The sequence below is a fragment of the Rahnella sp. CG8 genome (assembly GCF_023701875.1).
Lineage (GTDB): Bacteria > Pseudomonadota > Gammaproteobacteria > Enterobacterales > Enterobacteriaceae > Rahnella > Rahnella aceris.
The window spans coordinates 56,094-113,764 of record NZ_JABAED010000016.1 but is presented as its reverse complement, the minus strand read 5'-3'; the positions used below and the strand labels follow the sequence as shown (position 1 = coordinate 113,764).

At 53.7% G+C, this 57,671-nt stretch carries 47 protein-coding genes (1 of these 47 only partly in view); 31 read left to right on the top strand and 16 right to left on the bottom strand.

What is annotated here, in order from left to right:
* Together HGO41_RS16120 and tolC are read right to left on the bottom strand one after the other, a co-directional pair.
* On the bottom strand, nt 1–571 hold the 5' portion of the coding sequence (locus HGO41_RS16120; protein WP_013573962.1) for a DUF1190 family protein. The gene continues 101 nt to the left of window position 1, outside the view; 571 of the gene's 672 nt are visible here — the first part of the coding sequence; its start codon is at nt 569–571; its stop codon lies beyond the left edge, outside the window.
* Nucleotides 572–757: 186 nt separating this feature from the next.
* Nucleotides 758–2,257 carry an outer membrane channel protein TolC gene (gene tolC, locus HGO41_RS16115; protein ID WP_269147796.1) on the bottom strand — a complete coding sequence of 500 codons (1,500 nt, stop codon included), beginning with the start codon at nt 2,255–2,257 and terminating at the stop codon, nt 758–760.
* A gap of 224 nt (nt 2,258–2,481) precedes the next feature.
* Between tolC and nudF the strand changes: the two genes are divergently transcribed.
* From nudF to parE, 5 genes are all read left to right on the top strand, one after another.
* A complete protein-coding gene (gene nudF / locus HGO41_RS16110) occupies nt 2,482–3,114 on the top strand; it encodes an ADP-ribose diphosphatase (protein ID WP_013573964.1) in 633 nt (210 codons plus the stop codon).
* On the top strand, nt 3,114–3,539 hold the full coding sequence (locus HGO41_RS16105) for a DUF1249 family protein (RefSeq protein WP_013573965.1): 426 nt from the start codon (nt 3,114–3,116) through the stop codon (nt 3,537–3,539). Before nudF ends, HGO41_RS16105 begins: the two co-directional genes overlap by 1 nt.
* A gap of 27 nt (nt 3,540–3,566) precedes the next feature.
* Nucleotides 3,567–4,397: a 3',5'-cyclic-AMP phosphodiesterase gene (gene cpdA, locus HGO41_RS16100; protein WP_013573966.1), complete on the top strand. Its 831-nt coding sequence runs from the start codon at nt 3,567–3,569 to the stop codon at nt 4,395–4,397.
* Nucleotides 4,394–4,975 carry an esterase YqiA gene (gene yqiA, locus HGO41_RS16095; RefSeq protein WP_013573967.1) on the top strand — a complete coding sequence of 194 codons (582 nt, stop codon included), beginning with the start codon at nt 4,394–4,396 and terminating at the stop codon, nt 4,973–4,975. Before cpdA ends, yqiA begins: the two co-directional genes overlap by 4 nt.
* A 116-nt stretch (nt 4,976–5,091) precedes the next feature.
* A complete protein-coding gene (parE, locus tag HGO41_RS16090) occupies nt 5,092–6,987 on the top strand; it encodes a DNA topoisomerase IV subunit B (protein WP_013573968.1) in 1,896 nt (631 codons plus the stop codon).
* A gap of 83 nt (nt 6,988–7,070) precedes the next feature.
* On the opposite strand, the gene HGO41_RS16085 is transcribed toward parE, so the two are convergent.
* A complete protein-coding gene (locus HGO41_RS16085; protein WP_013573969.1) occupies nt 7,071–7,376 on the bottom strand; it encodes a putative quinol monooxygenase in 306 nt (101 codons plus the stop codon).
* A 30-nt stretch (nt 7,377–7,406) separates the two neighbouring features.
* On the bottom strand, nt 7,407–7,994 hold the full coding sequence (locus HGO41_RS16080; protein WP_013573970.1) for an NAD(P)H-dependent oxidoreductase: 588 nt from the start codon (nt 7,992–7,994) through the stop codon (nt 7,407–7,409).
* A gap of 332 nt (nt 7,995–8,326) precedes the next feature.
* Between HGO41_RS16080 and parC the strand changes: the two genes are divergently transcribed.
* From parC to ftsP, 3 genes are all read left to right on the top strand, one after another.
* Nucleotides 8,327–10,600, top strand: a complete 2,274-nt coding sequence (gene parC / locus HGO41_RS16075; RefSeq protein ID WP_037034166.1) for a DNA topoisomerase IV subunit A — start codon at nt 8,327–8,329, stop codon at nt 10,598–10,600.
* Nucleotides 10,601–10,817: 217 nt separating this feature from the next.
* Nucleotides 10,818–11,555 carry a 1-acylglycerol-3-phosphate O-acyltransferase gene (locus tag HGO41_RS16070; protein ID WP_013573972.1) on the top strand — a complete coding sequence of 246 codons (738 nt, stop codon included), beginning with the start codon at nt 10,818–10,820 and terminating at the stop codon, nt 11,553–11,555.
* Nucleotides 11,556–11,689: 134 nt separating this feature from the next.
* Nucleotides 11,690–13,105 (top strand): cell division protein FtsP, encoded by a 1,416-nt coding sequence (gene ftsP / locus HGO41_RS16065; protein ID WP_013573973.1) that lies wholly within the window; start codon nt 11,690–11,692, stop codon nt 13,103–13,105.
* A gap of 66 nt (nt 13,106–13,171) precedes the next feature.
* Here ftsP and dkgA read toward each other — a convergent pair whose 3' ends face one another.
* Together dkgA and ahr are read right to left on the bottom strand one after the other, a co-directional pair.
* On the bottom strand, nt 13,172–13,996 hold the full coding sequence (gene dkgA, locus HGO41_RS16060) for a 2,5-didehydrogluconate reductase DkgA (RefSeq protein ID WP_013573974.1): 825 nt from the start codon (nt 13,994–13,996) through the stop codon (nt 13,172–13,174).
* Nucleotides 13,997–14,122: 126 nt separating this feature from the next.
* Nucleotides 14,123–15,163: an NADPH-dependent aldehyde reductase Ahr gene (gene ahr / locus HGO41_RS16055; RefSeq protein ID WP_013573975.1), complete on the bottom strand. Its 1,041-nt coding sequence runs from the start codon at nt 15,161–15,163 to the stop codon at nt 14,123–14,125.
* A 305-nt stretch (nt 15,164–15,468) separates the two neighbouring features.
* Here ahr and HGO41_RS16050 point away from each other — a divergent pair, with 305 nt between their 5' ends.
* Entirely contained in the window at nt 15,469–16,404 is a 936-nt protein-coding gene (locus HGO41_RS16050) for an AraC family transcriptional regulator (RefSeq protein ID WP_013573976.1), read from the top strand.
* Between the two features lie 9 nt (nt 16,405–16,413).
* Here the strand turns inward: HGO41_RS16050 and HGO41_RS16045 are convergent, their stop codons facing one another.
* The 5 genes from HGO41_RS16045 to HGO41_RS16025 form a co-directional block, all read right to left on the bottom strand.
* Nucleotides 16,414–17,073, bottom strand: a complete 660-nt coding sequence (locus tag HGO41_RS16045) for a DedA family protein (RefSeq protein WP_013573977.1) — start codon at nt 17,071–17,073, stop codon at nt 16,414–16,416.
* A 216-nt stretch (nt 17,074–17,289) separates the two neighbouring features.
* Nucleotides 17,290–18,483 carry a cystathionine beta-lyase gene (gene metC / locus HGO41_RS16040; RefSeq protein ID WP_013573978.1) on the bottom strand — a complete coding sequence of 398 codons (1,194 nt, stop codon included), beginning with the start codon at nt 18,481–18,483 and terminating at the stop codon, nt 17,290–17,292.
* Between the two features lie 178 nt (nt 18,484–18,661).
* A complete protein-coding gene (locus tag HGO41_RS16035) occupies nt 18,662–19,954 on the bottom strand; it encodes a TRAP transporter large permease (protein WP_013573979.1) in 1,293 nt (430 codons plus the stop codon).
* Between the two features lie 12 nt (nt 19,955–19,966).
* Complete coding sequence (locus tag HGO41_RS16030; RefSeq protein WP_013573980.1) at nt 19,967–20,479, bottom strand: TRAP transporter small permease; 513 nt, start codon at nt 20,477–20,479, stop codon at nt 19,967–19,969.
* Between the two features lie 56 nt (nt 20,480–20,535).
* Complete coding sequence (locus HGO41_RS16025; protein ID WP_013573981.1) at nt 20,536–21,513, bottom strand: TRAP transporter substrate-binding protein; 978 nt, start codon at nt 21,511–21,513, stop codon at nt 20,536–20,538.
* A gap of 522 nt (nt 21,514–22,035) precedes the next feature.
* On the opposite strand from HGO41_RS16025, the gene exbB reads away from it, so the two are divergent.
* Both exbB and exbD read left to right on the top strand, forming a co-directional pair.
* Nucleotides 22,036–22,956 carry a tol-pal system-associated acyl-CoA thioesterase gene (gene exbB / locus HGO41_RS16020; protein WP_191996295.1) on the top strand — a complete coding sequence of 307 codons (921 nt, stop codon included), beginning with the start codon at nt 22,036–22,038 and terminating at the stop codon, nt 22,954–22,956.
* Between the two features lie 9 nt (nt 22,957–22,965).
* Entirely contained in the window at nt 22,966–23,400 is a 435-nt protein-coding gene (exbD, locus tag HGO41_RS16015; protein ID WP_013573983.1) for a TonB system transport protein ExbD, read from the top strand.
* 71 nt (nt 23,401–23,471) lie between these two features.
* On the opposite strand, the gene garD is transcribed toward exbD, so the two are convergent.
* On the bottom strand, nt 23,472–25,043 hold the full coding sequence (gene garD, locus HGO41_RS16010) for a galactarate dehydratase (protein ID WP_013573984.1): 1,572 nt from the start codon (nt 25,041–25,043) through the stop codon (nt 23,472–23,474).
* A gap of 551 nt (nt 25,044–25,594) precedes the next feature.
* On the opposite strand from garD, the gene HGO41_RS16005 reads away from it, so the two are divergent.
* The 5 genes from HGO41_RS16005 (at nt 25,595) to HGO41_RS15985 (ending at nt 31,376) form a co-directional block, all read left to right on the top strand.
* Entirely contained in the window at nt 25,595–26,938 is a 1,344-nt protein-coding gene (locus tag HGO41_RS16005) for an MFS transporter (RefSeq protein WP_015689387.1), read from the top strand.
* A gap of 60 nt (nt 26,939–26,998) precedes the next feature.
* Nucleotides 26,999–27,769, top strand: a complete 771-nt coding sequence (garL, locus tag HGO41_RS16000; RefSeq protein WP_013573986.1) for a 2-dehydro-3-deoxyglucarate aldolase — start codon at nt 26,999–27,001, stop codon at nt 27,767–27,769.
* Nucleotides 27,753–28,691, top strand: a complete 939-nt coding sequence (garR, locus tag HGO41_RS15995) for a 2-hydroxy-3-oxopropionate reductase (protein ID WP_269147805.1) — start codon at nt 27,753–27,755, stop codon at nt 28,689–28,691. The genes garL and garR overlap by 17 nt, the downstream gene beginning before the upstream one ends.
* 120 nt (nt 28,692–28,811) lie before the next feature.
* Complete coding sequence (locus tag HGO41_RS15990; protein ID WP_013573988.1) at nt 28,812–29,951, top strand: glycerate kinase; 1,140 nt, start codon at nt 28,812–28,814, stop codon at nt 29,949–29,951.
* A gap of 117 nt (nt 29,952–30,068) precedes the next feature.
* A complete protein-coding gene (locus HGO41_RS15985) occupies nt 30,069–31,376 on the top strand; it encodes an amino acid deaminase (protein WP_112152115.1) in 1,308 nt (435 codons plus the stop codon).
* 47 nt (nt 31,377–31,423) lie between these two features.
* On the opposite strand, the gene barA is transcribed toward HGO41_RS15985, so the two are convergent.
* The gene (barA, locus tag HGO41_RS15980) at nt 31,424–34,174 is read right to left on the bottom strand and encodes a two-component sensor histidine kinase BarA (RefSeq protein WP_013573990.1); all 2,751 of its coding nucleotides are present in this window, start codon (nt 34,172–34,174) and stop codon (nt 31,424–31,426) included.
* A gap of 63 nt (nt 34,175–34,237) precedes the next feature.
* On the opposite strand from barA, the gene rlmD reads away from it, so the two are divergent.
* The 5 genes from rlmD (at nt 34,238) to eno (ending at nt 42,103) form a co-directional block, all read left to right on the top strand.
* On the top strand, nt 34,238–35,608 hold the full coding sequence (rlmD, locus tag HGO41_RS15975) for a 23S rRNA (uracil(1939)-C(5))-methyltransferase RlmD (protein ID WP_217244135.1): 1,371 nt from the start codon (nt 34,238–34,240) through the stop codon (nt 35,606–35,608).
* A 9-nt stretch (nt 35,609–35,617) separates the two neighbouring features.
* Nucleotides 35,618–37,855, top strand: coding sequence for a GTP diphosphokinase (gene relA / locus HGO41_RS15970; RefSeq protein ID WP_013573992.1), 2,238 nt, complete (start codon nt 35,618–35,620; stop codon nt 37,853–37,855).
* A 78-nt stretch (nt 37,856–37,933) separates the two neighbouring features.
* Nucleotides 37,934–38,737, top strand: coding sequence for a nucleoside triphosphate pyrophosphohydrolase (gene mazG / locus HGO41_RS15965; protein ID WP_013573993.1), 804 nt, complete (start codon nt 37,934–37,936; stop codon nt 38,735–38,737).
* Nucleotides 38,738–39,085: 348 nt separating this feature from the next.
* Nucleotides 39,086–40,723 carry a glutamine hydrolyzing CTP synthase gene (gene pyrG, locus HGO41_RS15960; protein WP_013573994.1) on the top strand — a complete coding sequence of 546 codons (1,638 nt, stop codon included), beginning with the start codon at nt 39,086–39,088 and terminating at the stop codon, nt 40,721–40,723.
* A 75-nt stretch (nt 40,724–40,798) separates the two neighbouring features.
* Entirely contained in the window at nt 40,799–42,103 is a 1,305-nt protein-coding gene (gene eno, locus HGO41_RS15955) for a phosphopyruvate hydratase (protein ID WP_013573995.1), read from the top strand.
* Nucleotides 42,104–42,189: 86 nt separating this feature from the next.
* On the opposite strand, the gene HGO41_RS15950 is transcribed toward eno, so the two are convergent.
* Nucleotides 42,190–42,990, bottom strand: coding sequence for a MurR/RpiR family transcriptional regulator (locus HGO41_RS15950; RefSeq protein WP_183065404.1), 801 nt, complete (start codon nt 42,988–42,990; stop codon nt 42,190–42,192).
* Between the two features lie 204 nt (nt 42,991–43,194).
* Here HGO41_RS15950 and HGO41_RS15945 point away from each other — a divergent pair, with 204 nt between their 5' ends.
* From HGO41_RS15945 to queE, 3 genes are all read left to right on the top strand, one after another.
* Nucleotides 43,195–44,748: a PTS transporter subunit EIIC gene (locus HGO41_RS15945; RefSeq protein WP_013573998.1), complete on the top strand. Its 1,554-nt coding sequence runs from the start codon at nt 43,195–43,197 to the stop codon at nt 44,746–44,748.
* A complete protein-coding gene (locus HGO41_RS15940) occupies nt 44,745–45,443 on the top strand; it encodes an N-acetylmannosamine-6-phosphate 2-epimerase (protein WP_134706350.1) in 699 nt (232 codons plus the stop codon). Before HGO41_RS15945 ends, HGO41_RS15940 begins: the two co-directional genes overlap by 4 nt.
* 101 nt (nt 45,444–45,544) lie before the next feature.
* Nucleotides 45,545–46,216, top strand: a complete 672-nt coding sequence (gene queE / locus HGO41_RS15935; RefSeq protein ID WP_013574000.1) for a 7-carboxy-7-deazaguanine synthase QueE — start codon at nt 45,545–45,547, stop codon at nt 46,214–46,216.
* 13 nt (nt 46,217–46,229) lie between these two features.
* Here queE and queD read toward each other — a convergent pair whose 3' ends face one another.
* Nucleotides 46,230–46,589, bottom strand: coding sequence for a 6-carboxytetrahydropterin synthase QueD (gene queD / locus HGO41_RS15930; protein ID WP_013574001.1), 360 nt, complete (start codon nt 46,587–46,589; stop codon nt 46,230–46,232).
* 169 nt (nt 46,590–46,758) lie between these two features.
* On the opposite strand from queD, the gene HGO41_RS15925 reads away from it, so the two are divergent.
* The 4 genes from HGO41_RS15925 (at nt 46,759) to HGO41_RS15910 (ending at nt 52,437) form a co-directional block, all read left to right on the top strand.
* Nucleotides 46,759–47,763 (top strand): alpha/beta hydrolase-fold protein, encoded by a 1,005-nt coding sequence (locus tag HGO41_RS15925; protein WP_250981209.1) that lies wholly within the window; start codon nt 46,759–46,761, stop codon nt 47,761–47,763.
* A 345-nt stretch (nt 47,764–48,108) separates the two neighbouring features.
* On the top strand, nt 48,109–49,911 hold the full coding sequence (cysJ, locus tag HGO41_RS15920) for an NADPH-dependent assimilatory sulfite reductase flavoprotein subunit (RefSeq protein WP_119261245.1): 1,803 nt from the start codon (nt 48,109–48,111) through the stop codon (nt 49,909–49,911).
* A 27-nt stretch (nt 49,912–49,938) separates the two neighbouring features.
* Nucleotides 49,939–51,675 carry an assimilatory sulfite reductase (NADPH) hemoprotein subunit gene (gene cysI / locus HGO41_RS15915; protein WP_200227283.1) on the top strand — a complete coding sequence of 579 codons (1,737 nt, stop codon included), beginning with the start codon at nt 49,939–49,941 and terminating at the stop codon, nt 51,673–51,675.
* A gap of 24 nt (nt 51,676–51,699) precedes the next feature.
* The gene (locus HGO41_RS15910) at nt 51,700–52,437 is read left to right on the top strand and encodes a phosphoadenylyl-sulfate reductase (protein WP_013574005.1); all 738 of its coding nucleotides are present in this window, start codon (nt 51,700–51,702) and stop codon (nt 52,435–52,437) included.
* 159 nt (nt 52,438–52,596) lie between these two features.
* On the opposite strand, the gene HGO41_RS15905 is transcribed toward HGO41_RS15910, so the two are convergent.
* Nucleotides 52,597–53,634 carry an aminopeptidase gene (locus tag HGO41_RS15905; RefSeq protein WP_013574006.1) on the bottom strand — a complete coding sequence of 346 codons (1,038 nt, stop codon included), beginning with the start codon at nt 53,632–53,634 and terminating at the stop codon, nt 52,597–52,599.
* A gap of 251 nt (nt 53,635–53,885) precedes the next feature.
* Here HGO41_RS15905 and cysG point away from each other — a divergent pair, with 251 nt between their 5' ends.
* The 3 genes from cysG to cysN are packed head-to-tail and all read left to right on the top strand — an operon-like array spanning nt 53,886 to nt 57,670.
* Nucleotides 53,886–55,310, top strand: coding sequence for a siroheme synthase CysG (cysG, locus tag HGO41_RS15900; protein ID WP_013574007.1), 1,425 nt, complete (start codon nt 53,886–53,888; stop codon nt 55,308–55,310).
* Nucleotides 55,311–55,320: 10 nt separating this feature from the next.
* Nucleotides 55,321–56,229 carry a sulfate adenylyltransferase subunit CysD gene (gene cysD / locus HGO41_RS15895; RefSeq protein WP_013574008.1) on the top strand — a complete coding sequence of 303 codons (909 nt, stop codon included), beginning with the start codon at nt 55,321–55,323 and terminating at the stop codon, nt 56,227–56,229.
* A gap of 13 nt (nt 56,230–56,242) precedes the next feature.
* On the top strand, nt 56,243–57,670 hold the full coding sequence (gene cysN / locus HGO41_RS15890) for a sulfate adenylyltransferase subunit CysN (protein WP_013574009.1): 1,428 nt from the start codon (nt 56,243–56,245) through the stop codon (nt 57,668–57,670).
* Nucleotide 57,671: the final 1 nt, after the last annotated feature.

Genomic DNA, 57,671 nt, shown 5'->3' with positions numbered 1-57,671 from the left:
TGGTGTTGGTCACGGCAGGTTTAGGGGCCATCGCCGTTCTCGGAACGTTCATGGTCCGGCCGCCCGCAGTTGCCGGGCCGTAGTTTTTACCGGTCGCATCGACGAATTTACCGTTCGCCGGGCTGGCCGGGTTTTTTGAGCTGAATAATGGCTGTTGCGCGTAACCGCCACCGCTCATCATGCGGCCCATCATGTAACCTGCCATCAGCGGCATCCACATGCTGCCACCGCTGCTCTGGTTTTCAGCCGTCGCGACGCCAGACTGTGCCGGAGCCTGAGTACACTGGCCTTCGCCGAATTCAGCGATACAGTCTTCGCGGCTGGCATATTTTGGTGCGGTTTTAGCCGCTTCCTGTTTCGCTGCATCATACGCTGCGACACATTGCGCGCTGCCGGAAGGATTGGCTTTCGAGCAGTCATCAGCGTTCTGATACAGAGAAACGGTTTCGTCGGTTTTCTCGCAGCCGGCCAGCATAAAGACTGCGCTGACTGCCAGAGCGACAGGAGTGATTCGAGAGCTACGCCATGATTTACGGAAGGTAGCCAGGTTAACGCGTTGTGTCCGTTTCATCGTTCTTATCCCATGTGTAGGGCTTTTTTGCCCTTTCCCAGTAGGGCCTAAGAATAGGGGAAAGCGGCTGATTGTTAAAGCAGCGACAGGCAATTGTTACGAGACTTTACAGAGCGGCGTGACACAGGCAAAAAAAAGCAGCCTTTTCAGGCTGCCTTAGTCGAAACGCAGGGAAACTTTTCCGTATCAGTTCTGGAAAGGATTGCCGCTTTTCTTCGGTGTGGTCGTTGCTGTGGATGCGCTGGCTTGTTGAACGCGTGGTGCAGGTGCAGCCGCGGTTTTGTTGCCGTAACCGTCTGCAGCGGCATCCTGATCTGGCGTTTCTGGCGCAACCTGATCGGGTGCTGTCGGAACAGGTTTACCCAAAGCACCGTTCAGTGCCAGCAGGTCGCTTTCGTTCAGCGTACCCAGCGCTGATTTAATGTTCAGCTGATTAATCAGGTACGTGTAACGTGCGCTGGAAAGCTGTTGTTTGGCATTGTACAGCGTGGTGGTGGCATCCAGCACATCAACGATGGTACGGGTACCGACCTGGTAACCGGCTTCCATCGCATCTAAAGAACTCTGTGCAGAAACAACGGCTTGTTTATAGGCGTTGATGCTGCTGATCGAGGCAGAGATGTTGTTGAAGGAAGAACGAACGGTTTGCACGACGCTGCGGTGTGCGCTTTCAAGCTGTTCGCTGGCGCCCACGAAATTATACTGCGCCTGTTTCACCTGAGAGGTGACAGAACCGCCGCTGTACAATGGCAGGGAGAAGCTCAGACCAATTTTGTTCTGGCCTGCGTCAGCATCCTGATAGCTTGAAGAACCGCCGGTTTTGTCGCCGTGGTATTTGGTATTGCTGATGCCGGTAGAGGCCGTCAGATCAACCGTTGGCATGTGGCCGGTTTCCGCATAGCGGATTTGCTCACGTGCCAGATCCTGTGACAGACGCGCAGACAGCAAGCTCAGGTTACGGCTTTCTGCTTCTTTCAACAGCGTGGCGACCGGTTGCGGACGCGTGGTGTTGAAGTTGTCGACATTCAGGGAAGACAGTTGCGGATAATACATACCGGTAACCTGACGCAGGGATTCCAGCGCGTTATCCAGGTTATTACGGGCAGTCACTTCGTTTGCCAATACGGTGTCGTATTGTGAACGGGCGTTTTGCACGTCGGTAATAGCCACCAGGCCCACGTTAAAACGTTGAGTGGTTTGATCCAGCTGACGGTAAATAGCCTGTTTCTGCGCTTCGGTATACGAGAGTGAATCGATCGCACTCAGGACGTTGAAATAAGCCGTTGCGGAATTCAGGATCAGTGATTGTTGATCAGTCTGATAAGACACATCCTGAATACCGGCAGTTTTTTCCTGCAGCGTCAGGGCGCGCCATTTTGACATATCAAAGATGGTCTGCGTTAATTGCAGGCTGGCGCTGCCAACATCGCTGTTAACGCCATTCGCATCACGGTAGCCATTGGTATAATTGTAATCCGCACCTAATCCGAGTTGCGGTAATAAAGGACTGCGGCTTTCGTTAATTTTTTCGAATGCAGCATCCCGGTCAGCAGCAGATTTGCGCAGGTCCGGGTTACTTGTCCTGGCTTGCTGATAGACCTGCATCAGGTTTTCGGCCTGGCTTATCGTACTAAAGCCGCCCAGGCTGAGTCCGATGAGAAGGGGGAGCAGTTTCTTCATTTGCATTCCTTGTTGTGCAGCAATGTTGTTATGTATGGTGGCGCAGTCAAATTAACCAATAGACGCGGATTCTAGCAGAGTCAGGCTAGCGGGGCGGTTGGCTTAACGTGCCTTCCCGAGTGAATGAGCCTAAATCTATCACAAACAACCTTGATTATTATTAACGCATTTTCATCAAATTGACCTCAAAGGGCGATAAATTACCTTTATGAGGGATAAGGAAACATTCCATGTCTTCATTTAAACGGTCACCGGTTACTTTCGGCAAAGATGATGTAGAAATTATTGCACGTGAGACGCGATATAAAGGTTTTTTTTCTATTATTGCATATCGGTTTCGCCATCGGCTGTTTAATGGGGAAATGAGCGGCGAAGTCGTCCGTGAAGTCTTTGAGCGCGGTCATGCCGCCGTATTATTACCTTATGATCCGAAAAGGGATGAAGTCGTGCTGATCGAACAGATCCGCATCCCGGCTTTGGATTCCAGTGATACTCCTTGGCTTCTGGAGATGGTCGCCGGTATCATTGAAGAAGGCGAGACAGTTGAAGATGTTGCCCGCCGCGAAGCACTCGAGGAAGCGAACATTGTGGTGAAACGCTGCAAACCGGCTGTGAATTACCTGGCAAGTCCGGGCGGAACCAGCGAGCGTCTTTCCATTATGGTCGGTGAAGTCGATGCCACGACGGCAGAAGGAATTCACGGTCTGGAAGCAGAGAATGAAGACATCCGGGTACATGTGGTCAGCCGTGAACAGGCTTACCGCTGGGTGGAAGAAGGAGCGATAGACAATGCGGCGTCAGTGATTGCCCTGCAATGGCTGCAGCTGCACCATGAATCCCTGAGAAAAGAGTGGGCCAACTAATGATTAAGCGCTATACCCCTGATTTCCCTGAAATGATGAGATTGTGCGAAACCAATTTTGCACAATTGCGCCGTTTGATGCCACGTACCGATGAACCTGGTGAAACTGTGGCATATCAGGTGAGTAGCGCAACGTATTGCCTGACGATCCTCGAATCAACGCGTTACACATCCCTGATAGAAATCAAACAGACCGCACCGGCGGTGAGTTACTGGAGCCTGCCTTCGCTCACCGTTCGCCTGTACCATGATGCGATGGTGGCCGAAGTGTGTGCGAGTCAGCAGATCTTTCGCTTTAAAGCACGCTATGATTATCCGAATAAAAAGTTGCATCAGCGTGATGAAAAGCATCAAATTAACCAGTTCCTTGCGGATTGGCTGCGTTATTGCCTTGCGCACGGAGCGATGGCAGTTCCGGTTTGTTAGACAGACTTCAACAACAAAGGAAACGATTTGGAAAGCCTGTTTACACTGCCTTTGGTGAATGGGGCCAAAGTCAGGATTCTACAGATTACTGATACCCATCTTTTTGCCGGTGAAGATGAAACGTTGTTAGGCGTGAATACGTTTAACAGCTATCGCGCGGTGCTGGACGCCATCAAAGCGCAGCAGCGTGAAGTCGATATTATCGCGGCAACAGGTGACCTGGCACAGGATCAGTCGGTGGAAGCCTACCATCAGTTTGCCCGCGGCATCAGCGAGCTGACAGCGCCCTGCGTCTGGCTGCCGGGCAATCATGATTTCCAGCCTGCCATGGTCAATGCCTTGCAGGATGCGGGGATCAGTCCTTCTAAACACGTTCTGCTCGGCGAGCACTGGCAAATTATCCTGCTTGATACGCAGGTGTTCGGTGTGCCGCATGGCGAGCTGAGTGAATATCAGCTGGAATGGATGGAACGTTGTCTGAATGCGTACCCCGATCGTTTCACTCTGCTGATGTTACATCATCATCCGCTGCCTTCTGGCTGCACATGGCTCGATCAGCACAGCCTGCGCAATGCGCATATGCTGGCGAACACCCTGGTAAATTACCCGAAAGTGAATACGCTTTTGTGCGGACATATTCATCAGGAGCTGGATCTCGACTGGTATGGCCGCCGTCTTTACGCCACGCCGTCAACCTGCGTACAGTTCAAACCGCATTGCACCAATTTCACGATTGATACCGTTGCGCCGGGCTGGCGCTACCTTGATTTGTATCCGGATGGCCGTGTGGAGACTGAAGTCTTCCGTCTGGAAACCAATGAGTTTCATCCTGACACGGAGTCGGACGGCTACGAATGAACACCTTACTTTACCTGCACGGATTCAACAGTTCTCCCAACTCGGCGAAAGCCACGGCGTTAAAAAACTGGCTGGCGGTTAATCATCCCCATATCGATATGGTTATCCCGCAATTACCGCCTTATCCGGCCGAGGCTGCCGAAGAACTCGAGAGTCTGGTGATCAGCAATGCAGGTAAAAAACTGGGGATTGTCGGCTCCTCGCTGGGCGGCTATTACGCTACCTGGTTGTCACAATGTTTTGCCGTGCCGGCTGTGGTGGTGAACCCCGCCGTGAAGCCGTATGAGCTGCTGATCGACTTCCTGGGACAAAACGAGAACCCCTACACCGGCCAGCAATATGTGTTAGAGTCACGCCACGTTTACGATCTGAAAGTCATGCAGGTCGAACCGCTGGAGTCGCCGGATTTACTCTGGTTACTGCAACAAACGGGCGATGAAATTCTCGATTACCGTCAGGCTGTGGCGTACTACACCACCTGTCGCCAGACGGTCGAACCCGAGGGGAATCATGCATTTGTCGGCTTTGAACGCTATTTTTCGCCGATTGTAGATTTCCTGGAACTGGCCGCAGACTAACATCGTCAGGGTGACTTTTTCCCCCGGATTTATAGCGTCTGCTTGCTGCCAGAGCTTCCACCCGCCCACATACTGTATCGTTAGCCCACAAACCTATGAGCCACGAATAATCAACGATGAGCCAATCAACTTATAACGCGGATTCCATAGAGGTCCTTAGCGGACTCGAACCGGTGCGCCGCCGTCCGGGCATGTACACCGATACAACCCGGCCAAACCATCTCGGCCAGGAAGTTATTGATAACAGCGTGGATGAAGCATTAGCTGGCCACGCCAAACGCATCGAAGTGATCCTTCACGAAGACCAGTCTCTCGAAGTCATTGATGACGGTCGCGGCATGCCGGTGGATATCCACGCGGAAGAAGGCGTTCCGGCGGTCGAACTGATCTTCTGCCGTCTGCACGCGGGCGGTAAATTCTCCAACAAAAATTACCAGTTCTCCGGCGGCCTGCATGGCGTGGGGATTTCGGTGGTTAACGCCTTATCAAAACGCGTCGAAGTGGCGGTAAAACGCGGTGGCGAAGTGTATGAAATGGCGTTTGAAAATGGCGATAAAGTGCAGGATCTGCACGTTACCGGTACCTGCGGCAAACGCAACACCGGAACCAGCGTTCATTTCTGGCCTGACGGCAGCTTTTTCGACAGCCCGCGTTTTTCGGTCAGCCGCCTCAGCCATTTGCTGAAAGCGAAGGCCGTACTGTGTCCTGGCGTAGAAATCCTGTTCAAAGACAAAGTGAATAACACCGAGCAACGCTGGTGTTATGACGATGGTCTGACTGATTACCTGATGGAAGCGGTCAACGGCCTGATTACTCTGCCTGAAAAAGCGTTCGTCGGTAATTTTGCCGGTGATACAGAAGCTGTCGACTGGGCGCTGTTATGGCTGCCGGAAGGCGGTGAATTGCTGACCGAAAGCTACGTCAACCTGATCCCAACCATGCAGGGCGGTACACATGTTAACGGTCTGCGCCAGGGTCTGCTCGATGCCATGCGTGAGTTCTGCGAATACCGCAATATTCTGCCACGCGGCGTCAAGCTTTCTGCAGAAGATATCTGGGAACGTTGTGCGTATGTGCTGTCGGTAAAAATGCAGGATCCGCAATTTGCCGGCCAGACCAAAGAACGTCTGTCTTCGCGTCAGTGCGCGGCCTTCGTTTCCGGTGTGGTGAAAGATGCCTTCAGCCTGTGGCTGAACCAGAACGTTCAGGCGGCAGAACAGCTGGCGGAACTGTGCATTTCCAGTGCCCAGCGCCGTCTGCGTGCCGCAAAAAAAGTTGTGCGTAAGAAACTGACCAGCGGCCCTGCGCTGCCGGGCAAACTGGCTGACTGCACGTCACAAGATCTGAACATGACAGAATTGTTCCTGGTGGAAGGGGATTCCGCAGGCGGTTCTGCCAAACAGGCGCGTGATCGTGAATATCAGGCGATCATGCCGCTCAAAGGTAAGATCCTCAACACGTGGGAAGTCTCTTCTGATGAAGTGCTGGCCTCGCAGGAAGTGCACGATATTTCTGTGGCGATCGGTATCGATCCGGACAGTGAAGATCTGACGCAACTGCGTTACGGCAAAATCTGTATCCTGGCGGATGCGGACTCCGACGGCTTACACATCGCCACCTTGTTGTGCGCGCTGTTTGTCCGTCACTTCCGCTCCCTGGTGCGTGGCGGTCATGTGTATGTGGCAATGCCGCCTTTATACCGTATCGATCTGGGCAAAGAAGTGTTCTATGCGCTGGATGAGCAGGAAAAAGAAGGCGTGCTGGAGCAACTGAAACGTAAGAAAGGCAAGCCGAACGTGCAGCGTTTTAAAGGTCTGGGTGAAATGAACCCGCTGCAACTGCGCGAAACCACGCTCGATCCGAACACCCGGCGTCTGGTGCAACTGACCATCGATGAGGACGATATCGACCAGACGCTGCGCATGATGGATATGCTGCTGGCGAAGAAACGGTCTGAAGATCGCCGTAACTGGTTGCAGGAAAAAGGCGATACCGCCGAACTTGACGTCTGATCCTTTCGCCGTCGCCATAAAAAAATGCCGGACGCTTTGCAGCGCCGGCATTTTTGTTTCCGAATTTAGCGATGTTCAGAAAATCAGACTTTCTCAATAATGTGGATCACCACATCCAGCACGTCGGCTTTGATGTTTTCACGGTGCTTATCCATGTGCTCAGCCTGCTGATGCGCTTCGAGGTGCGCCAGGCTTTCCCAGTCTTCCAGCATGAAAATGGAATCAGGTACTGTTTTACGCCAGGGGATCTGGCCGTTGAAATCAACATATGGCTCATAACGATGACAGCCTTTCTCTGCCAGAACGCTGGGCAGCAGTGCTGTGATTTTTTCTATAACCGAATCGCGACGGCCTGGTTTTACTTTGATTTCAGCAATAACAGTGATCATAAAAACCTCTTTCCCGGGTGACCTTCAACCTTAGGCCTGACCGAATACATTTTCAAGGTGAGCACGATAGCGTGCGAAATCGCCTTCCACATCAGGTTGTTTGATCACGTCGTTACACATAAAGGTTGGCAATGTATCAAGGCCGATAAACTGGTTGGCTTTGTGCTGTGCCATGTATACGCCGTCAACGCCCACGCCGTGGAAGAACTGTTCTTTATCTTCGAACGCTTCCAGCGGCGCGTTCCAGGTCACAGACAGCATGTAGCATTTGCCGTGCAACAGGCCGCCCGAACCGTATTTTTTCGATTCATCAGAACGGGTACGGCCATCGCTGGCGTACAGTTTACCGTGGCCTTCTGTGAACACTTCATCGATGTATTTTTTCAGTGTCCATGGCATCCCCATCCACCAGCCCGGCTGCTGATAAATGATGGCGTCCGCCCACAGATAGCTTTCAATTTCGGTCTGCACGTCGTAACCGTCTTCCAGAACAGTCACGCGCACGTCGTGGCCTTTGTCACGCAGAAAGCCGGTGGCGACGTCGGTCAGGCTGTTGTTCAGCGCGCCTTTGGAATGGGCAAAGGTCTTACCGGCGTTGATTATCAGGATGTTGCTCATGGTTTTTTCCTTATCGGGAATGCTTAAATTCTGGTGGTCAGGCTGTTACCACGTAGTGTACTGAACTCTGCATGGCAGAAAAATGTGATATTGCGCACAAGACTATTGACTCAGATGCAATAATTGAAGAAAGAGCGCGGCAATTTAACCAGTTTGTTGTGCAAAAACTGTTTAAAAATAAGGCATGAACACAGCAACTGTGACAGTCATACGGCAGATGATGTACTATCGCGAACATCATTGCCTCGCGGCAGCGGACATCGCGCGCCTGCGGGTGCAAGCTTCCTTAATTTCCAAAACGATAACGCCACGGGTCTGAGGATTAAACATCAATGAGCGAAATGACTCATGACGGAACAGAACGTTTAGCTCTGCACACGTTTACTGAGAACGCCTATCTCAACTATTCCATGTACGTCATCATGGACCGCGCGCTGCCGTTTATCGGTGACGGGCTCAAGCCGGTGCAGCGTCGTATTATTTACGCGATGTCCGAGCTGGGCCTGAGTAATAACGCCAAATTCAAAAAATCCGCGCGTACCGTCGGTGACGTGCTGGGTAAATATCATCCGCATGGCGACAGCGCCTGCTACGAAGCCATGGTGCTGATGGCGCAGCCATTCTCTTACCGCTATCCGCTGGTTGACGGGCAGGGAAACTGGGGCGCGCCGGATGACCCGAAATCCTTCGCCGCGATGCGTTATACCGAATCGCGCCTGTCAAAATATGCCGAAGTTCTGTTACGTGAATTAGGTCAGGGCACGGTTGATTATGTGCCGAACTTTGACGGCACCATGCAGGAGCCGAAAATGCTGCCTGCGCGTCTGCCGAATATTCTGCTTAACGGTACGACCGGCATCGCGGTCGGGATGGCGACCGATATTCCGCCGCACAACATCCGTGAAGTGGCTGCCGCTGCGGTGGCATTACTTGAGAAACCGAACAGCTCGCTCGAAGATCTGCTGGAATTCGTTCAGGGGCCTGATTTCCCGACAGAAGCTGAAATCATTACGCCGCGCAATGAAATTCGCAAAATGTACGAGTCGGGTAAAGGCTCGGTGCGCATGCGTGCGGTCTGGCACAAAGAAGACGGCAGTGCGGTGATCACTGCGCTACCGCATCAGGTTTCCGGCGCGAAAGTGCTGGAGCAAATTGCCAGCCAGATGCGTGCCAAAAAGCTGCCTATGGTTGAAGACCTGCGTGATGAATCAGATCATGAGAACCCGACCCGCCTGGTCGTCGTGCCGCGCTCCAACCGTATCGATCTGGATCAGGTGATGAATCACCTGTTTGCGACTACCGATCTGGAACGCAGCTACCGCATTAACATGAACATGATCGGTCTTGATCATCGTCCGCAGGTCAAAGGGCTGCTTGAGATCCTGACGGAGTGGCTGGCTTACCGCCGCGATACCGTACGCCGTCGTCTGAACTTCCGCCTTGATAAAGTGCTGAAACGCCTGCATATCCTCGAAGGTTTGCTGACCGCGTTCCTTAATATCGATGAAGTGATCCACATCATCCGTACGGAAGATGAGCCGAAACCGGTACTGATGCAGCGTTTCGAACTGTCAGATACGCAAGCTGAAGCTATCCTTGAGTTGAAATTGCGCCATTTGGCGAAACTCGAAGAAACTAAAATCCGTGGTGAGCAGGATGAACTGGCGAAAGAGCGCGATCAGTTGCAGGCGTTGCTGGCGTCAGAACGTAAACTCAGCACGCTGATCCGCAAAGAGATTCAGGCGGATGCCGAAGCCTTTGGTGACGAGCGACGTTCGCCGATCACTGAGCGTGAAGAAGCCAGGGCGATGAGCGAGCACGATTTTATTCCGTCTGAGCCGGTGACCATCGTGTTGTCAGAATCAGGCTGGGTGCGCAGCGCCAAAGGCCACGACATCGATGCTTCCGGCCTGAGTTACAAAGCCGGTGACAGTTTCCGCGCTGCGGCCAAAGGCAAGAGCAATCAGCCCGTGGTGTTTATGGACTCCACCGGCCGCAGTTATGCGCTCGATCCGACCACGCTGCCTTCTGCGCGCGGCCAGGGTGAACCGCTGACCGGTAAACTGACACCACCGCCAGGCGCAACCATCGAGCACGTACTGATGGCGGCGGACGACCAGAAACTGCTGATGGCATCGGATGCCGGTTATGGCTTCGTTTGTACTTTCAACGATTTAGTGGCCCGTAACCGTGCCGGTAAAGCGATGATTACCTTGCCGGATAACGCCAAAGCCTTCACGCCAATGGAACTTCATGGCAGTGACGATATGCTGTTGTCGATTACTGCAGCGGGACGTATGTTGCTGTTCCCGGTGGCGGATCTGCCACAGTTGTCGAAAGGCAAGGGTAACAAAATTGTTTCAATTCCGGCAGCGCAGGCGGCCAGTGGCGAAGATAAACTGGCGTGGTTGCTGGTTCTGCCACCGCAAACGTCGATCACGCTGCATGTCGGTAAACGTAAGCTGGTTCTCCGTCCGGAAGACCTGCAGAAATTCCGTGCCGAACGTGGCCGCAAAGGAACGCTTCTGCCGCGCGGGCTGCAACGTATCGATCGTGTTGAAGTCGATTCACCTGTTCGCATCAGCGGCGGTGACAGCGAAGAATAAGACCGCTGTTAATCGGCAAAAGTCAGGGCACATTTGTGCCCTGAAATCTTTCGATGGAATTCAGTGGTCTGAGACTGTCGCGCAGTGCAAAGATTTTACATTTGTATTAATAAAACCGTTGTGCCGTGTTGAATGAGGCTTGAGAATAGTTCACCGCACAGGGAGCGAAACTGCACAGGTTTCTTACCGGCTTCGGCTGTAGTTTTAAGAGGATGTTATGTTATTTATTTTGCGTCTGATTATCGTGGTGATTTACTCGATTCTGGTCAGTGTCTTTGGTTGCATCTACTGTCTTTTCAGTCCGCGGAACCCGAAACATGTGTCGACTTTCGGTAAGCTGTTTGGTCGTCTGGCACCGGTATTTGGTCTTCGTGTTGAAAAACGTATTCCTGCAGAAGCAGTGAATAACGGCAACTGTATTTATATTGCCAACCATCAAAACAATTACGACATGGTGACGGCTTCGTCCGTCGTCATGCCCGGTACGGTGACCGTCGGCAAAAAAAGCCTGGCCTGGATCCCGTTCTTTGGTCAGCTTTACTGGCTGACGGGCAACCTGCTGATTGACCGTGATAACCGCGCCAAAGCGCACGGTACTATTTCTCAGGTGGTGGCCCAGATTAAGAAAAAGAATCTGTCGATCTGGATGTTCCCCGAAGGGACGCGCAGCCGTGGTCGTGGTCTGATGCCATTCAAAACCGGCGCTTTCCATGCGGCGATTGCTGCCGGCGTGCCGATTGTGCCGATTTGTGTATCGAACACCAGCAACAAGGTGAAATTAAACCGCTGGTCTAACGGGCTGGTGATTGTCGAAATTTTGCCACCGATCGACACCAGTGGTTACACCAAAGAACGCCTGCGTGAATTGTCCGAGCATTGCCGTCAGATCATGGCGGACAAAATCGCCGAACTGGATGCCGAAGTGGCACAGCGCGAAGCCGCCGCAAAAAAATAATACTATTTATAAATCCACTAAATAATTCGAGTTGCCAACGCACCTGCAGCCTGAAGTATGACGGGGATTCTTCCCGCTGCCATTGATGGCGGCGGCGTTCAATACAGTTTATGGTTCGTTTTCATGGAGAAGATATGTCACTCAGTCGTCGCTCGTTCCTGCAAGCCTCCGGCGTGGCTCTTGCCGCAGGTGCTCTGCCTTTAAAAGCAGAAGCGAGTGGTTCGCAACCGGCATTACCTGTTCCCCCGTTGCTTGAATCGCGCCGCGGGCAACCGCTGTTTCTGACGTTGCAGGCCGCGCACTGGTCATTCCTGGGGGGCGCAAAGGCACCGGTCTGGGGCATTAATGGCATGTACCTCGGCCCGACCGTCAAAGTGCACAGCGGCGATGACGTCAAACTTATTTACAGCAACCGTCTGGCTGAACCGGTTTCTATGACCGTCAGCGGCCTGCTTGAACCAGGAACGTTAACCGGTGGCGCAGCACGTCTGATGCAGCCAGGCGTGGACTGGTCTCCGGTATTGCCTATTCGTCAGGCGGCGGCCACCTGCTGGTATCACGCCAATACCCCCAACCGCATGGCGCCACACGTTTATAACGGGCTGGCGGGGATGTGGATTGTTGAGGATGAAGTCAGTAAGAATCTGCCGTTACCGAATCACTACGGCGTGGATGATTTCCCGATTATCATTCAGGACAAGCGTCTGGATGGGTTCGGTGTGCCGCAATATGACACGCCAGCGTCAGGCGGGTTCTTCGGTGACACCATGCTGGTAAACGGTGTGCAAAGTCCTTATGTCGAGGTTTCGCGAGGCTGGGTGCGTCTGCGCCTGCTGAATGCATCGAATGCCCGCCGTTACGAACTGAGCATGACTGATAACCGCGCGTTTCACGTCGTGGCTTCCGATCTTGGTTTTCTGCCTGCGCCAATGACCGTTAAACGTCTGTCGCTCGGACCGGGAGAACGCCGCGAAGTGCTGGTGGATATGTCGCAGGGCGAAGAAGTGTCGATTACTGCCGGTGAAGCCGCAGGCGTGATGGACAGACTGCGTGGCCTGTTTGAACCCTCGAGCATTCTGGTGTCGACGATCGTGTTGACGCTGAAACCGACCGGCTTGTTGCCGCTGGTGACGGATAATCTGCCGATGCGTTTGCTGGCCGATCAGATCCTCTCCGGTAACGTTGTCCGCACCCGTGATTTGCGTCTCGGTGACAGTGAGCCGGGAATCAACGGCGCGATGTGGGATATCAACCGTATCGACCTGACTGCGCAACAGGGCACATGGGAACGCTGGACCGTTCATGCGGACATGCCGCAGACATTCCATGCAGAAGGCGTGTCCTTCCTGGTGAAAAGCGTCAACGGTGCGGCACCGCTGGTGGAAGATGCCGGATTCAAAGACACGGTCTGGGTGGATGGCGATGTCGAATTACTGGTGTATTTCAATCAGCCTTCCTATGAGCATTTCCCGTTTGTCTACCGCAGCGGAGCGCTGGAACTGGCTGACCGTGGCTCAGCGGGAAATATGCTGGTTCAGCCGTCGATGTAACGTTGTTCTGCTACATAAAAAAACCCGCCATGGCGGGTTTTTGCGTTATGACATTGACTGAATGGCTTACAGGCCTTTTTCCGGATCCGGCCCCAGACGGTGCTCTTTATCCAGCTTGGTGACTTCCGCCAGTTCTTCCTTCTCCAGTTTAAAGTCAAACACGTCGAAGTTTTCACGGATACGTTTAGGTGTCACCGATTTCGGGATAACAATCAGTCCGTTATCCAGATGCCAGCGGATGACAATCTGCGCAGGTGTTTTGTCATATTTTTCTGCCAGTTTCTGGATCAGCGGCTGATCAAATACCCCTTCGCCGCCCTGCGCCAGCGGGCTCCAGGATTCAGTGGCGATGGTGTGGGTGGCATTCCAGGTGTGCAACTGGCGCTGTTGCATCAGCGGGTGTAACTCAATCTGATTCACAGCAGGGAAAATACCGGTTTCGTCTTTCAGCTTCTGTAAGTGTTGCAGCGGGAAATTACACACGCCGACACTTTTCGCCAACCCTTGCTCTTTGAGTTTCAGCAGGGCTTTCCAGGCATCGACATAATGCCCCTGGGCCGGTTGTGGCCAGTGGATCAGGTACAAGTCGACATAATCAGTTTTCAGCTTTTTAAGGCTGGTTTCCAGCGCCTGTGGCGCGTTTAGCTGATCGTCATTCCACAGCTTAGTGGTAATAAACAGCTCTTCACGCGGAACCAGGTTAGCAGCAATTGCTTCGCCGACGCCTTCCTCATTTTTGTAGATGGCGGCGGTATCGATGTGGCGATAGCCGGTTTCAATCGCCGTTTTCACCGCACTGGTGGCTTCCTGATTACTGGCTTTCCATACGCCAAGTCCTAACTGAGGCATCAGATTGCCATCGTGAAGTTTGATGATGGGTTGCGTTGCCATGAGTTTCTCCTTTCAGGGCAGAGTGCCCGCCGGAATGCACGGGCACCGTGTAGGGATTGACGTTAAGTCTAGTTAACGAAACGGCATCTTGCTGAGCAGGCTACTTATTTTAAGTGTAAAAAATACCTAAGCATGCATATCCAGTACCACGCGGTAGCGCGCTTTCCCTTCATGCAGATGCTCCACCGCGTCATTGATTTTACTCAGCGGGAAGTGCTCAACCTGCGGGGTAATGCCATGACGGGCGCAGAACGCCAGCATGTCGGCAAGACGGGAAGGGGCACCGGTCGGTGAACCGGAAATTTCTGCCTGTTTGCTGATAAGCGCCATCACATGCAGCGGTACGGCTTCGGGCACCACACCCACAAAGTGCAGACGGCCTTTGGGTGCCAGCGCGCCGAGAATGGCGTCCCAGTCCAGCGAGGCATTGGCTGTCACCATAATAAAGTCCAGCTGACCGGCGATTTTCTTCAGTTCTTCGCTGTCTCGGGTGGCGATAACGCGGTGCGCGCCAAGTGAAATCGCTTCGTCACGTTTAGCCAGTGATGACGTAAAGGCGGTGACTTCGCAGCCCCATGCATTCAGGAAGCGCAGCGCCATATGACCTAAACCGCCGATGCCAATCACACCGACGCGGTGAGTTGGCAGTACGCCAAACTGCAGCAGCGGGTTGAAGACGGTGATACCGCCACAGAACAGCGGACCGGCGCTGGTGATATCCACGCCTTCCGGCAGCGGGATCGCCCACGCCCAGTGGCTGCGGATGCGGTCAGCGAAGCCGCCGTGATGGCCGATGATGGTGGCTTCCACGTCATGACAAAGGTGCTGATCGCCGGACATACAAGGATGGCAATGCATGCAACTGCCACGATTCCAGCCCACGCCGACAATCTGGCCGACTTTCAGTCCTTTGTTCTGCGCATGATTACCTATTTTGACGATTTTACCGACCACTTCATGGCCTGGTACGAACGGATACTGCGTGATACCCCAGTCGTTATTGAGCATAGACAGATCTGAATGACAGACGCCGCAGTAATCAATCGCGACTTCAATTTCTTCATCGCCAATCGGACCTGCGTCGAAAGCAAATGCTTCCAGTGGCTGGTTCGGGCCGGCAGCGGCCCAGGCGTTAAAGGTGTTTTCAGCAGCAACAGGTGCAGACATACAATCCTCCGAACTTTCGGGTTAGACAAATAATGAATTGAAATAAGAAGTTATCAGAAAAATGAATCGGCGAACGAAGGTCGCTCACGATCAGCGAATGAAAAGTGCGTTCATACAGACTAGCAGTTCATCGCGTTTATGCAGGTGTGTCCCCCTGCGGAAGGCGACATTAACTGTAAGAGAAAATGCGCAACAGGATGATGCCCATTTCTGCGAGAGTCTTGCCTGATTCTGCTTCTCTCTGTAGGAACGTAGGGTGTTATGGCAAAATCAATGTCAGTTTAATGAATGTGTGGAGCGGAATGATGGAAAACGTGAACAGCCTGTGCACCCGCATGGCAGCCAGAGTCGCCCGGCTCAGCGGAGATAAAAACCTGACGCCGTCGGCGGTACCGCAGGTGACGCTGATGTACACCACGCGTTACCATCCGCGCCAGCCGGTTTTGTACAATCCCGGCATCGTGATCCTTTTTCAGGGACGCAAAGTCGGTTATCTGGGCAAGAAAACCTTTTCCTACGATCCGCACAATTATCTGATGCTGACCGTGCCGTTGCCTTTCGAATGTGAAACGTTCAGCAGCCCCGAAGAGCCGCTGGCCGGTATCCAGATCAGTATTGATAACCTGATGTTGCAGGATTTACTGATGGATATGGGCGACGAAAGCGTGGTGCGTCAGAAAGAACCTTCAACCGGTATCAACTCCGGCGTGCTGGATGGCGATATTCTGTGTGCCACCGAGCGTCTGCTGGATGTGATGGATAAACCGCTGCATGCCCGCATTCTTGGGCCGAAGATTATCCGCGAAATCCTGTTCTTTGTTCTGACCAGCGAAAATGGCGGGGCGTTACAGGCGCTGGTCAACCGTCATACCCATTTCAGCCAGATTGCTAAATCCCTGCGCCGGATTGAAGCGCAGTACGCCGACAATCTTAGTGTGGAAGCGCTGGCCAGCGAAGTGAACATGAGTATTTCTGCGTTTCACCATAACTTCAAAGCCGTGACCAGCACGTCGCCGCTGCAGTATCTGAAAACCTATCGTCTGCACCGTGCGCGTACGCTGATGATTTTTGATGGTGTGAAAGCCAGTGTGGCGGCACTGCAGGTCGGGTATGAAAGCGCGTCACAATTCAGTCGTGAATTTAAGCGCTATTTTGGCGTCACGCCGAGTGATGAGATGGCACGTCTGCGCGAAGGGAGTTCCGGTGTGCTGGCGTTAGCCGATGTGGCATTTAAAGCCTGAACCGCGTGTTCAGGCCCGGCATTTGCGTTTCTTCCACACCACCACCAGTCCGCCAGCCAGCCCCATCACCAGCAACAGAACCGGTAAAATCATCAGCCCCGCCATAACCTGATCTTCATGGCGTTTAACCACCGGAATGTGGCTCAGCGCAAAACCGATGGTGATTACTCCGCCGACCCACAAAATGGCGCTCAGCCAGTTGAAGAACTGGAAGCGGGCATTGTTCAGACCGGAGATGCCCGCCATCGTCGGCAGCAGGGTGCGGATAAACGCCAGAAAACGGCCCACCAGTAAAGCCATCAGCCCGTGTTGGGTAAACATCTGATGTGCGCGCTGATGATAATGCGCCGGAAGCTGTAACAGCCAGCCTTTTACCAAGCGGGTATGTCCGAGCCAGCGCCCCTGAATATAGCTCAGCCAGCAGCCCAGGCTGGCAGCGGTCACCAGGATAATCAGGGTCGGGAAGAAGCTCATGACGCCTTTGGCGATAAGCGCGCCGGTCAGCAGCAATAAGCTGTCGCCGGGCAGGAAAGCGGCGGGAAGCAGCCCGTTTTCGAGAAAAAGCGTGGCGAACAGAACAGCGTAAATAACCCAGAGAAGTTTCGGGTCGGCGAGCATAATAAAATCATGTCGCCAGAGCGCATGAAAAATGTCGCAAATAACTGCCATATTCTGTCCTGTTTCTGTTCATTAAAAACTGTCACTTGCCAGTGTACCGCGATTTGCGCCGGAAGACGTTGATCTGAGGACACTGTGAAAAAGACAGAATGCTCCGGCGTAAATTTACCGGAGCTAAAAGTAGAGCTTACAGATTATTCTCATTTTGCGAACGAAAATACGTCACACACCTTACCGATCTGCGCGGTGTGTCGCAATCTGTGCGGTTCAGGATGTCGCAATCCGTTCAAAGGCTGTTGAAAGATCGGCGATCAGGTCGTCACAATTTTCCAGCCCGATATGCAACCGCACCAGAGTACCGCTGAAATCCACGGTTTCTGCCGGACGTATCGCCTGAATTTCTTCCGGCTGATTGGCTAAAACCAGTGATTCAAAACCGCCCCAGGAATAGGCCATGCTGAAATGTGCGAAGTGATCGAGATAGTCGGAAAGTTGCTGTTTGCTCAGGCGCTGTTTCAGCACGAAAGAGAACAGGCCGCAACTGCCGCTGAAATCACGTTTCCAGAATTCATGGCCTTTGCTGCCGGGTAATGCCGGATGGTTGACCACCGCCACTTCCGGCCGCTCTGCCAGCCACCGCGCAATGCGGAGACTACTTTCTGCATGCTGTTTCAGCCGCACGCCCATGGTGCGTAAACCGCGGCTGGCGACATACGCGGTATCAGCATCGACCATCTGGCCCATCAGATATGAGTGTTCCCGCAGTTGCACCCAGCAACGTTCATTAGAAACGGCGGTGCCAATCATCGCATCAGAATGACCGACGATATATTTGGTGCCTGCCTGAATCGAAATATCGATATCGAATTCCAGCGCTTTAAACAGAATGCCCGCCGCCCATGTGTTGTCGATCATGATGACGACGTCTGGATTCACGGCCCGCACGGCTTTCACCATCGCCGGAATGTCCGGGACTTCCAGGGTGATTGAACCCGGCGATTCCAGGAACACCACTCTGGTGTTGGGTTGCATCAGCGAGCCTAACCCCGCGCCGATATTGGCCGGAAAATAGGTGGTAGATACGCCGAGTTTTTTCAGCACTTTTTCGCAGAAATCCTGCGTCGGTTCGTAGGCTGAACCGGCCACCAGAATGTGGTCGCCGCTGCTGACAAATGAGAGTACGGCGTTACTGACTGCCGCCGCGCCACAAGGATACAGCGCGCAACCTGCGCCGCCTTCCAGCTCCACCATCGCTTCCTGGAATGAGAAATGCGTCAGGGTGCCACGACGACCGTAAAATAGTTCGCCGTTGGCGCGGTTAGCGGTGGCGTGTTTTTTATCCGCCACGGTTTCAAACACCAGCGATGAGGCGCGCTGGATCACGGCATTCACTGAACCCTGCGTGAATTTCTTGTCCCGTCCGGCGCTGACCAGCGCGGTTTCAATTTTCTTAGACGACATAATCCGTATTTCACCCTGTTTTATAGCGCGGTGCTCTCTGCATCCGCCGATATGTCATTAACTTAACATGATGAATTTCAGGGATCAGGCTTTTGGCGGGTGGATGAGAAAATTTCAGCAGCACGGCCAAAAAAAAGCCCGTCGTCACGACGGGCAAGGGAGAAACGAGTTTTGGGCATCAGCCGGTATAAACGCCAAACAGTTTGGGCAGGAACAGCGAAATGGTCGGAATATAGGTCACCAGCATCAGCACCACGAACAGCACGCAGTAGAACGGCAGCATGGCTTTCACCACTTTTTCGATGCTCTGTTTACTCACCGCGCTGGCCACAAACAGCACCGAGCCGACCGGCGGGGTGATCAGGCCAATCCCCAGATTCACCAGCATGATCATGCCGAAATGCACCGGGTCGATGCCGAGCGATAACACCACCGGCAACAGCACCGGCGTCAGGATCAGGATGATCGGCGCCATGTCCATCAGTGTGCCGATCACCAGCAGCATGATGTTGATCCACATAAGGATCACGTACTTGTTGTCAGAGATCGAGGTGAAGAATTCGGTGATGCGCATCGGCAACTGCATGTAAGTCATGACTGCGCCAAAACTGGCGGCAAACCCTATCAGGATCATCACGATGCTGACGGTTTTCACCGTGCGATACATCAGTTTCGGTAGTTCGCTCCACTTGTAATCGCGGTAGATAAACATGGTGACGAAGAATGACCACAAACACGCGATCGCTGCGGATTCCGTCGCGGTAAATATTCCGCTGAGAATGCCGCCCATGATGATCACGATGGTCATCAGCCCCCACAGCGTGTCGATAAAAATCTTCAGCGCCTGGCGGAACGGCACGCGCTCACCTTTCGGGTAACCGCGTTTGTGAGCAAACACCACGCACATCACCATCAGCGTCAGGCTGAGCAGTAAACCGGGCAAAATACCGGCGATGAACAGCGCGGCAATCGACACCGTACCGCCGGTCGCCAGCGAGTAAATCACCGAGTTGTGGCTGGGTGGCGTCAGGATCGCCTGTACCGAGCCGCTGGCGGTGACTGCCGCCGCAAAGTCACGCGGATAACCTTTCTTCTCCATTTCCGGGATCATCACCGAGCCGATTGAGGCGGTATCCGCCACGGAAGAACCGGAGATCGCGCCAAAAAAGGTTGAGGCCACAATGTTCACCAGCGACAGCCCGCCGCGGATAAACCCGACAAAGATGTAGGCAAAACTGACCAGCCTGCGGGCGATCCCTCCTTCGGCCATGATCGCGCCTGCCAGAATAAAGAACGGGATCGCCAGCAGTGAAAATTTGTTCACGCCGTTGGTCAGCTGGATCATCAGCGCTTCAAACGGCAGGTCAATCCACCAGGCTCCTGCCAGCGCGCTCAGCCCGACGGCGTAAGCGACCGGCACGCCAATCGCCAGCATCACTGCCAGCGTTAACAACAAGATTAATGCATCCATAACAGGCTCCGGTCAGGCGTCAGAATTGCCCAGCATCACCACAGGCCGCTGATGTTGCGGGCCGGCAATGATCTGCTCAATGATGAATAACAACGTCAGTGCAGAACCTATAGGTAGCGGCAGATAGGTCTGTCCGGCGGTCAGCAGCGGGAATTCCGCCACCGGCTGTTGCCAGAGTTCACTGCACAATTGCAGGCTGTACCAGAAAATAAACACGCTGATGGCCAGCATCATCAGGTCAGCCAGCAGGGCAGAAAATTTTTTCAGCGCAGGTGGCAGGCGGTCAGTGACCATCGCAACGACGATGTGTGAACCAGCGCGGTAACTGACAGCGGCTCCGATAAAGGTGAACGTCACCATGCACATAATCGCGATCGGCTCCGGCCACGACAGGGCGCTGTTCATCACGTAACGGGCAAAGATCCCAACCGGGATCACCGCCACCATCAGCAGCAACGCGATGCCCGCGATCCACATCGCGCAGCGGTAAAGAATGTCCATCAGGGTGTGATAACTCGAAACCATAAATCCCCCGGCGAAAGATCAGAAAGAAGCAGCCCGCAGGCTGCCGGTGTCAGGGTTTACTTCACGTCAGCGATTTGCTGCATCAGATCCTGATGGTCTTTGCCGAATTCATCGCGCACGGATTGCGTGGCTTTGACATACGTCGCGGGGTCAATCTCATAGAATTTCACGCCGCCCGCTTTCATCGTGGCGAGGGCTTTCTCGTTATAGGCTTTCCAAAGTTCGCGCTGTTCGTCCTGTGCTTCTTTCGCCAGTTTGAGGATTAACTGCTGGTCTTCCGGTTTCAGTTTGTCCCATTTCACTTTTGAATACAGGAACAGCTCCGGGATGATGAAATGGCGGCTGTAGGTGTAGTTTTTCACTACCGGCAGGTAGTTATGGGCGACAAAGGTTGGCGGGTTGTTTTCGGTGCCGTCAATGACGCCGGTCTGCATGCCGCTGAACACTTCACTGACGCCCATCGCCACCGGATTGGCACCCATCGCTTTCAGCGTTGCCAGCGCAATCGGACTGCCCTGTACGCGGATTTTCATGCCGTGCAAATCTTCCGGTTTCACCACCGGTTTTTTGGTGATCAGGTTACGCGTCCCGCCATCCATCCAGCCGAGAAAAACCAGTCGTGAATTCGGGTTGTTGGTGATTTTATCGCCGATTTCTTTACCGATCTGACCGTCGAGCACTTTGTGCATATGGTCTTCGTCGCGGAAAATATAGGGCAGGGTGAAGACATTAATTTCTGGCAAAATCGAAGCAACCGGCGTCATCGACACACGGATGATATCCAGCGCACCGAGCTGCGCCTGTTCAATTTCCTGCTTTTCATCTCCCAGCACGCCGCCCGGAAACGTTTTAATTTCGAGGCGTCCGTCTGTTTGCTTTTGCAGTTTTTCGCCCATGTGCTGGACGGCGACCACGTTGGGATAGCCTTGCGGATGCACGTCGGCGGCTTTCAGCGTTTGTGCTGACACGCCATGCGTAAATAAGAGGGTCGCGGAACTCAGGCAAAGGCTGAGAAGTGCTTTTTGCATTTTCATCAGTTTGTCTCCAGGGTACTCGGTAAGGGAAAGATAAATGTGAACAAGTATCGAACAGGACGGGCGCAGAGGCGTTGCCGGTTCATTTTGAAAAATGTCTGAATAAGCTTTTAAATGATAGGGATGCATGACGTGCCGGTGTGAGGTCTTCGCCAGTGAATGCACTTTATCCTATTTTTTGTTGTGCGGTATTTGAGCGTTATCACAAACTCGTAACAAATGTAAAAAGCTGTTGCTTAATATTTAAAACGTTGTTTTAACTTGAGTAATGAAGCTCAGATGATTGATTTACTGTGTGATTTTTTTTGAAAGTGTGACGGAGGTTAAATTGTTCAACCTTTGTACAAACAGGAAAAACCTTGTCATCTGTCAATGACACGTCGGGCGGCAGGCGGGACAATGTAAATAATAATGAGAACGACTATCAATTAGGCCTTTTTCTTTGATATCATTCGGCGTTATTCATTCCTTCTACACACTGATTCTGGCTGGAGGCGACGCGTGAAAACGGCTCGCAATAAGATGAAAGAGGCGACCTCATTACTGATGTCGTTAATGTTGGTTGCTGGTCTGAGCGGCAACGCGATGGCTGCACCTGCGACGCCGGCGGGACAAGCCGTCAATTCTGCAGCAACTCAACCTGCAACGGCTGACGCACCGGCGACCGGTGACGCAACGCCAGCTCCGGTGATGCAACCCGCGCCAGCAGAGACGGCACCCGTGATCCCAACCGATTTGTCTGTTATGGGCATGTACCATCACGCTGATGTGGTGGTGAAGACCGTCATGATCGGTCTGCTGCTGGCTTCTGTGGTCACCTGGGCATTGTTATTTAGCAAGGGTGCGGAAGTCTTCACGGGCAAACGCCGTATGCGCCGTGAATTTGATGCGTTGTCCTCCGTTCGTACGCTGGACGAAGCCGCCGAGCAGGCTGAAAGTTTCGCTGCCAGCAGCATCAGCGCGCAGATGATACGCGATGCGCAGAACGAGCTGGAACTGTCTGCCGGATCGACTGACAACAACGGCATTAAAGAGCGTACCGGTTTTCGCCTTGAGCGCCGCGTCAGCGCCGCGGGTCGTTACATGGGCCGTGGCAACGGTATTCTGGCGACCATCGGAGCAATCTCTCCCTTCGTCGGCCTGTTCGGTACCGTATGGGGCATCATGAACAGCTTCATCGGTATCGCACAGACGCAGACTACCAATCTGGCGGTCGTCGCACCGGGTATCGCCGAAGCCTTACTGGCCACGGCTGTGGGTCTGGTTGCAGCCATCCCTGCGGTGGTCATCTACAATATTTTCGCCCGTACCATCACCTCTTACCGTCATCAGGTAGGCGATGTGGCGGCGCAGATTATCCTGTTACAGGGCCGTGATTTGGATCTGGCTGCCAGCGAAGGCAATGCGCCACGCGGTCAGACAGGTCAGTTACGCGTAGGGTAAGAACAGATTATGGCTATTCGGTTAAACGACGATATCGACGAAAGTGGTGAAATGCATGACATCAACGTCACGCCTTTTATCGACGTCATGCTGGTATTGCTGATCATCTTCATGGTGGCGGCACCGCTGGCCACCGTTGATGTGCGGGTGGATTTACCGGCTTCGACGGCAAAACAGCAGCCGCGTCCGGAGAAACCGATTTTCCTGTCGGTGAAAGCTGACAAGCAACTGTTCCTCGGCGACACGCCCGTGAACAGCGATAATATGACCGCGATGCTGGATCAGCGTACTCAGGGTAACAAGCAGAGTACGATTTTCTTCCGCGCGGACAAAAGTGTCGATTACGAAACGCTGATGAGCGTGATGGATAACTTGCGTAAAGCCGGTTACCTGAAAGTCGGGCTGGTGGGTGCAGAACAAACCGGTGCCGCTGCGGCGCAGTAAGTTGTGAATCAAATCAGACGCACAAAAAAGGCCAGCATTGCTGGCCTTTCGTTTATCCGCAAAACGGTAACTCAGGTTACCGGCGCCGGGTTAAACACCGCCAGCGCATTATGGATGCCCCAGGTGTCTGACCAGGTTTTTTTGCGGCCGCTGGCGATGTCCAGAATGAAGTGGAACAACTCCCAGCCCACATCCTCGATGGTGGCATCACCGGTCGCAATTGTCCCGGCATTGATATCCATCAGATCGTGCCAGCGGTTTGCCAGCGTGGTACGTGTTGCCATTTTAATCACCGGCACGGCAAGCAGGCCGTATGGCGTACCGCGTCCGGTGGTGAATACCTGAACGGTAATACCGGAAGCCAGTTGCTGTGTCCCGCAGACGAAATCGCTGGCCGGTGTGGCGGCGTAAATCAGGCCTTTTTTGGTCGGACGTTGTCCCGGAGACAACACTTCTGAAATCGCACTGGTACCGGATTTAGCAATCGAACCCAGTGCTTTTTCAACCACGTTAGCCAGACCGCCTTTTTTGTTGCCCGGAGACGGGTTGGCGCTGCGGTCGGTCTGTCCCAGCGACAGATAATTATCGTACCAGGCCATTTCTTCCAGCAGACGTTTACCCACGTCGACGTCCGCTGCACGCGGTGTCAGCAGATGGATAGCGTCGCGCACTTCTGTGACTTCTGAAAACATCACTGTTGCACCGCAGCGCACCAGCAAATCCGAAGCGTAACCGACTGCCGGGTTGGCGGTGACACCGGAGAAGGCATCACTGCCGCCGCATTGTGTGCCCACAACCAGATCGGAAGCCGGACAGGTTTCGCGCTGGCGGCGGTTCAGGCGTTCCAGATGAAATTGTGCGACCGTCAGGATATCGTCAACCATCGACTGGAAACCGACATGTTGCTCATCCTGCAAACGCACAATGTGCGTGTCATCGAGTGAAATCGCCTGCACATCCGGCGTGCCTTCCAGCAGGCGCTCGGGTTGCAGCTTCTCACAGCCCAGACCGACCACCATGACTTCGCCGCCAAAGTTCGGGTTCAGCGCCAGATTGTGGATGGTACGGATCGGGATAATGGCCGCAGGGGCGTTAATCGCCACACCGCAACCGTACAAATGATTCAGTGCCACGACACCGTCGACGTTGGGGAATTTCGGCAGCAAATCACGTTCAATGATTTTCACTACGTAATCCACTACGCCCGCCACGCAGTGCACACTGGTGGTGATTCCCAGCAGATTTTTGGTGCCGACGCTGCCGTCGGCATTGCGGTAGCCTTCAAAGGTATAGCCTTCGAGTGGTGGCAGCGCGGGTGGCACACGGGTGGCCAGCGGCAGGCTGTAAAGTTCAGGGGCGACCGGTAATTCCACCAGGGATTCATCAATCCAGCTGCCCTGCGCGATATCCCGTACGGCATAACCAATGACTTCTCCGTAACGAATAATATCGCCGCCTTTAGCAATGGGTTCTAACGCCACTTTATGGCCTTGCGGAATATGCTCAATTAATTCCAGACCATTCGCAAATCGGGTGCCGGCTTTTAAGCCGTTGTCATTCACAATAATCGCTACGTTATCGCTTTCATGAACTTTAATAAAAAGCGCTTCGGTAGCGTGTTCTTTATCTTTATTACGTGACATAACTGTCTCCGCGTTTATTAAACATCCCGGAACAAAAAATTCCGGTAAATTATCTGAAGTTGACGCTCAATAATGTTCTTGTAAACATGCTCTGGTAATACAGGGTATGGCATCCATTATAAGGCAGTCTTCCGGCAACCTCATTGTGCAACTGACCAGCTTTTTGCCCGATGAACGTCATTCTGTGTGGCAGGTGACAGAATAAATGTGATGTAAATCACCCTTTGATTTGAGCGGTTATCGGTTCCGCACAATCTGTGATTCTCCTCCCACACCGATGTGTGGATGCAAAAGAATAGTCACAATCAACGGGGCTATTCTTGGGCGAATGCACAGTGTTATTTCGTGGCCTCCTTTTTATACTGTATTGGCCCTCTGAAGGTGACGTTGAAAGTAATACAGGTAAATTTCAGGCGATCATAAATAAAGTGTTTATTGCCTGTTTCGAATTAAGACGCTGTACGGCGAATAACCACAGGTGAACGAAAAACGTTATTTCAATAACGGTGAGCTCCCTGAAAAATTTTCGCATTATGACAATGAGGGTCACCATGAACATTCAATCTCAGTCCGGGACAATCGCGCAAAGTAAGGTACGGACCCATATCCGTTACTATATTTTGCTGATTATCTTTTTAATCACGGCGGTGAATTACGCTGACCGCGCAACGCTCTCTATCGCGGGAACCGAGGTCGCGCGTGAGCTGGGCCTGGATGCTGCCGACATGGGACAAATCTTTGCCGCGTTCGGCTGGGCTTATCTGATTATGCAATTGCCCGGCGGCTGGCTGCTGGACAGATTTGGCTCCAAAAAAGTGTACACCTACAGCCTGTTCTTCTGGTCGCTGTTCACCCTGTTGCAGGGTTTTGTGGGCTGGTTCCCGCTGGCGTACGGCGCACTGACGCTGTTCATGTTGCGTTTCATGCTCGGTTTCTCCGAAGCTCCATCCTTCCCGGCGAACGCCCGTATTGTGGCTGCCTGGTTCCCGACCACTGAACGCGGCACGGCTTCCGCGATTTTTAACTCCGCACAGTATTTCTCACTGGCACTGTTTTCGCCTTTACTGGGCTGGCTGACTTATGCCTGGGGCTGGGAACATGTTTTCATCGTGATGGGCGTGCTGGGTTTTGTCCTGACGCTGGTGTGGATCAAATTCATTCACAACCCGCCGGAACATCCACATATTTCTAAAAGTGAGCTGGAGTATCTGACAGACGGCGGTGCCGTTGTTGATATCGACCACAAGAAAACGGACAGCGCGAAAAGTGGCCCGAAATGGAGCTACGTTCGTCAGATGCTGAGCAGCCGCATGATGCTTGGGATCTTCTTCGGACAGTATTTCATTAACAGTATTACGTGGTTCTTCCTGACCTGGTTCCCGATTTATCTGGTTCAGGAAAAGGGCATGTCTATTCTTAAAGTGGGGATGATTGCCGCAATTCCTGCGCTGTGTGGTTTTGCGGGCGGTGTGCTGGGTGGCGTGTTCTCAGATTTTCTGATCAGACGCGGCTACTCGCTGACCGTGGCGCGTAAAATTCCTATCGTGCTGGGCATGTTATTAGCCACCAGCATCATTTTGTGTAACTACACGGACAATAACGTACTGGTCGTCACCCTGATGGCGCTGGCGTTCTTCGGTAAAGGCTTCGGAGCGCTCGGCTGGCCAGTGATTGCGGATACTGCGCCAAAAGAAGTCATCGGTCTGTGCGGCGGCATCTTCAACGTGTTCGGTAACGTGGCCTCCATCGTGACGCCGCTGGTGATCGGCTACATCGTGAAAGGTCTGCATTCTTTCAATATGGCATTAATTTTTGTGGGCTGTTCAGCACTGATGGCGATGCTTTGCTATCTGCTGGTGGTCGGCGATATCAAACGTCTGGAACTTAAGAAATAGTAAATTGCGATGCGGGGTAATCCGGGCATCCCGGCTCTGCCCCCTTTTATGAGGTCAGATATGAGTAATCAAATGATTCCAAACCGGTTCCGCCAGGACTTATTGCAAGGGAAAACCCTGATTGGCTGTTGGTCAGCATTATCCAGCCCGATCTCAACCGAAGTGCTTGGCCTCGCAGGTTTTGACTGGCTGCTGCTCGACGGCGAACACGCGCCAAACGATGTTAGCACTTTTGTGCCGCAGCTGATGGCGCTGAAAGGCAGCCGCAGCGCGCCGGTAGTTCGTCCGCAATTCAACGATCCGGTGGTGATTAAACGTCTGCTGGATATCGGTTTCTACAATTTCCTGGTGCCGTTTGTGGAAACACAGGAACAGGCTGAGCTGGCCGTTGCTTCTACCCGTTATCCGCCTGCCGGGATCCGCGGCGTTTCCGTTTCCCACCGCAGCAACATGTTCGGCACCGTGCCGGATTACTTCAACAGCATCAATGACAACATCGCGGTGATGGTGCAAATCGAAAGCCAGCAGGGCGTCGATAATCTGGACGCGATTGCTGCCGTTGATGGCATCGATGGCATTTTCGTCGGCCCGAGTGATCTGGCCGCAGGCATGGGGCATCTGGGCAACGCCGGACACCCGGACGTGCAGGCCGCTATCCGTCACATTTTTGCGCGTGCAAAAGCGCATGGCAAACCGAGCGGTATTCTGGCACCGGTTGAAGCGGATGCCCGCCGTTATCTGGAGTGGGGAGCGACCTTCGTGGCTGTCGGCAGTGATTTAGGCGTTTTCCGTGCAGGCACACAGGCGCTGTGCGATCGCTTCACCCAGTGATTCGCTCTCATTACATCAATATAAAGAGGATACCCGAATGAAAATTGGCTTTATTGGTTTAGGCATCATGGGCAAGCCTATGAGCAAAAACCTGCTGAAAGCAGGTTACGAGCTGGTCGTTATGGACCGCAATCAGGATACCGTCGGCGAAATTGTCCAACTCGGCGCGACAGCCGCAGACACACCAAAAGCGGTGGCTGCGGTTTCTGATGTGATCATCACCATGCTGCCAAACTCGCCGCAGGTGAGAGACGTGGCGCTGGGCGAAAATGGTCTGATTGAAGGCGCTCGTCCGGGCACCATTTTCATCGACATGAGTTCTATCGCGCCGCTGGCAAGTCGTGAAATCAGTGAGGCGCTGGCCGCTAAACAAATCGCGATGCTCGATGCGCCGGTCTCCGGTGGTGAACCAAAAGCCATCGACGGCACCATGTCCGTGATGGTGGGTGGCGACAAAGCTGTGTTTGATAAATGCTATGAAATCATGAAATCCATGGCGGGTTCGGTGGTGCATACCGGTGATATTGGTGCAGGCAACGTGACCAAGCTGGCGAACCAGGTGATTGTGGCGCTGAACATTGCGGCGATGTCAGAAGCACTGGTGCTGGCAACCAAAGCGGGCGTGGATCCGGATCTGGTTTTCCAGGCAATTCGTGGTGGTCTGGCAGGCAGTACCGTGCTGGAAGCGAAAGCGCCGATGGTGATGGATCGCAACTTCAAACCGGGCTTCCGTATTGATTTACACATCAAAGATTTAGCGAACGCACTGGACACCTCACACAGCGTCGGCGCACAACTGCCTCTGACCTCGCTGGTCATGGAAATGATGCAGGCATTGAAAGCGGATGGTCACGGGCAATCTGACCATAGCGCTATTGCACGCTATTATGAAACCTTAGCGAAGGTTGAAGTTACCCGTTAGTCTGCGGCGGACGCGCGGCGCTGAATGAACACGGCTGGCGCGCGGCCCTTCAGGCAGGATGCAAAACTGACAGGACGCTTTTCCACATCGGCGCGTGCAGTTTATGAAGGTAATGACTTTATGAAAATAGTGATCGCACCGGATTCATACAAAGAAAGTTTGTCTGCTTTGGATGTGGCAAAAGCCATCGAGAGTGGGTTCCGTGAGATTTTCCCCGAGGCAGAGTACGTCAAGTTGCCGGTTGCCGATGGCGGCGAAGGCACGGTAGAGGCCATGGTGGCGGCTACCGGTGGGCGTGTGGTGAAGGTGAATGTCACCGGACCACTGGGCACCCCGCTTGAAGCGTTTTTTGGCCTTTCAGGTGATGAGAAAATCGCTTTCATCGAAATGGCGGCGGCCAGCGGGCTGGAAAGTGTTCCTCCGGCGCAACGTAATCCGCTGAAAACCACGTCGTATGGTACAGGTGAACTGATCCATTCTGCTCTCGGCCACGGCGTAAAACACTGCATTATCGGGATTGGTGGCAGCGCTACCAACGATGGTGGCGCTGGCATGATGCAGGCGCTGGGCGCGAAGTTGCTGACCAAAGATGGCAAATCTATTGGTCAGGGCGGCGGCGAGCTGGAAAAACTGCACCACATTGATATCAGCGGGTTGGATCCGCGAATTAAAACATGCCGCTTTGAAGTGGCCTGTGACGTCACGAATCCACTGACCGGCAAGGACGGAGCTTCTGCCATCTTTGGCCCGCAAAAAGGGGCAACACCGGAGATGATCGAACAGCTCGACGGCTATCTGCATCATTACGCCCGGGTGATCAAACAGGATCTGGGTATCGACGTTGAGCATGTTCCCGGAGCCGGTGCTGCCGGTGGCATGGGAGCGGCACTTTACGGGTTCTGTCATGCCGAACTGCGCCAGGGCATTGAGATCGTCACCGATGCGCTGGGGTTGGATGAACTGGTGAAAGATGCCACGCTGGTGATTACCGGTGAAGGGCGGATTGACAGTCAGAGCATCAATGGCAAAGTGCCAATTGGTGTGGCACGGGTGGCTAAACGTTACAACAAGCCCGTGATTGGTATTGCCGGCAGTCTGACAAAAGATGTTGATGTCGTTTACGACCATGGTCTGGATGCTGTTTTCAGCGTGCTCTACAGCATTTGTACGCTCGATGATGCCCTGAAAAACGCCGCAGACAACTTGCGTAAATCAGCACGAAATATTGCCGCCACTATTAAGTTATCGCAAAAGCTTTAACCGACAGCACTCAGGATATAAAACCGGTGTTCAGGCCCAGCCTGCGCCGGTTTTTGTATTTTATTTCCCTCGGTTTTACGTTAGGTTTTAAAGACATTCGCCAATGAGAAAACACGTATGTCAGAGATCGATTTTTCACAGCAGCCGGTTAATACGCAAACGAAAGGGCTGGGGCCGCTGAGTGACGGTGCGCGCATGCGCGATATCCGTGAACAGGGCTGGAATATCCTGCGTGAAGACGTCAGCCTGCCGGTGGCGGTGCTGCTCGAAGAGAGAATCGAACACAACCTTTCCTGGATGCGTGAATTTATCCAGCGTTATCAGCTCAAACTGGCACCGCACGGCAAAACCACCATGAGCCCTGAGTTGTATCAGATGCAGCTGGAATTCGGCGCATGGGGCATCACGCTGGCAACGGCACCGCAGGTTAATGCCGCGTTCCGGCACGGTGTGCGCAAAGTGATCATGGCGAATCAGCTGGTGGGGAAAGGCAACATGGCAATCATTGCCGGGTTGCTGCGTGATGACCCGGCATTTGATTTTACCTGCATCGTGGATTCTGCTGAGAACGCCGATGCGCTCGGGCACTATTTTGCCAGCCAGCGGCAGAAACTGCGGGTGATGTTTGAGTACGGCATAACGGGCGGGCGCACCGGTATTCGCACCGAACAACAGGAAGCCGACGTACTGGCGGCGGTGAAGCGCTGGCCGCAGTCACTGGCGCTGGTCGGCGTCGAGCTTTATGAAGGCGTGAGCAATGATGAAGCGGTGATCCGCCGTTTCCTGCGTCACGTGATGACACGTACCGAAGCGCTGGCGCAGGCCGGAGAATTTGCTGAACCCCAGGTGATTTTGACCGGTGCAGGTTCCGCCTGGTTCGATGTGGTTGCCGAGGAACTGACGCGGGAAGAAACCCATCTTGATGCAGAAAAACGCTACGTGCTGGATATCATTCTGCGTTCCGGTTGTTACGTGACACACGACGTTGGCGCGTATCAGGCGGCGCTGGAACGCATGCAAACCAGCAATCCGGTGGCGCGTGAAATGAACAGCAGTTTACAGCCAGCATTGCAGGTCTGGGCAGCCGTGCAGTCGTTGCCGGAACCGGGCAGGGCCATTATTGCGTTCGGCAAACGTGATGCCGGTTATGATGCCGGATACCCGAAAGCGGCCGGACATTTTCGTCCGCGCAGCGCCACACAGGCCGGATACACCACGGTGGTGCCCGCGCCTGACGACTGGAAAGTGTTCGCGATGATGGATCAGCATGCGTTTATGTCGATCCCGGAAGATGCGGATTTGAAAGTCGGCGACATGCTGGTATTTGATATCTGCCATCCGTGCCTGACGTTCGACAAATGGCGTCAGTTGTTGCTGGTGAATGAACAGTGGGATGTGACCGGCGCGGTGACGACCTGGTTCTGACGACACGAAAACGCCCGGACGATGCCGGGCGTTAATCTTTTTAATGACTACCTCGGTAAATACGCCACTGCTGCACGCTTCACGTTGTCAATTTCATCAAGCAGTTCAAACCATTCCGGTTCCAGCGTTTCCACGCTGACGCCCTGACGAAGCTGTTGTTCAATGTAGAAACACAGCCGTTTCAGACGCGGTACGCCGCTGTAGCTGCAACTGCCATGAAGCTTGTGGATGAGCGCCAGAATATCGTCGTCCGGTTCGCCACGCGTGACGGCTTCCACCCGTTCTGCCACCTGCGGCAGAAACTCCACCAGCATTTGCAGCAAATCCTGCGCCAGCGCGACTTTATTGGCTGACTGACTCAGTGCCAGTTGCCAGTCGAGTGTGCTGATCGGCGCGAGTGACTCGCTGGCCTGCAACGGTGAATCCAGCTGTGTCTGATGCTGATGATGGCGCGACAGAACATTTTTCAGCATGCTTTCATCAATGGGTTTAGACAGGTAATCGTCCATCCCCAGTTTCAGTAACTGTTCACGCTCGCCGCTCAGCGAGTGCGCGGTGACGGCCACCACCGGCGTTTTGGCATGGCGCGCCATCTGGTGGATGATTTCGCTGGCGCGAATGCCGTCGATATCCGGCATCTGAATATCCATCAGAATAATATCCAGATCGGTATGACGTGCGACATCGATGGCTTCTTCACCGCTGTGACAAAGCACGGTGGTTTCCACCAGTTCTTCCAGCAAGGCGCCAATCAGTTTGAGGTTTGCCGGATTGTCATCCACCGCCATGGCGGTCAGCGGCAGACGCGAGGTTTTATCTTCGTCGTTACCGATCACCCTGACGGAAGCCTGTTGTTCATGTAACAACAGCGGCAGCAGGCGGATACTCGACATCGGTTTAATCAGACAGGCCTGAACGCCACGCCTTTTCAATTCTTCGGCATCCACCTGGAACTGACTCGGCAGCGCCAGCAGAAGGTGCTGTGTCATGCCCAGCACTTTCTGCAATTTACCCTCGTAGTCCGCCAGAACCTGATCCGGTTTGACCGGAATGCTGCACAACATGATGTCGTACCATGGCTCAGGAAGCGCAGCCAGCGTGGTGCGATGTGTGATATCCAGCGGTGTGGCCTGCAGGATTTCCATCGTGGCTTTCGCCGCCGCCGGATTGGCTTCAACATAGGCCAGACGTTTGCCTTCAAGATGATTCATGGAAACCGGCGTAATATGACGGTTTTCATTCAGCTCGAGCGTGACGTGGAACCAGAAGGTCGAACCGCGGTTCAGCTGGCTGTAGAAACTGATGTCTCCGCCCATTTCTTTCACCAGACGCTGGGTGATCACCAGCCCTAATCCGGTGCCGCCATGTCGGCGCGAAATGCTGGCATCAGCCTGACGGAAAGCCTGGAACAATTGCGACTGCTGACGTTCGGAAATCCCGATGCCGGTATCGTGGATCTGCACTTCCAGTTCCACCTGCAAATTGTTCTGCGAACGCAGCTCGACATTGATATCGATGTTGCCGGTTTCAGTAAATTTAATCGCATTTCCCAGCAAGTTAGTCACCACTTGCTGCATGCGCATCGGATCGCCCAGCACGTTTTCCGGCACGTTGTTGTGGACGTTCAGCGTCAGTTCCAGACCTTTATCATGCGCGGTGTGCGCCAGCAAAATAACCACTTCATCGAGCATTTCACGCAGCGAGAACGGAATATGTTCGAGTACCAGTTTGCCGGCTTCCAGCTTGGAGAAATCCAGCACGTCATTAATGATGGTTAACAGGTGATTCGCGGAGCGCTCAATGGTTTGCAGATAGTCCGCCTGCGTTGGCGAAAGCGGCGTTTTCAGTGTCTGGCGGGTAAAGCCGATCACACCGTTGAGCGGGGTACGCAGCTCGTGAGACATATTGGCCAGGAATTCAGATTTGATACGCGCCGCTTCCTGGGCACGTTTCTTCGCCAGATCCAGCTCGACGTTTTGGATTTCCATCTGCTCCAGCGTTTCGCGCAGGTCTGACGTTGCCTGATCGATATTCTGCTGCACTTCTTCGTGGTAGGCCGTCAGCGACATCGCCATCGAGTTAATGCCGTTTTTTAGCATGCTCAGTTCGCCCGGCATGTTGCCTTCCACGCGGCTGTCGAGCTGCCCGCGGCGGATGCGGTCAACGGTATTCACCATGTTACGGATCGGTCCTGTCACGTCGCGCATCAGGCGGTAAGCGAACAGCGTGGCGATACCCAGACACAGCAATAACAGCATGGTGGATACGAATGCTTCCTGATATTGCGCCAGTTTTACCGAACGTAAATCCAGTTCAATGGCGATATAACCCAGCCGGTTGTCCGGCGAGGCACTGAAGGTTTCGTCATCCGCTTCCGTATGGTTTTCAGCCTGAATGGGCGTGCGCAGGATCAGCACATCGCCGGAACGGGTTTTCGTCAGCTCACGCGGAATGTCTTCGATGCGTTTTACCTGCAACGGACTGTCGTCATGCTGGCTGGTCGAACTGGCAAACAGTTTGTTCTCGCCATCAAACACACTGATGCTGCGTACAATATCAGAGTGATTACGGTGCAGACGGCTGATCAGCCGTTTCACCGGTTCGCGTTCCCGGAACGTCATGCCATATTCGCTTGCGACTGCCAGAGGCTCGATAATACTGGCTCCGGCTTCTGTCAGCTGGTTCTGCAACTCGTTGTAGCGGTGCACCACAAAGAAGGTGCTGAGCAGCAAACCGATCATTAATGTCGGTGCCAGAATCAGGATCATCATCCGTGCGCGAAGGCTATATTTGGTCATGAGGTTCCAATGTGGGAGAATTAGCTAAAGTAAGCTTAATAAACCAGCGTGTAATCGACAATAATGGCTCAATTCTACTCTCCGAACCGTCGCGTGACGACCCGGCAAACGATAACTGTGACCGCCACCGACCTCGATACTTTCGGGCAAGGTGTGGCACGCCACAATGGCAAAGCCGTATTTGTCAGTGGTTTACTGCCCGGCGAACAGGCCGAAGTCACTTTAACAGAAGATAAAAGCAAGTACGCCAAAGGTAAGCTGAAGCGTTTGCTGACCACCAGCGACGATCGGGTAAAACCGCTGTGTCCGCACTATTCCACTTGCGGCGGGTGTCAACAGCAGCACGCCAGCGAGGCACTGCAACAGCGCAGTAAATCAGCGGCGTTATTACGCCTGATTTCCCGCGAAACCGGTATTCTGGCGGATCCGCTGCCAGTGATTGCCGGTCCGCAATACGGTTACCGCCGTCGTGCGCGTCTGGGATTGCAAATTGCGGGCGTTAAACCGGGGCGTAAAGCCGGTGCCGTCAGCGGCCCGCTGGTGATGGGGTTCCGTCAGGAAGGCTCCAACGATCTGGTAGCCATCACTAAATGTCCTGTTCTGCGGCCTGAACTGGAGCAACTGCTGGTGCCGGTGCAGGAATGTTTGTCGTCATTATCGGCGGCGAAACGCCTCGGGCATCTGGAAATGGTGCTGGCGGATAACGGCCCGCTGTTGGTGCTGCGTCATCTTGATCCGCTCAGTGAAGCCGATCGTACGCGCCTGACGGCGTTTGCGGCGCAACATCAGTTAACGATTTTTCTGGCGCCTGACAGCGAGACTCTGGAGCCTTTGTGCGGCGAACCCCCTTATTATCAGATTGATGGTTTGAATCTGAAATTTGGCCCGCGCGATTTTATTCAGGTGAATGATGCCGTTAACCAGCAAATGGTGGCGCAGGCCCTGGACTGGCTGGAACTGACGCCGGAAGATCGCGTGCTGGATTTGTTCTGCGGGATGGGGAATTTTACCCTTCCGCTGGCAAAAAGAGCTAACCAGGTTGTCGGCGTCGAAGGTGTTGCTACACTGGTGGCGAATGGGCAAGATAATGCCCGGAATAATGGATTAGAGAATGTGTCCTTCTTCCATGAGAATCTGGAAGATGATGTCAGTAAACAACCCTGGGCGGCACAAGGTTTCAATAAAATCTTGCTGGACCCGGCCCGGGGTGGCGCTGCTGGCGTGATGACGCATATTGTTAAGCTTGCCCCGGCGCGTGTGGTGTATGTGTCATGCAACCCCACAACATTGGCGCGGGACAGTAAAATTTTGTTGGAGGCGGGTTATCGTTTGGCCGGGGTGCGTATGCTGGATATGTTCCCGCACACCGGTCACCTTGAATCGATGGCTCTGTTTATCAACCCGTCTGACACAGGTGTTGTGTCAGAAACGTAGGGAGAGGGTATGGTTGCGGTAAGAAGTGCACATCTGAACACGGCTGGCGAGTTCGCGCTCGACGACTGGATTAATAGTTTAGGACTGTCCAGCCAGCAATCATGTGAGCGTTTAGCCGAAACCTGGCGCTACTGCGAGCAACAAACGCAGGGCCATCCTGACGCCTCGCTGCTGCTATGGCGCGGTCTGGAGATGGTTGAAATCCTCTCGACCCTCAGCATGGATAACGACAGTATGCGCGCGGCGCTGCTGTTTCCGCTGGTTGATGACGGCATCATTGATGAAGACACCCTGACCCAACAGTTCGGTAAAGCCATTACTGATCTAGTACATGGCGTGCGTGATATGGATGCCATCCGCCAGCTGAAAGCCACGCAAAACGATTCCATGGCTTCCGAGCAGGTGGACAACGTCCGCCGCATGCTGCTGGCGATGGTGGAAGATTTCCGCTGCGTGGTGCTGAAACTGGCTGAACGTATCGCTCATCTGCGCGAAGTGAAAGATGCGCCGGAAGAAGAGCGCGTACTGGCGGCCAAAGAATGTACCAATATTTATGCGCCGCTGGCTAACCGTCTGGGTATCGGCCAGTTGAAATGGGAGCTGGAAGATTTTTGCTTCCGTTATCTGCATCCTGACGAATACAAACGCATTGCCAAACTGTTGCATGAACGCCGTATCGACCGTGAGCAGTACATCGACGATTTTGTCTCGACCGTTAAAAATGCGATGGCCGAAGAGGGCATCAAAGTTGATGTTTACGGCCGTCCCAAGCATATCTACAGCATCTGGCGCAAGATGCAGAAAAAATCCCTGTCCTTCGACGAACTCTTCGACGTGCGTGCCGTGCGTATTGTGGTGGAGCGTTTACAGGATTGTTACGCCGCGTTAGGGATTGTGCACACTCATTTCCGCCATCTGCCGGATGAGTTCGACGATTATGTCGCCAACCCGAAACCGAACGGTTATCAGTCGATTCACACTGTGGTGCTGGGGCCGCGTGGGAAAACGCTGGAAGTGCAGATCCGCACGCGTCAGATGCATGAAGATGCTGAGCTGGGCGTCGCGGCGCACTGGAAATACAAAGAAGGCACCGCTGTGGTCGGTGGCCGCAGCGGGGGCTACGAAGGTCGTATTGCCTGGCTGCGAAAACTTATCGCGTGGCAGGAAGAAATGGCCGATTCGGGCGAAATGCTCGACGAAGTGCGCAGCCAGGTGTTCGACGATCGCGTCTACGTGTTTACGCCAAAAGGCGACGTGATCGACCTGCCGATGGGCTCCACGCCGCTCGACTTTGCGTATCACATCCACAGTGATGTGGGGCACCGGTGTATCGGGGCGAAAATTGGCGGCCGCATCGTGCCGTTCACCTATCAGCTGCATATGGGCGATCAGATTGAAATCATCACCCAGAAGCATGCGAACCCAAGCCGCGACTGGCTGAACCCAAGTCTGGGTTACGTCACGACCAGCCGCGGGCGCTCGAAAATTCAAAACTGGTTCCGTAAACAGGATCGCGATAAGAACATTATTGCCGGTAAACAAATCCTCGATGACGAGCTGGACAGACTGGATATCAGCATCAAAGATGCCGAGAAACTGCTGCTGCCGCGCTACAACGTCAACTCGCTGGATGAAGTGCTGGCCGCAATCGGTAACGGCGATATCCGTCTGAATCAGATGGTGAACTTCCTGCAATCGCAGCTGAAAAAGCCGAGTGCGGAAGAGCTGGATAAAGAAGCTTTGCGCCAGCTGACGCAGAAAACCACACCGCCACCGACCCGTACCAAAGACAATGGCCGCGTGGTGGTTGAAGGTGTCGGTAATCTGATGCACCACATTGCGCGCTGTTGTCAGCCGATCCCGGGCGACGAAATCGTCGGTTACATCACTCAGGGCCGCGGGATTTCCATCCACCGTGCCGACTGTGATCAACTGGAAGATTTACGTTCGAATGCGCCGGAACGTGTGGTCGATGCCGTATGGGGCGAAAGTTACTCCAGCGGGTATTCACTGGTGGTACGTGTGGTGGCTAACGACCGCAGCGGCCTGCTGCGTGATATCACCACGATTCTTGCCAATGAAAAAGTGAACGTACTCGGTGTTGCCAGCCGCAGCGACACACGCCAGCAACTGGCGACTATCGACATGGATATCGAAATCTACAACCCGCAGGTGCTGGGACGTGTGATTGCCAAACTGAACCAGTTGCCGGATGTAATTGAAGCCAAGCGGCTTCACGGCAGCTGATCAAACGCTTATAAGGCCCGCCAGTCGGGCCTTTTCTTTTATGTTTTTGACTCATCTCTTTTAAAACGGACAGATCCTATGACCGACTCTTCTTTACAACGCCTGCTCACCATTATGAAAACCCTGCGCGACCCTGAAGCGGGCTGCCCGTGGGATAAAGAGCAAACTTTCGAGACGATTGCCCCGTACACGCTGGAAGAAACCTACGAAGTGCTGGATGCCATCGCCCGCAAAGATTACGACGATGTGCGCGACGAACTGGGTGATCTGCTGTTTCAGGTGGTGTTTTACGCGCAGATGGGCAGCGAACAAGGGCTGTTTGAGTTTGACGATATCTGCAATGCTATTTCGGACAAATTAGAGCGCCGCCATCCGCAAATCTTTGGGCAGGAAGCGGCCTGGTCGAAAGACGCCAGCAGTCAGGATGTGCTGGTCAAATGGGAAGCGCGTAAGGCACAAGAGCGGGCGGAGAAATCCCTGCATTCGGCGCTTGATGACATTCCTTCCGCGTTGCCTGCGCTGATGAAAGCACACAAAATTCAGAAACGTTGTTCGAATGTCGGGTTCGACTGGACCACACTCGGGCCGGTGCTCGACAAAGTCTACGAAGAGATCGACGAAGTGATGTTTGAAGCGCGTCAGGCAGTGATCGATGAAGAAAAGCTCGGCGAGGAAATCGGCGACCTGCTGTTCGCGACGGTGAATCTTTCCCGCCATTTAGGCCACAAAGCGGAAGATGCGTTGCAGGCGGCCAACCGCAAGTTTGAGCGCCGTTTCAGGCAGGTCGAGGAAATTATCCGTGGAAAAGGCTTAAACATGGAAGATGCTACACTTGAGCAGATGGAAGACGCCTGGCAGCAGGTGAAAAAGCAGGAAGGCTGAGTTAGCTCTCCGACTTTGATCGGAAACAAGATCTGAATCTGCTGAAACGGTTAAGCTCAATGTCATTCAGTGCTTAACCGGCTGATCTGAGAGCAGTAAAGTCCAACAAATTGAAATCTAAGATGTTTTAGTGCGTCATGCGAACAACACAGCACTTTTTACAAGCTAACTGTTTGTTTTTGAACGAATGAAAGAACAGCGCTGGCAGGGTTAACCCTTCTGAACTGACGGTAAGGAAAACGATGATGGACAGCAAAACGTTTATTTGTGGCGCACACAAGGTTCCGGTATACTGTTTTCCCGTCTTGGTTACTCCATCATCTTTAAACCTAACCTCTCAGGTTCAGCATGACAACTAATTATATTTTTGTGACCGGCGGGGTCGTATCCTCTCTGGGTAAAGGCATTGCCGCAGCCTCTCTGGCGGCTATTCTCGAAGCCCGTGGCCTCAACGTGACCATCATGAAACTGGACCCGTATATCAACGTGGATCCGGGTACGATGAGCCCAACTCAACATGGCGAAGTCTTCGTTACCGAAGATGGCGCTGAAACCGATCTCGATCTGGGTCACTACGAGCGCTTCATCCGCACCAAGATGACTCGTCGCAACAACTTCACCACGGGCCGTATTTATTCCGACGTGCTGCGCAAAGAGCGCCGTGGCGACTATCTCGGCGCAACCATCCAGGTTATCCCGCACATCACCAACAACATCAAAGAACGCATCATTGAAGGCGGCGAAGGCCACGATGTCGTGCTGGTTGAAATTGGCGGTACTGTCGGTGATATCGAATCCCTGCCGTTCCTGGAAGCGATTCGTCAGATGGCGGTTGAAGTGGGCCGTGAGCACACGCTGTATATGCACCTGACACTGGTGCCTTACATGGCGGCAGCCGGTGAAGTGAAAACCAAACCGACCCAGCACTCTGTAAAAGAACTGCTGTCTATCGGTATCCAGCCGGACGTGCTGATTTGCCGTTCTGACCGCGCAGTGCCTGCCAACGAACGCGCGAAAATTGCGTTGTTCTGTAACGTGCCGGAAAAAGCGGTTATCTCCCTTAAAGACGTTGATTCTATTTATAAAATCCCGGCCCTATTGAAATCTCAGGGTCTGGACGACTATATTTGTAAACGTTTCAGCATCAACGCACCGGAAGCCAACTTGTCCGAATGGGAACAGGTTGTTTACGAAGAAGCCAATCCGGGCGGTGAAGTGACTATCGGCATGGTCGGTAAGTACATTGAGCTGCCAGATGCTTATAAATCTGTGATTGAAGCGCTCAAACACGGCGGCCTGAAAAATCGTCTGACCGTGAACATTAAACTTATCGATTCTCAGGATGTCGAAACCCGTGGTGTCGAGGTGCTGAAAGGCCTGGACGCGATCCTTATCCCGGGTGGCTTCGGCTACCGTGGTGTGGAAGGGAAAGTGGCAACGGCGCGTTATGCACGTGAAAATAACATTCCTTATCTGGGCATTTGTCTGGGTATGCAGGTTGCGCTGATTGAGTTCGCCCGTAACGTTGCGGGTATGGAGAACGCCAACTCCACCGAATTTGTGCCAGACTGTAAGTTCCCGGTGGTTGCACTCATCACCGAATGGCGCGATGAAGAAGGTAACGTCGAAGTACGTTCCGAAGACAGTGATTTAGGCGGCACCATGCGTGTGGGCGGACAGCAATGTCACCTGAACGACGGTAGCCTGGTTCGTGAGATGTACGGCGAGCCGACAATAGTTGAACGCCATCGTCACCGTTACGAAGTGAACAATATGCTGCTCAAACAAATCGAAGCCGCAGGTTTACGCGTAGCCGGTCGCTCTGGCGATAAGCAACTGGTGGAAATCATCGAGCTGCCTAACCATCCGTGGTTTGTCGCTTGTCAGTTCCATCCAGAATTTACGTCAACGCCGCGTGATGGTCATCCGTTGTTTGCAGGCTTCGTGAAGGCTGCCGGTGAGTATCAGAAGCGTCAGGTAAAATAAAATACCGGGGAAGAGATGCGCCATTGGCGCATCTCTTGTCTGAAGCTTTAGTTAACTTGTACTGAGGAAATCTTAATGTCTAAAATCGTTAAAGTTATCGGCCGTGAAATCATCGACTCCCGTGGTAACCCGACCGTAGAAGCTGAAGTTCATCTGGAAGGTGGTTTTGTTGGTCTGGCTGCTGCGCCATCAGGTGCTTCTACCGGTTCCCGCGAAGCGCTGGAACTGCGTGACGGTGACAAATCCCGTTTCCTGGGCAAAGGCGTACTGAAAGCCGTTGCTGCGGTTAACGGTCCTATCGCTCAGGCTGTAACCGGTAAAGACGCGAAAGATCAGGCTAACATCGACAAGATCATGATCGATCTGGACGGTACTGAGAACAAATCTAAGTTCGGTGCTAACGCGATTCTGGCTGTTTCCCTGGCTGCTGCTAAAGCGGCTGCGGCTTCTAAAGGTCTGCCACTGTACGCACACATCGCAGAACTGAACGGCACCCCAGGCAAATACTCTATGCCACTGCCTATGATGAACATCATCAACGGCGGCGAACACGCTGATAACAACGTTGATATTCAAGAGTTCATGATCCAGCCTGTTGGCGCTAAAACGCTGAAAGAAGCTATCCGTATGGGTTCAGAAGTGTTCCACACTCTGGCTAAAGTGCTGAAATCTAAAGGCATGGGTACTGCTGTTGGTGACGAAGGTGGCTACGCGCCAAACCTGGGTTCTAACGCAGAAGCGCTGGCTGTCATCGCTGAAGCGGTTAAAGCAGCAGGCTACGAACTGGGTAAAGACATCACTCTGGCGATGGACTGTGCGGCATCTGAGTTCTACAAAGATGGCAAATACGTTCTGGCTGGCGAAGGCAACAAAGCGTTCACTTCTGAAGAGTTCACTCACTTCCTGGAAGACCTGACTAAACAGTACCCAATCGTTTCTATCGAAGACGGTCTGGACGAGTCTGACTGGACTGGCTTTGCTTACCAGACTAAAGTTCTGGGCGACAAAATCCAGCTGGTCGGTGACGATCTGTTCGTCACCAACACCAAGATCCTGAAAGAAGGTATCGACAAAGGCATCGTTAACTCCATCCTGATCAAATTCAACCAGATCGGTTCTCTGACCGAAACTCTGGCTGCGATCAAAATGGCGAAAGACGCTGGCTATACTGCCGTTATCTCTCACCGTTCAGGCGAAACTGAAGATGCGACCATCGCTGACCTGGCTGTGGGTACCGCTGCTGGCCAGATCAAAACCGGTTCTATGAGCCGTTCTGACCGTGTTGCTAAATACAACCAGCTGATCCGTATCGAAGAAGCGCTGGCGGCTGCGGGTACTCCTGCTCCGTTCAACGGTCTGAAAGAAGTTAAAGGTCAGTAATTACTGCCCCGTAACGCTTTCATAAAAACCCGCTCCGGCGGGTTTTTTTATGTCTGCAATTCAGGGAGATCGTTAAGATCTCCGTCTTACAGCAATAAAGAAAGCGTGGCACTCGCGCTGTGTTCGCTGGCTTGCAGATAATCCGGAGAGTGCGTTAACAGCTGATTGATCAGTAATTCCACCAGCAGCATCCCGCCGACTTTGGACGTCAGTAAACCCGCCGTCAGCGGACCTTCGGGTTTGGCGGCCACCAGTAAAATATCGGCCAGTGAGGAAAGCGGGCTGCGCAACGTATTGCTGATACCGATGACTGTGGTGCCCTGACGCTTCGCCAGCGCGGCGGCGTGCAACACATCTTTAGTGGAACCTGAGCTGGAAATCACGACCACAATATCCTGACTATCCAGGCTCACGGCATTCATCGCCGCGCGGTGCATATCAGCGAAACATTGCGACGCTTTGCCCAGACGCAGCAGCTTGTAACCCAGATAATCCGCCACGATAGCGCTGGCTGCAACACCATACACCTGAACGGAACGCGCGTTATGAATGCGAAACGCGGCGTCCGCCAGCACCTGCCGATCGAGCAGTTTTCCGGTATCACGCAGGGCAGTGATGCTGTCTTCGATCAGCGTCTGAACGTCGTCATTCCCTTCAGCGGACGGCAATGTCGGATTTTGTCGCGTCTCAAGCGCGAGACCCATCTTAAATTCGGTAAACCCTTTGCAACCGAGCTGGCGGCAAAGCCGCGTGACGCTGGCTTCACTGGTATCACTCTCACGCGCCAGTTCAGTGATGGTCAGGTAAAGCACGCGCTGCGGCTGTTCCAGCACAAAACTGCCCAGCTTGTGCAGCGTCGGACTGTAATTCTCCAGTCCCTGACGCATTCGCAGTAACAGCGTGCCTGTTTCCTTGGTCTGACTCACTCGGCTCTCCTCAGAATAATTGACCTGACTAGTTTGGCTGATGTGACGCAGTTAACGCCAGAAGAATTCCATATGGATAACGTCGCACATTTGATGGTAATTATTATTTTAATTATATAATGTGGTGAAAATAATTATCACAACAACACAACGCGGAGTCATCTCATGTCAATATTCAATGGTTCAGGGGGCGGGGCGTGGTTCGAAAGAGCCCAAAAGTTTGGCAAGTCTTTCATGTTGCCTATCGCTATTTTGCCCGCAGCCGGATTGCTGCTGGGTATTGGCGGGGCGCTTTCCAACCCCAATACCTTAACGGCATATCCGTTTCTGAATATTCCGGCCTTGCAGGCGATTTTCACCGTCATGGCCAGTGCCGGATCGATCGTCTTTGCCAATCTGGCGGTGTTGTTTGCCGTCGGGGTCGCCGTCGGGCTGGCACGCAGTGATAAAGGAACCGCAGGCTTGTCCGCGCTGCTCGGATACCTGGTGATGAACGCCACCATCAACGCCATCCTGATCCTCAAAGGGCAACTGGTGACCACTAATCTCAGTGCCGCCGGGCAGGGAATGGCGCTCGGCATTCAGACGCTGGAAACCGGCGTATTTGGCGGCGTGGTGATCGGTCTTGTGACGTGGTGGCTCCATCAGCGCTACAACAAAATCGAATTACCGCAGTTTCTCGGGTTTTTTGGCGGTTCCCGCTTTGTGCCGATCATCTCCTCCGTTGCGGCCATCGTGGTCGGGGCGTTGATGTTCTTCATCTGGCCACATTTCCAGAAAGTGATTTTTGGCATGGGCGGGCTGGTGGATGCGACGGGATACCTTGGCACCTTCATTTACGGTTTTGTGCTGCGCATGCTCGGCCCGTTCGGCCTGCATCATATTTTCTATCTGCCTTTCTGGACCACCGCACTCGGCGGCAGCGAAGTAATTAACGGGCATCTGGTGGAAGGCACGCAGCGGATCTTCTTCGCCCAGCTTGCAGACCCCAATACGCAGCAGTTTTATATCGGCACTTCACGGTTTATGTCCGGGCGCTTCATTACCATGATGTTTGGTCTGGTGGGGGCGTGTCTGGCGATGTACCACACGGCGCGGCCTGAGAATAAAAAACGCGTCGCCGGGCTGCTGCTGTCGGCGGCACTGACCTCCTTCCTGACCGGGATCACCGAACCCATTGAGTTCTCGTTCCTGTTTGTCGCGCCGATGCTGTATGTCCTGCATGCGGTATTCGACGGTCTGGCGTTTATGATTGCCCACATTTTGCAGATCACCATCGGACAGACTTTCTCCGGCGGCTTTATCGATTTCATTCTGTTCGGGGTTTTACAGGGCGAAAGCAAAACGCACTGGATGTACGTCCCGCTGGTCGGCGTGCCGTGGTTTGCCCTTTATTACTTCTCTTTCCGCTACCTGATCAGGCGCTTCAACCTGAAAACGCCGGGGCGTGATGAGGCTGAAATTCAGCAGGATAACGTCGTGACCGATCGCGCCGGACTGATTATCGAAGCACTGGGCGGCGCGGCCAATATCGCCGAGCTGGATTGCTGCGCAACGCGTTTGCGCATCAGCGTTCATCAGGCTAGCGAAGTGGATGAAAACAAGCTGAAGTCGAGCGGGGCACGCGCCGTGCTGATCCGCGGAAACGGTATTCAGGTGATCTACGGACCGCATGTCACGATTATTAAAAATGAAATTGAGGAGATGTTGGGAGTATGAATCAGTCAATGTTAACGACCGTCAGGGGACAGTTGATCGTGTCCTGTCAGGCGCTGGATGACGAACCGCTGCACAGCGATTTTATTATGAGCCGTATGGCACTGGCCGCTATGCAGGGCGGTGCCGCGGGGATCCGCGCCAACAGCGTCGCAGATGTGAAAGCCATCCGCGCTACCGTGCCGCTGCCGGTTATCGGCATCATCAAACGTGATTACCCCGCAAGCGATGTCTATATCACGGCAACCCTGAAAGAAGTCCGTGAGCTGATGACTGTTGCGCCGGACATGATCGCGATGGATGCCACGTTCCATCAGCGTCCGGGTGAATTACAACTTGCGGCGCTGGTACATCGCATCCGTGAGGAGTTCCCGTCCCTGTTGCTGATGGCGGATATCGCGACCTTAGAAGAAGCGCAAAACGCGCAGGCTTTAGGTTTTGATTGTATCGGGACAACATTGCACGGCTATACTCAGGAGACGCAGGGCAGCAAACTCTGGCATGACGACTTCGCTTTCCTGCGTCAGGTGCTGGCGCAGTGCACGACGCCGGTCATTGCCGAGGGAAACGTGGATACCCCAGAAATGGCGGCGCGATGTTTAGCGCTGGGGGCGCATTCCGTTGTGGTCGGTGGTGCAATTACCCGACCGCAGCAGATCACGCAACGCTTTACTGACGCCATCCGCTCTTTGCGCTGATAAACATTTTTGCACACACTCCCGCTGCGCCCTGTATTTGGCGCAGCGCCTGCGATCTGCGATAATGCGCGCTGATTTTTTTAGAGATGACTGAGAAACCGATGCAGTACCCGATTAATGAGATGTTCGAAACCCTGCAAGGGGAAGGCTATTTTACCGGCGTGCCGGCGATTTTCGTTCGCCTGCAAGGCTGTCCTGTGGGTTGCAGCTGGTGCGATACCAAACACACCTGGGATAAAATTGCCGATCGGGAAGTCGATATGCAGCGCATTCTGGTCAAAACCGAAGAGAGTGATGCCTGGGGTAACGCCACCTCAGAACAACTGCTCGAGGTTATCGCGCAGCAAGGTTACACCGCGCGTCACGTGGTGATCACCGGCGGCGAGCCATGCATTTACGATTTGACTGAACTGACGTCATTGCTGGAAAAGAGCGGCTTCAGTTGCCAGATTGAAACCAGCGGCACGCACGAAGTCCGTTGCTCGGTGAATACCTGGGTGACGGTTTCCCCGAAAGTGAATATGCGTGGCGGTTACGACATTCTGCCGCAGGCACTGAAACGCGCCGATGAAGTGAAACATCCGGTGGCGCGTCAGCGTGATATCGACGCTCTGGATGCCCTGCTGGAAACCCTGACTGACAGCAAAGCGCGGATTATTGCCCTGCAGCCAATCAGTCAAAAAGAAGAAGCCACCAGACTGTGCATTGCGACCTGCATTGCAAGGAACTGGCGGCTTTCAATGCAGACACATAAGTATCTCAACATTGCATAAGAGATATGCTGAGTTAACCTTTATATACGCAACCCGCGGTGCAGGTTTCTTTCACGCGCACGGCGCTGAGCAGTGGCAGCTTAGGTTTCATCTCGTTCCAGATCCACGCGGCCAGCACTTCGCTGGTCGGGTTTTCTAAGCCCGGAATGTCGTTCAGATTATAGTGATCGAGACGATCCAGAGTCGGATTAAACGCAGCTTTCAGTTCGGCGAAATCCATCACCCAGCCGGTATGCGGATCCACTTCACCGGTGATTTCTAAACGGACGGTGAAAGAGTGGCCGTGCAACCGTCCGCACTTATGCCCTGCGGGCACATGCGGTAAATGGTGGGCGGCTTCAAACTGAAAATCTTTAAATAATGTGGTGGTCATGAGGCATGTCTCGTTGCTCGAAAAAACGCGGCATAGTACCGGAATACCGGCTTACGTGCCATGACTTAACTGCGCTTTTCTTCACCAAATCCTGACTTTTACTCTCTTTACTCCGCCCGCATTGCTGGCATACAGTGAGCCGGTAGAAACTAACTTGTTGAGATAGTGAATGATTACTGTGCTTCGTTGCGCTGTTCTGGCGTTGTTGTTCTCGGCTGGTGTTCAGGCAGAGACCACTGCCACCCCTCAGCAGTCCGTCCCCGCTACGGCTAAACCGGTTCAACTCGCGGTTAAAGCCTCTCCGGTTGCCAAAACTCCGGTCAGTAAAGCACCTCTGGTTTTCCCACCGGGATCCGGTGTGATGCATATTGCACTGGCACCGGGTAAAAAGCCGCTGGAGGTTTTCACCTACCAACCAGCCGGTGCGGATGAGACTACGCCGGTGGTGATGGTGATGACCGGCGTGGACCGTAATGCCGCGACTTACCGCAATGACTGGATGACCGTTGCTGATCAGTATCATCTGCGCGTGGTCGTGCCGCATTTCAGCGAGCAGGATTTCCCCGGCGCCGCTGGCTATAACCTCGGTAATCTGACCGACAGCAAAACCCATCACCGTTTGCCGAAATCGCAGTGGGCGTTCAGCATGGTCGATAACTTGTTTACGACGCTGCAAAAGCAGGGCGTCACCAGCCAGAAACAATACTATTTATTTGGAAACAGCGCGGGTTGCCAGTTTGTACACCGCATGCTGACGCTGTTGCCTGAGCCGAATGTGAAAGCCGCGGTCTGTGCGGCGGCAGGCTGGTGGACATTACCGGATACCGATCAGCGCTGGCCTTACGGTTTACGCGAAGCGCCGGTGGCGGTCAGCCAGCAGCAACTGAATGATTACTTTGCCAAACCGGTGCTGATTGCCGTGGGGGCTGAAGACGACGATCCGGAAAACCGCCTGCTGCGCAAATCCAAGCAGGCGATGGCGCAGGGGACAAACCGTCTGGAGCGCGCCGAGAGTTATTTCACCACCTCCCAGCAACGCGCTGAACAGAACAACACACCGTTTAACTGGCACTTTATGGACCTGTCAGATGTCGGCCACAGTGGCAGTAAAATGTCAGTATTTGCCGCCGGACAGTTCGCCTGGTTTGAACAGCACAACGCTTTTCATCTTTAAAATCGTCACGTTTAGCTGGATCCTGAAAAATATTCATCACCCCGCTCCGGCGGGGTTTTTCTTTATGTATCCGGCACTTTGCAAAGAGCCTGCTCGCAGTGAGGTAAATTTTTTAGCGATTTCAGTAGGATAAAAATCATGACTTACCACTTTTTTAGATAGAACTTACCTCTAAATCCTCTTAGTCATTTTGGTTATTTATTATTTCCATCACTTCTTTAATTGTTATTATCCTGCTCGTTAACCTACATCCTCTGAAAGGTTTTTCCCGCGCGAACATATACTGTAAAAAGCGCCGGAGGCCGGATTGATGACTTGCTTTTGCATAAGGGAATTCGTACCGCGATGACGACTCAGGCTCCTCCAACTTCACTGCTCCCGCTGACCCCCGAGCAAATGGCCCGCCTTCAATCGGCGATTGGTGATTACTCACCGACTCAGATGGCCTGGCTGTCAGGGTATTTCTGGGGCATGGTTAATCAGCAACCGGGTGCGGTGGCAGCTTCTGCTCCGGTACAGAATGCCGCGTCAGTCACTCTGATTTCCGCCTCGCAAACGGGTAACGCCCGCCGTGTTGCCGAGCAACTGCGTGATGACCTGATCGCCGCGAAAATTAACGTCAATCTGGTGAATGCCGGTGACTATAAATTCAAACAAATTGGTCAGGAAAAGCTGTTGCTGATCGTGGCCTCCACGCAAGGCGAAGGCGAACAGGCTGAAGAAGCCGTCGCGCTGCACAAATTCCTGCAATCCAAAAAAGCCCCGCAAATGAAAGACACGGCTTTTGCGGTGTTTGCGCTGGGTGATACCTCTTACGAATTCTTCTGTCAGGCAGGTAAAGATTTCGATACCCGTCTGGGCGAGCTGGGGGCAGAACGCCTGTTAGACCGCGTTGATGCTGATGTGGAATATAAAGAAGCCGCCGAAAACTGGCGTAAGCGTATTGTCGATGTGCTGAAACAGCGCGTACCGGCTGACACCGGGGCGCAGGCGGCTCCGACGCTGGCAGGCAGTGTGAATCAGGTCGACAGCAGCCCTTACACCAAAGAAGCGCCGCTGACCGCGACACTTTCCGTTAACCAGAAAATTACCGGCCGCGATTCTGATAAAGACGTGCGTCATCTGGAAATCGAACTCGGTGATTCCGGCCTGCGTTACCAGCCGGGCGATGCGCTGGGGATCTGGTTTGAAAACGATCCGCAACTGGTGCAGGAAATCGTTGAACTGCTGTGGCTGAAAGGCGATGAAATTGTCGAGGTGAACGACAAAAAACTGTCGCTTTCAGAGGCGCTGCAACATCACATCGAACTGACCCAAAACACCACGCCGATTATCGAAAAATATGCCGCGCTGTGCCGCGATGAACACCTGACCGGTCTGCTGGCTGACAAGCCTGCGCTGCAGCAATACGCCCAGACCGTGCCGTTTGCTGACATGGTACGCCGCGCACCGACTGAGCTGGATGCCCAGCAACTGGTGGATTTACTGCGTCCGCTGACGCCGCGCCTGTATTCGATTGCCTCCTCGCAGGCTGAAACTGAAACAGAAGTCCATATTACTGTTGGCGTGGTGCGTTATGACATCGATGGTCGTCCGCGCTCTGGTGGCGCGTCCGGCTTCCTGGCCGATCGTCTGGAAGAAGACGGTGAAGTGAAAGTCTTCATCGAGCATAACGACAACTTCCGTCTGCCAGCGAATCCGGAGACGCCGGTCATTATGATAGGGCCCGGTACCGGCATTGCGCCATTCCGCGCCTTCATTCAGCAGCGTGATAACGACGGCGCCACCGGCAAAAACTGGCTGTTCTTCGGCAACCCGCACTTTACCGATGATTTCCTGTATCAGGTCGAGTGGCAGCGTTACGTGAAAGACGGCTTGCTGACCAATATCTCTCTGGCATGGTCACGGGATCAGGCTGAAAAAGTGTATGTACAGGACAAACTGCGCGAGCAGGGCGCTGAAGTCTGGCAATGGTTGCAGGAAGGCGCACACGTGTATGTCTGCGGCGATGCTAACCGTATGGCGAAAGATGTAGAACAGGCGTTACTGGAAATCATCGCCGAATACGGCGTGATGGATCTGGAAACTGCCGACGAATATCTCAGTGAATTACGCCTTGATCGCCGTTATCAGCGCGACGTCTACTAACGAATCAGAGCAATGAGCGAAAACCTTATGAGCAATAAGTTGTGGAGTGAACTCAATCCCGGTCCGGGCCCGCTGATCGTCGATGCCCCGCTGGCTGACGCCGAACGCCTGAAGAAGGAAAGCAATTTCCTGCGCGGCACCATCACAGAAGATTTAAAAGACGGCCTGACCGGCGGCTTCAACGGTGACAACTTCCTGTTGATCCGCTTCCACGGCATGTATCAGCAGGACGACCGTGATATTCGTGCTGAGCGTGCTGAGCAGAAGCTGGAACCGCGTCACGCCATGATGTTGCGTTGCCGCTTGCCGGGCGGGGTGATGACCCCTGCCCAGTGGCTGGGCATCGACAAATTTGCTGAAGACAGCACGCTGTATGGCAGCATCCGTATTACCAACCGTCAGACCTTCCAGTTCCACGGCATCCTGAAACCGAACGTCAAACCGGTGCATCAGTTGCTGAACAAACTTGGTCTGGATGCACTGGCGACCGCCAACGACGTTAACCGTAACGTGTTGTGTACCTCGAATCCGGTGGAATCTGAACTGCATCAGGAAGCGTATCAGTGGGCGAAGAAAATCTCCGAGCACCTGCTGCCGCGCACCCGTGCTTACGCCGAAGTGTGGCTGGATCAGGAAAAAGTCGAAACCACCGACGAAGAGCCGATCCTGGGGGCGACCTATCTGCCACGTAAATTCAAAACCACCGTGGTGATCCCGCCGCAAAATGACGTGGATCTTCACGCCAACGACCTGAACTTTGTGGCGATTGCCGATAACGGCAAACTGGTCGGCTTCAACGTGCTGGTCGGCGGCGGGCTTTCTATCGCCCACGGTGATAAAGCCACTTACGCACGAACTGCCAGCGAGCTGGGCTTTATTCCGCTGGAGAACACGCTGGCCGTCGCCGAAGCCGTGGTGACCACGCAGCGCGACTGGGGTAACCGTACCAACCGTAAAAACGCCAAAACCAAATACACGCTGGAACGCGTCGGCGTGCCGGTATTCAAAGCCGAAGTTGAAAAACGTGCAGGCATTCAGTTTGGTGATATTCGTCCTTACGAATTCACCGGTCGCGGCGATCGCATCGGCTGGGTAAAGGGCATCGACAAACAATGGCATCTGACACTGTTTATCGAAAATGGCCGTATTCTTGATTATCCGGGCAAGCCGCTGAAAACCGGACTGGCAGAAATTGCTAAGATCCATAAAGGTGATTTCAGGCTTACTGCTAACCAGAACCTGATCGTGGCCGGTGTCGCGGAAAAAGACAAAGACGCGATCGAAACCCTGGCGCGTAATCATGGCCTGATTGACGACGGCGTCACCGAGCAACGTAAAAACTCGATGGCCTGCGTGTCTTATCCGACCTGCCCGCTGGCGATGGCGGAAGCGGAACGTTTCCTGCCTGAGTTTGTAACCAAAGTAGAAGGCATCATGCACGGCCACGGCGTAGGCGATGAACACATCGTGCTGCGTGTGACCGGTTGTCCGAACGGCTGCGGTCGTGCGCTGCTGGCCGAAATTGGTCTGGTGGGGAAAGCGATGAACCGCTACAACCTGCACCTTGGCGGTAACCGCGCCGGAACACGTATTCCGCGCATGTACCGCGAAAATATTTCTGATGCAGAGATCCTGGGCATCATTGACGAACTGGTCGGACGCTGGTCGAAAGAGCGCGAAACCGGTGAAGGCTTTGGCGACTTTGTGATCCGCGCAGGGATCATTAAGCCCGTGCTGGATCCGGCACGTGACTTTTATGATTAAGAGCGATAACCGACAGGAGGCGATATGAGTTTGCTGAACCTTACTCTGGCTGAACTGAATGAACTGCCGAAGTCCGGACAATCCATGGCGCTGGCGGAAATTAACGTCAGCCTCGAAAAATTGTCCGCGCAGGAGCGTGTGCAATGGGCGCTGGAAAATATGCCTGGTGAATTCGCCCTGTCTTCCAGCTTCGGCATTCAGGCGGCGGTCTGTCTGCACTTAGTCACACAGCAGAAACCGGACATTCCGGTGATCCTGACCGATACCGGCTATCTGTTCCCGGAAACCTATCAGTTCATCGATACGTTAACCGAACAGCTGAACCTGAATTTACAGGTATTCCGTGCTGAACATTCGGCAGCCTGGCAGGAAGCGCGTTACGGCAAACTGTGGGAGCAGGGCGTCGAGGGCATCGAGAAATATAATCACATCAATAAAGTCGAGCCGATGAATCGTGCGATTCAGACGCTCGGCGTGCAGACCTGGTTCGCCGGTCTGCGTCGTGAGCAATCCGGCAGCCGTGCGCATCTGCCGGTGCTGGCGGTGCAACGTGGTGTGTTTAAAATCCTGCCGATTATTGACTGGGATAACCGTCAGATCTTCCGTTATCTGCAAGACAACGGCCTGAGCTATCACCCGCTGTGGGATCAGGGCTATCTTTCCGTCGGTGACACGCACACCACGAAAAAATGGGAAGAAGGGATGAAGGAAGAAGACACGCGATTTTTTGGACTGAAACGCGAATGCGGCCTCCATGAATAAATCCCCGTCATACTTCGGGTTGCAGATGCGTTGGCTGCGCGCTCTTACCCCGGTCACATAGTAATCTATGCTCCCGGGGATGCGTTCACTTGCCGCCTTCCTGCAATCCGAATTATTTAGGGGATTCCTGTAATTAACGTCTCAACTCCCCATATTTAATCAGGCGTGTTTCGCCGGTTTCGCCAGATCCTTCAGCAACGGGAATAACACTTTCACCGTATCGCGGGAACGTTTTTCAATGCGTCCCGGCAGGGCTTTATCCAGATACTGCAGATTATCGAACTGGCTCTGATAACGCGTGGTACCCAGCGGGAAGTGGCTGGTGATCGCGCGTTGCTGGAGGCCGTCTTTCTTACCCAGCGCATAGTTAGTCGCCGTCACGTTCAGCAGCGGCAGCCGTGCGTCATCCAGCGCTTTTATGCCATCGCAGCAATGTACGCCTTCGTGGCTTTCTGCCGGAATACCCAGACTGTGCGCAATATTCAGCGCCCGTACGCGGGTGAGTTTCGCCACGGCCACGGAAGTATTCGCGCCGCTGTTGAAATACAACCGGTCACCGGTGATCAGCGAATTCAGGTTGATCACCAGCAGCGTATTTTTCTTCTCTTCAGCACTCATGCGGTTCACAAAGTCTTCCGCGCCTTTAGCACCGGTTTCTTCCGCACTCAGCGCCACGAAACGCAAGCTGTAGTGCGTCGGGATGGCCTGCATGCGTTCGGCCAGCTCAAGCATCACACCAACGCCGGAAGCGTTGTCATCGACCCCCTGCAGCGTCAGGCCGCCGAGATTATGGTTGGTATCACTGTCACTTTGCGGCACATAGGTATCGAAATGCGCCATCACGATGATTTGCTGCGGCACTTCTCCTGCACGTGCGGCAATCACCGACGTGGCGTGAATATTTTGCCAGTTCTTTTTGCCCGCATTGCTGGTGTAAAGATAGCGGGTATCGAAGCCACGTAAATCGCTCGTATATCCTAATTTATTGAACTGCTGATTCAGATAATCCGCAGCGATCAGTTCTGCCGGGCTGCCGGCCATGCGTCCGGGAAAATAGGTGGCGATATGGCGAATTTGCTGACTGGCGATCATCCCCACTGGCGGAAGCGGGGCGGACGCCGCCATCGCATGACCCATACAGACACAGCTCAGGCTCAGCGCCAGCAGCGTCCGCTTCATGCGTAAAAAAGAAAACATAGCCAAAAATCCTTATTTGCTGGTCAATATGACCGGAAGGCAATCAAACAACAGGCCGCGTGTGGCGGTCTTTCTGGGGCGTACAGTATGCGATTGTCTGTGCGATTAGACAATTTCCCGTTATCCCAAACCGCTCTTTTTGTCGGGCTATATTCCATTTAGTAACTAATCATTCCTTTTCGTCATTTCAGATCAATTATTGCCTGCACGTATAGTTTGTTTATTAACTCTGACAATCATTAAAGGCTTTTGTGGACTATCTACCAATATTTGCCGACCTCAAACAACGCCCTGTGCTGGTCGTGGGAGGTGGCGAAGTCGCTGCTCGCAAAATTGATCTCCTCCTGCGGGCAGGTGCGCAAGTACGGATAGTCGCACAGGCACTTTCTCCCGAGCTGGAACAACGCAGACAGGCCGCAGAAGTTAGCTGGTCGGCACAGGCATTTCTGCCGGAACAGCTCGACGATGTTTTTCTGGTGATTGCCGCCACCGACGACGCCGCGTTAAATGCTGAGGTTTTTGAACAGGCCAACCGCCGTCATGTTCTGGCTAACGTGGTTGACGATCAGCCGAAGTGCTCGTTCATTTTCCCTTCGATTGTCGACCGTTCGCCGATTGTGGTCGCGATTTCTTCCAGCGGTAAAGCGCCGGTACTCGCCAGAATGTTGCGCGAGAAGCTGGAAACTCTACTGCCGGGCAGCCTGGGGCAAATGGCCGATATCGCCGGACGCTGGCGCGACAATGTGAAAGTACAGTTCAGTTCAATGCGTGCGCGTCGCCGTTTCTGGGAACAACTGTTTGCCGGACGCTTTGCCAGCCTCGCTTCTGCGGGAAAGCTCGCAGAAGCAGAACAGGCGCTGCAACAGCAGTTAGAAAACGCGGAAGACATCTCGCATCGCGGGAATGTCACGCTGGTCGGTGCCGGGCCGGGTGATGCAGGATTGCTCACCCTTCGCGGGCTGCAGGTGATGCAGCAGGCCGATGTCGTGCTTTACGACTATCTGGTCAGCGAAGACGTGCTGGATTTAGTGCGCCGCGATGCGGACAAGATTTGTGTGGGTAAACGTGCGGGCAGCCATTCTGTCGCGCAGGAAGACACTAACCGTCTGCTGGTCGAACTGGCGCAGCAGGGGAAAAAAGTCGTGCGCCTCAAAGGCGGTGATCCGTTTATTTTCGGACGCGGCGGCGAAGAATTACAGGCGGTGCAGGCGGCAGGCATTCCTTTCCAGGTGGTGCCGGGTGTTACCGCGGCTGCCGGTGCGACAGCCTATGCAGGTATTCCGCTGACGCACCGCGATTACGCGCAAAGTGTGATATTCGTGACCGGGCATTGCCGTCCGGAAAACAACGGCGTGCAGTGGGAGACCCTCGCGAAAGGCCAGCAGACATTGGCGATTTATATGGGCACGCTTAAAGCTGCCGAAATCAGCCAGCAACTGATCGCTCATGGTCGCGCAGCGCATACGCCCGTTGCGGTCATCGGACGGGGAACGCGTTCTGATCAGCAGGTGCTGACCGGAACACTCGATAATCTTGAACATCTGGCTCAGCAGGCGCCGGCGCCGGCGTTATTGGTGATTGGTGAAGTGGTATCACTTCATCAGCAACTGGCCTGGTTTGGGCATCATCCTGAGACTGACGGCACCCAACGCCCGTCGGTTGTGAATTTGGCTTAAAGGATCTGTTATGGACGAAAAACGACTGACTCATTTGCGGCAACTGGAGGCGGAGAGTATCCATATCATCCGTGAAGTGGCTGCTGAATTCGCCAACCCGGTGATGATGTACTCCATCGGGAAAGATTCCTCGGTGATGTTGCATCTGGCGCGCAAAGCTTTCTTCCCGGGCACCTTGCCGTTCCCGCTGCTGCATGTGGATACCGGCTGGAAATTCCGCGAAATGTACGACTTCCGTGACCGCACGGCGAAGAATTACGGTTTTGAGCTGCTGGTGCATAAAAACCCGGAAGGTGTGGCAATGGGCATCAACCCGTTTGTGCACGGCAGTGCCAAACATACTGACATCATGAAAACTGAAGGTCTGAAGCAGGCGCTGAATAAATATGGCTTTGATGCCGCTTTCGGCGGTGCACGCCGTGACGAAGAAAAATCCCGTGCCAAAGAGCGTATCTATTCGTTCCGTGACCGCTTCCACCGCTGGGATCCAAAAAACCAGCGTCCTGAACTGTGGCACAATTACAACGGCCAGATTAACAAAGGCGAAAGCATCCGCGTGTTCCCGCTGTCTAACTGGACTGAGCTGGATATCTGGCAGTACATCTATCTGGAAAATATCGAAATCGTTCCGTTGTATCTGGCCGCACCGCGTCCGGTGCTGGAGCGCGACGGTATGCTGCTGATGGTTGATGATGATCGTATTGATCTGCAACCGGGCGAAGTGATCGAGAAGAAAATGGTGCGTTTCCGCACATTAGGCTGCTGGCCGTTGACCGGTGCTGTTGAATCTGAGGCACAAACGTTGCCGGAGATCATCGAAGAGATGCTGGTATCGACCACCAGTGAACGTCAGGGACGCGCGATCGACCGTGATCAGGCCGGTTCGATGGAACTGAAAAAGCGTCAAGGATACTTCTGAGGAGCCGCAGCTAATGAATAACGCAATTGCACAACAAATCGCGGAGCAGGGTGGCGTTGAAGCTTACCTGCACGCTCAGCAACACAAAAGCCTGCTGCGCTTTCTGACCTGCGGCAGCGTCGATGACGGCAAAAGCACCCTGATCGGGCGCCTGCTGCATGACACCCGTCAGATCTACGAAGATCAGCTGTCTTCTCTGCATAACGACAGTAAACGTCACGGCACCCAGGGCGAGAAACTGGATCTGGCACTGCTGGTGGATGGCTTACAGGCCGAACGCGAACAGGGCATTACTATCGATGTGGCTTACCGTTATTTCTCTACCGAGAAACGTAAGTTCATCATTGCGGACACGCCGGGGCACGAACAGTACACCCGCAATATGGCGACCGGTGCATCGACCTGTGATCTGGCGATTCTGTTGATCGACGCCCGTAAAGGTGTGCTGGATCAAACCCGTCGCCACAGCTTTATTGCGACCTTGCTCGGGATCCGCCATCTGGTGGTGGCCGTCAACAAAATGGATCTGGTGGATTACAGCGAAGCGGTATTCGAGCAGTTTAAACAGGATTATCTGGATTTCGCGCAGCAACTGCCGACCGATCTGGACATCAAATTTGTGCCGCTTTCCGCGCTGGAAGGCGACAACGTTGCCACACCAAGCGAGAAAATGAACTGGTACACCGGCCCGACGTTGCTCGACGTGCTGGAAACGGTAAACATTATTAACATTCGTGAACAGCAACCGATGCGCTTCCCGGTGCAGTACGTTAACCGCCCGAATCTTGATTTCCGTGGCTATGCGGGAACGCTGGCATCCGGTTCTGTCCGTGTCGGTCAGAAGGTGAAAGTATTGCCATCCGGTGTGGAATCTACCGTGGCACGCATTGTGACCTTTGACGGTGATTTGCAGGAAGCCTGGGCGGGCGACGCGATTACGCTGGTGCTGGCCGATGAGCGTGATATCAGCCGTGGCGACACGCTGGTCGATGCAGAAGAAACGGTTAAACCGGTACAAAATGCCAAAGTCGATGTGGTGTGGATGGCCGAGCAACCACTGAGCGTCGGCCAGAGTTACGACATCAAAGTCGGCGGCAAGAAAGCCCGTGCGCGTGTGGAAAATATCGAATATCAGGTGGAAATTAACTCGCTGACGCAGCGTGTGGTAGAAAACCTGCCACTGAATGGTATCGGACTGGTGGAACTGGCCTTCGACGAACCACTGGTGCTGGATAACTATCAGAGCAACGCGGTGACCGGCGGCATGATCTTTATCGATCGGCTGACCAACGTTACCGTGGGTGCTGGTCTGGTACGTGAAGCCATTGAACAGGTATATCAGGAATCGGATAAATACAGCGCATTTGAGCTGGAACTGAACAGCCTGGTTCGACGTCACTTCCCGCACTGGGGTGCGCGCGACCTGCTGGGTGGCAAATAAG

Excerpts from the sequence above, each read along its gene's own strand:
- tolC (WP_269147796.1), bottom strand. The coding sequence starts at position 2,257 with ATGCAAATGAAGAAACTGCTCCCCCTTCTCATCGGACTCAGCCTGGGC.
- nudF (WP_013573964.1), top strand. The coding sequence starts at position 2,482 with ATGTCTTCATTTAAACGGTCACCGGTTACTTTCGGCAAAGATGATGTA.
- HGO41_RS16105 (WP_013573965.1), top strand. The coding sequence starts at position 3,114 with ATGATTAAGCGCTATACCCCTGATTTCCCTGAAATGATGAGATTGTGC.
- yqiA (WP_013573967.1), top strand. The coding sequence starts at position 4,394 with ATGAACACCTTACTTTACCTGCACGGATTCAACAGTTCTCCCAACTCG.
- parE (WP_013573968.1), top strand. The coding sequence starts at position 5,092 with ATGAGCCAATCAACTTATAACGCGGATTCCATAGAGGTCCTTAGCGGA.
- HGO41_RS16085 (WP_013573969.1), bottom strand. The coding sequence starts at position 7,376 with ATGATCACTGTTATTGCTGAAATCAAAGTAAAACCAGGCCGTCGCGAT.
- HGO41_RS16080 (WP_013573970.1), bottom strand. The coding sequence starts at position 7,994 with ATGAGCAACATCCTGATAATCAACGCCGGTAAGACCTTTGCCCATTCC.
- parC (WP_037034166.1), top strand. The coding sequence starts at position 8,327 with ATGAGCGAAATGACTCATGACGGAACAGAACGTTTAGCTCTGCACACG.
- HGO41_RS16070 (WP_013573972.1), top strand. The coding sequence starts at position 10,818 with ATGTTATTTATTTTGCGTCTGATTATCGTGGTGATTTACTCGATTCTG.
- ftsP (WP_013573973.1), top strand. The coding sequence starts at position 11,690 with ATGTCACTCAGTCGTCGCTCGTTCCTGCAAGCCTCCGGCGTGGCTCTT.
- dkgA (WP_013573974.1), bottom strand. The coding sequence starts at position 13,996 with ATGGCAACGCAACCCATCATCAAACTTCACGATGGCAATCTGATGCCT.
- ahr (WP_013573975.1), bottom strand. The coding sequence starts at position 15,163 with ATGTCTGCACCTGTTGCTGCTGAAAACACCTTTAACGCCTGGGCCGCT.
- HGO41_RS16050 (WP_013573976.1), top strand. The coding sequence starts at position 15,469 with ATGGAAAACGTGAACAGCCTGTGCACCCGCATGGCAGCCAGAGTCGCC.
- HGO41_RS16045 (WP_013573977.1), bottom strand. The coding sequence starts at position 17,073 with ATGGCAGTTATTTGCGACATTTTTCATGCGCTCTGGCGACATGATTTT.
- metC (WP_013573978.1), bottom strand. The coding sequence starts at position 18,483 with ATGTCGTCTAAGAAAATTGAAACCGCGCTGGTCAGCGCCGGACGGGAC.
- HGO41_RS16035 (WP_013573979.1), bottom strand. The coding sequence starts at position 19,954 with ATGGATGCATTAATCTTGTTGTTAACGCTGGCAGTGATGCTGGCGATT.
- HGO41_RS16030 (WP_013573980.1), bottom strand. The coding sequence starts at position 20,479 with ATGGTTTCGAGTTATCACACCCTGATGGACATTCTTTACCGCTGCGCG.
- HGO41_RS16025 (WP_013573981.1), bottom strand. The coding sequence starts at position 21,513 with ATGAAAATGCAAAAAGCACTTCTCAGCCTTTGCCTGAGTTCCGCGACC.
- exbB (WP_191996295.1), top strand. The coding sequence starts at position 22,036 with ATGAAAGAGGCGACCTCATTACTGATGTCGTTAATGTTGGTTGCTGGT.
- exbD (WP_013573983.1), top strand. The coding sequence starts at position 22,966 with ATGGCTATTCGGTTAAACGACGATATCGACGAAAGTGGTGAAATGCAT.
- garD (WP_013573984.1), bottom strand. The coding sequence starts at position 25,043 with ATGTCACGTAATAAAGATAAAGAACACGCTACCGAAGCGCTTTTTATT.
- HGO41_RS16005 (WP_015689387.1), top strand. The coding sequence starts at position 25,595 with ATGAACATTCAATCTCAGTCCGGGACAATCGCGCAAAGTAAGGTACGG.
- garL (WP_013573986.1), top strand. The coding sequence starts at position 26,999 with ATGAGTAATCAAATGATTCCAAACCGGTTCCGCCAGGACTTATTGCAA.
- HGO41_RS15990 (WP_013573988.1), top strand. The coding sequence starts at position 28,812 with ATGAAAATAGTGATCGCACCGGATTCATACAAAGAAAGTTTGTCTGCT.
- HGO41_RS15985 (WP_112152115.1), top strand. The coding sequence starts at position 30,069 with ATGTCAGAGATCGATTTTTCACAGCAGCCGGTTAATACGCAAACGAAA.
- barA (WP_013573990.1), bottom strand. The coding sequence starts at position 34,174 with ATGACCAAATATAGCCTTCGCGCACGGATGATGATCCTGATTCTGGCA.
- rlmD (WP_217244135.1), top strand. The coding sequence starts at position 34,238 with ATGGCTCAATTCTACTCTCCGAACCGTCGCGTGACGACCCGGCAAACG.
- relA (WP_013573992.1), top strand. The coding sequence starts at position 35,618 with ATGGTTGCGGTAAGAAGTGCACATCTGAACACGGCTGGCGAGTTCGCG.
- mazG (WP_013573993.1), top strand. The coding sequence starts at position 37,934 with ATGACCGACTCTTCTTTACAACGCCTGCTCACCATTATGAAAACCCTG.
- pyrG (WP_013573994.1), top strand. The coding sequence starts at position 39,086 with ATGACAACTAATTATATTTTTGTGACCGGCGGGGTCGTATCCTCTCTG.
- eno (WP_013573995.1), top strand. The coding sequence starts at position 40,799 with ATGTCTAAAATCGTTAAAGTTATCGGCCGTGAAATCATCGACTCCCGT.
- HGO41_RS15950 (WP_183065404.1), bottom strand. The coding sequence starts at position 42,990 with ATGCGTCAGGGACTGGAGAATTACAGTCCGACGCTGCACAAGCTGGGC.
- HGO41_RS15945 (WP_013573998.1), top strand. The coding sequence starts at position 43,195 with ATGTCAATATTCAATGGTTCAGGGGGCGGGGCGTGGTTCGAAAGAGCC.
- HGO41_RS15940 (WP_134706350.1), top strand. The coding sequence starts at position 44,745 with ATGAATCAGTCAATGTTAACGACCGTCAGGGGACAGTTGATCGTGTCC.
- queE (WP_013574000.1), top strand. The coding sequence starts at position 45,545 with ATGCAGTACCCGATTAATGAGATGTTCGAAACCCTGCAAGGGGAAGGC.
- queD (WP_013574001.1), bottom strand. The coding sequence starts at position 46,589 with ATGACCACCACATTATTTAAAGATTTTCAGTTTGAAGCCGCCCACCAT.
- HGO41_RS15925 (WP_250981209.1), top strand. The coding sequence starts at position 46,759 with ATGATTACTGTGCTTCGTTGCGCTGTTCTGGCGTTGTTGTTCTCGGCT.
- cysJ (WP_119261245.1), top strand. The coding sequence starts at position 48,109 with ATGACGACTCAGGCTCCTCCAACTTCACTGCTCCCGCTGACCCCCGAG.
- cysI (WP_200227283.1), top strand. The coding sequence starts at position 49,939 with ATGAGCAATAAGTTGTGGAGTGAACTCAATCCCGGTCCGGGCCCGCTG.
- HGO41_RS15910 (WP_013574005.1), top strand. The coding sequence starts at position 51,700 with ATGAGTTTGCTGAACCTTACTCTGGCTGAACTGAATGAACTGCCGAAG.
- HGO41_RS15905 (WP_013574006.1), bottom strand. The coding sequence starts at position 53,634 with ATGTTTTCTTTTTTACGCATGAAGCGGACGCTGCTGGCGCTGAGCCTG.
- cysD (WP_013574008.1), top strand. The coding sequence starts at position 55,321 with ATGGACGAAAAACGACTGACTCATTTGCGGCAACTGGAGGCGGAGAGT.
- cysN (WP_013574009.1), top strand. The coding sequence starts at position 56,243 with ATGAATAACGCAATTGCACAACAAATCGCGGAGCAGGGTGGCGTTGAA.